The organism is Flavobacterium resistens, assembly GCF_900182645.1.
Taxonomy (GTDB): Bacteria; Bacteroidota; Bacteroidia; order Flavobacteriales; family Flavobacteriaceae; genus Flavobacterium; species Flavobacterium resistens.
On record NZ_FXTA01000003.1, the window covers coordinates 576,717 to 634,387 of the forward strand.

38 protein-coding genes and 2 tRNA genes (2 of these 40 cut by a window edge) are annotated in these 57,671 nt (G+C 34.2%); 22 read left to right on the plus strand and 18 right to left on the minus strand.

The genetic code is table 11. The annotated features are described in order from the left end of the window. Window positions 1-90: the beginning of a glucose 1-dehydrogenase gene (locus FN795_RS13865; protein ID WP_142451147.1), read on the minus strand. The gene continues 663 nt to the left of window position 1, outside the view; the window shows 90 of its 753 coding nt (coding positions 1-90); its start codon is at window positions 88-90; the stop codon falls past the left edge of the window. Window positions 91-320: 230 nt separating this feature from the next. Between FN795_RS13865 and FN795_RS13870 the strand changes: the two genes are divergently transcribed. Continuing rightward, the gene (locus tag FN795_RS13870) at window positions 321-2,690 is read left to right on the plus strand and encodes a GAF domain-containing protein (protein WP_142451148.1); all 2,370 of its coding nucleotides are present in this window, start codon (window positions 321-323) and stop codon (window positions 2,688-2,690) included. Between the two features lie 18 nt (window positions 2,691-2,708). Here FN795_RS13870 and FN795_RS13875 read toward each other — a convergent pair whose 3' ends face one another. Then, window positions 2,709-3,902: a Pycsar system effector family protein gene (locus FN795_RS13875; protein ID WP_142451149.1), complete on the minus strand. Its 1,194-nt coding sequence runs from the start codon at window positions 3,900-3,902 to the stop codon at window positions 2,709-2,711. A 27-nt stretch (window positions 3,903-3,929) separates the two neighbouring features. Here FN795_RS13875 and FN795_RS13880 point away from each other — a divergent pair, with 27 nt between their 5' ends. Then, window positions 3,930-7,664: a metallophosphoesterase gene (locus FN795_RS13880; protein WP_142451150.1), complete on the plus strand. Its 3,735-nt coding sequence runs from the start codon at window positions 3,930-3,932 to the stop codon at window positions 7,662-7,664. Between the two features lie 138 nt (window positions 7,665-7,802). On the opposite strand, the gene FN795_RS13885 is transcribed toward FN795_RS13880, so the two are convergent. Both FN795_RS13885 and FN795_RS13890 read right to left on the minus strand, forming a co-directional pair. Then, the gene (locus FN795_RS13885; RefSeq protein ID WP_142451151.1) at window positions 7,803-8,660 is read right to left on the minus strand and encodes an SdiA-regulated/phytase-like domain-containing protein; all 858 of its coding nucleotides are present in this window, start codon (window positions 8,658-8,660) and stop codon (window positions 7,803-7,805) included. A 15-nt stretch (window positions 8,661-8,675) separates the two neighbouring features. After that, a complete protein-coding gene (locus FN795_RS13890; RefSeq protein ID WP_142451152.1) occupies window positions 8,676-9,728 on the minus strand; it encodes a hypothetical protein in 1,053 nt (350 codons plus the stop codon). 94 nt (window positions 9,729-9,822) lie between these two features. On the opposite strand from FN795_RS13890, the gene FN795_RS13895 reads away from it, so the two are divergent. The 4 genes from FN795_RS13895 to FN795_RS13910 all read left to right on the plus strand — a co-directional run bounded on the left by FN795_RS13895 (window position 9,823) and on the right by FN795_RS13910 (window position 18,603). Then, window positions 9,823-10,734, plus strand: a complete 912-nt coding sequence (locus FN795_RS13895) for an ABC transporter ATP-binding protein (protein ID WP_142451153.1) — start codon at window positions 9,823-9,825, stop codon at window positions 10,732-10,734. A gap of 3 nt (window positions 10,735-10,737) precedes the next feature. Beyond that, on the plus strand, window positions 10,738-11,574 hold the full coding sequence (locus FN795_RS13900; RefSeq protein WP_142451154.1) for an ABC transporter permease: 837 nt from the start codon (window positions 10,738-10,740) through the stop codon (window positions 11,572-11,574). Between the two features lie 72 nt (window positions 11,575-11,646). Then, complete coding sequence (locus tag FN795_RS13905) at window positions 11,647-13,926, plus strand: T9SS type B sorting domain-containing protein (protein WP_244289982.1); 2,280 nt, start codon at window positions 11,647-11,649, stop codon at window positions 13,924-13,926. Between the two features lie 180 nt (window positions 13,927-14,106). Further along, window positions 14,107-18,603 (plus strand): T9SS type B sorting domain-containing protein, encoded by a 4,497-nt coding sequence (locus tag FN795_RS13910; RefSeq protein WP_142451156.1) that lies wholly within the window; start codon window positions 14,107-14,109, stop codon window positions 18,601-18,603. Window positions 18,604-18,710: 107 nt separating this feature from the next. Here FN795_RS13910 and typA read toward each other — a convergent pair whose 3' ends face one another. After that, window positions 18,711-20,507, minus strand: a complete 1,797-nt coding sequence (gene typA, locus FN795_RS13915) for a translational GTPase TypA (protein ID WP_142451157.1) — start codon at window positions 20,505-20,507, stop codon at window positions 18,711-18,713. Between the two features lie 223 nt (window positions 20,508-20,730). Between typA and FN795_RS13920 the strand changes: the two genes are divergently transcribed. Both FN795_RS13920 and FN795_RS13925 read left to right on the plus strand, forming a co-directional pair. Further along, window positions 20,731-22,386 (plus strand): PAS domain-containing sensor histidine kinase, encoded by a 1,656-nt coding sequence (locus FN795_RS13920; RefSeq protein WP_244289983.1) that lies wholly within the window; start codon window positions 20,731-20,733, stop codon window positions 22,384-22,386. Window positions 22,387-22,390: 4 nt separating this feature from the next. After that, window positions 22,391-22,804, plus strand: a complete 414-nt coding sequence (locus FN795_RS13925; protein WP_142451159.1) for a response regulator — start codon at window positions 22,391-22,393, stop codon at window positions 22,802-22,804. A gap of 96 nt (window positions 22,805-22,900) precedes the next feature. On the opposite strand, the gene rpsT is transcribed toward FN795_RS13925, so the two are convergent. From rpsT to proS, 4 genes are all read right to left on the minus strand, one after another. Continuing rightward, window positions 22,901-23,152 (minus strand): 30S ribosomal protein S20, encoded by a 252-nt coding sequence (rpsT, locus tag FN795_RS13930; protein ID WP_012026903.1) that lies wholly within the window; start codon window positions 23,150-23,152, stop codon window positions 22,901-22,903. Between the two features lie 152 nt (window positions 23,153-23,304). Continuing rightward, window positions 23,305-23,376: transfer RNA gene (locus FN795_RS13935), tRNA-Glu, on the minus strand. A 46-nt stretch (window positions 23,377-23,422) separates the two neighbouring features. Continuing rightward, window positions 23,423-23,494: transfer RNA gene (locus FN795_RS13940), tRNA-Glu, on the minus strand. Window positions 23,495-23,572: 78 nt separating this feature from the next. Further along, window positions 23,573-25,051 carry a proline--tRNA ligase gene (proS, locus tag FN795_RS13945; RefSeq protein ID WP_142451160.1) on the minus strand — a complete coding sequence of 493 codons (1,479 nt, stop codon included), beginning with the start codon at window positions 25,049-25,051 and terminating at the stop codon, window positions 23,573-23,575. Between the two features lie 101 nt (window positions 25,052-25,152). Between proS and FN795_RS13950 the strand changes: the two genes are divergently transcribed. The 5 genes from FN795_RS13950 to FN795_RS13970 all read left to right on the plus strand — a co-directional run bounded on the left by FN795_RS13950 (window position 25,153) and on the right by FN795_RS13970 (window position 30,776). Beyond that, window positions 25,153-26,172: a hypothetical protein gene (locus FN795_RS13950; protein ID WP_142451161.1), complete on the plus strand. Its 1,020-nt coding sequence runs from the start codon at window positions 25,153-25,155 to the stop codon at window positions 26,170-26,172. A 45-nt stretch (window positions 26,173-26,217) separates the two neighbouring features. Further along, window positions 26,218-27,723 (plus strand): OmpP1/FadL family transporter, encoded by a 1,506-nt coding sequence (locus tag FN795_RS13955; RefSeq protein ID WP_142451162.1) that lies wholly within the window; start codon window positions 26,218-26,220, stop codon window positions 27,721-27,723. A 213-nt stretch (window positions 27,724-27,936) separates the two neighbouring features. Then, window positions 27,937-29,250 carry a 30S ribosomal protein S12 methylthiotransferase RimO gene (gene rimO / locus FN795_RS13960; protein ID WP_035647762.1) on the plus strand — a complete coding sequence of 438 codons (1,314 nt, stop codon included), beginning with the start codon at window positions 27,937-27,939 and terminating at the stop codon, window positions 29,248-29,250. Between the two features lie 37 nt (window positions 29,251-29,287). After that, window positions 29,288-29,836 (plus strand): hypothetical protein, encoded by a 549-nt coding sequence (locus FN795_RS13965; RefSeq protein WP_142451163.1) that lies wholly within the window; start codon window positions 29,288-29,290, stop codon window positions 29,834-29,836. A gap of 34 nt (window positions 29,837-29,870) precedes the next feature. After that, window positions 29,871-30,776 carry an N-acetylmuramoyl-L-alanine amidase gene (locus FN795_RS13970; protein ID WP_142451164.1) on the plus strand — a complete coding sequence of 302 codons (906 nt, stop codon included), beginning with the start codon at window positions 29,871-29,873 and terminating at the stop codon, window positions 30,774-30,776. A gap of 358 nt (window positions 30,777-31,134) precedes the next feature. On the opposite strand, the gene FN795_RS13975 is transcribed toward FN795_RS13970, so the two are convergent. The 7 genes from FN795_RS13975 to FN795_RS14005 all read right to left on the minus strand — a co-directional run bounded on the left by FN795_RS13975 (window position 31,135) and on the right by FN795_RS14005 (window position 42,162). Next, window positions 31,135-32,208, minus strand: a complete 1,074-nt coding sequence (locus FN795_RS13975) for an outer membrane beta-barrel protein (RefSeq protein WP_142451165.1) — start codon at window positions 32,206-32,208, stop codon at window positions 31,135-31,137. Between the two features lie 597 nt (window positions 32,209-32,805). Next, entirely contained in the window at window positions 32,806-33,771 is a 966-nt protein-coding gene (locus FN795_RS13980) for a glycoside hydrolase family 5 protein (RefSeq protein ID WP_142451166.1), read from the minus strand. A 10-nt stretch (window positions 33,772-33,781) separates the two neighbouring features. Further along, window positions 33,782-35,014: a glycoside hydrolase family 27 protein gene (locus FN795_RS13985; protein ID WP_142451167.1), complete on the minus strand. Its 1,233-nt coding sequence runs from the start codon at window positions 35,012-35,014 to the stop codon at window positions 33,782-33,784. 96 nt (window positions 35,015-35,110) lie between these two features. Further along, window positions 35,111-36,151 carry an IPT/TIG domain-containing protein gene (locus FN795_RS13990; RefSeq protein WP_142451168.1) on the minus strand — a complete coding sequence of 347 codons (1,041 nt, stop codon included), beginning with the start codon at window positions 36,149-36,151 and terminating at the stop codon, window positions 35,111-35,113. Window positions 36,152-36,170: 19 nt separating this feature from the next. Further along, window positions 36,171-37,769, minus strand: a complete 1,599-nt coding sequence (locus FN795_RS13995; RefSeq protein ID WP_142451169.1) for a RagB/SusD family nutrient uptake outer membrane protein — start codon at window positions 37,767-37,769, stop codon at window positions 36,171-36,173. Window positions 37,770-37,782: 13 nt separating this feature from the next. Then, window positions 37,783-40,971 carry a SusC/RagA family TonB-linked outer membrane protein gene (locus FN795_RS14000; protein WP_142451170.1) on the minus strand — a complete coding sequence of 1,063 codons (3,189 nt, stop codon included), beginning with the start codon at window positions 40,969-40,971 and terminating at the stop codon, window positions 37,783-37,785. A gap of 312 nt (window positions 40,972-41,283) precedes the next feature. Beyond that, complete coding sequence (locus FN795_RS14005) at window positions 41,284-42,162, minus strand: AraC family transcriptional regulator (protein WP_035647779.1); 879 nt, start codon at window positions 42,160-42,162, stop codon at window positions 41,284-41,286. 307 nt (window positions 42,163-42,469) lie between these two features. Here FN795_RS14005 and FN795_RS14010 point away from each other — a divergent pair, with 307 nt between their 5' ends. The 9 genes from FN795_RS14010 to FN795_RS14050 all read left to right on the plus strand — a co-directional run bounded on the left by FN795_RS14010 (window position 42,470) and on the right by FN795_RS14050 (window position 54,382). Next, window positions 42,470-43,606, plus strand: coding sequence for a glycoside hydrolase family 26 protein (locus FN795_RS14010; protein ID WP_142451171.1), 1,137 nt, complete (start codon window positions 42,470-42,472; stop codon window positions 43,604-43,606). 37 nt (window positions 43,607-43,643) lie between these two features. Next, complete coding sequence (locus FN795_RS14015) at window positions 43,644-45,035, plus strand: MFS transporter (RefSeq protein WP_142451172.1); 1,392 nt, start codon at window positions 43,644-43,646, stop codon at window positions 45,033-45,035. 29 nt (window positions 45,036-45,064) lie between these two features. After that, on the plus strand, window positions 45,065-46,255 hold the full coding sequence (locus tag FN795_RS14020) for a glycoside hydrolase family 130 protein (protein WP_142451173.1): 1,191 nt from the start codon (window positions 45,065-45,067) through the stop codon (window positions 46,253-46,255). Window positions 46,256-46,261: 6 nt separating this feature from the next. Further along, window positions 46,262-47,452: an AGE family epimerase/isomerase gene (locus FN795_RS14025; protein ID WP_142451174.1), complete on the plus strand. Its 1,191-nt coding sequence runs from the start codon at window positions 46,262-46,264 to the stop codon at window positions 47,450-47,452. A gap of 41 nt (window positions 47,453-47,493) precedes the next feature. After that, window positions 47,494-48,051: a carbohydrate binding domain-containing protein gene (locus tag FN795_RS14030; RefSeq protein WP_142451175.1), complete on the plus strand. Its 558-nt coding sequence runs from the start codon at window positions 47,494-47,496 to the stop codon at window positions 48,049-48,051. Window positions 48,052-48,053: 2 nt separating this feature from the next. After that, a complete protein-coding gene (locus tag FN795_RS14035; protein ID WP_142451176.1) occupies window positions 48,054-49,289 on the plus strand; it encodes a glycoside hydrolase family 26 protein in 1,236 nt (411 codons plus the stop codon). A 124-nt stretch (window positions 49,290-49,413) separates the two neighbouring features. Next, window positions 49,414-50,739 (plus strand): glycoside hydrolase 5 family protein, encoded by a 1,326-nt coding sequence (locus FN795_RS14040; RefSeq protein WP_244289984.1) that lies wholly within the window; start codon window positions 49,414-49,416, stop codon window positions 50,737-50,739. Beyond that, window positions 50,739-52,298, plus strand: coding sequence for a glycoside hydrolase family 28 protein (locus FN795_RS14045; protein WP_142451177.1), 1,560 nt, complete (start codon window positions 50,739-50,741; stop codon window positions 52,296-52,298). Before FN795_RS14040 ends, FN795_RS14045 begins: the two co-directional genes overlap by 1 nt. 101 nt (window positions 52,299-52,399) lie before the next feature. After that, complete coding sequence (locus FN795_RS14050; RefSeq protein ID WP_142451178.1) at window positions 52,400-54,382, plus strand: glycoside hydrolase family 97 protein; 1,983 nt, start codon at window positions 52,400-52,402, stop codon at window positions 54,380-54,382. A 65-nt stretch (window positions 54,383-54,447) separates the two neighbouring features. Here the strand turns inward: FN795_RS14050 and FN795_RS14055 are convergent, their stop codons facing one another. Together FN795_RS14055 and bglX are read right to left on the minus strand one after the other, a co-directional pair. After that, window positions 54,448-55,404: an aldo/keto reductase gene (locus FN795_RS14055; RefSeq protein ID WP_142451179.1), complete on the minus strand. Its 957-nt coding sequence runs from the start codon at window positions 55,402-55,404 to the stop codon at window positions 54,448-54,450. A gap of 134 nt (window positions 55,405-55,538) precedes the next feature. Then, on the minus strand, window positions 55,539-57,671 hold the 3' portion of the coding sequence (bglX, locus tag FN795_RS14060; protein WP_142451180.1) for a beta-glucosidase BglX. It continues 162 nt past the right edge of the window; only the last 2,133 of its 2,295 coding nucleotides appear in the window; its start codon lies beyond the right edge, outside the window — the gene reads right to left on this strand; it ends in the stop codon at window positions 55,539-55,541.

The window sequence follows — 57,671 nt, forward strand, 5'->3', positions numbered from 1 at the left end:
ACCTTTTGCTACTAAATCAGCTGCTGCTGCATATCCAATTCCACTGTTTCCACCTGTCACGATTGCTACTTTGTTTTCTAAATTTTTCATTTTATTTGTTTTTAAGTTATTGATTATTCAATTATTATGATACAAAGATATAATAACGGAACGATCGTTCCGTTATTATTTTTGTTAATATTTAGTTAAAGTTTTAATCTCTCCTTTTTAACCCTTTATCTATAAAGGAAATAACTATCAAGCCATAAGCGAAAGAAATTAGAAAATGTCGGCGATTCTTAATATTTGCTTAATTTTGTATTTCCTAAAAACAAAAACACATGGAACGTCTTTTACCACATGAAAGTCCTTTCGAAACCATAATCTCATTTCATAAATTAATTGAATCCTTTGAGGAGATTGCTTTATCAGATGTTGATTATCGATCAAACTACGCCAAAGCGATTTTAAAAGAAGTTGAACCTTTTCCGGAATTCAGAACTGGAATTCATGATTATAATATCATTAAAAACAACGAAGGTTTAATCAAAAATATAGTTGCCGATTTATTTCCTACTGCATTGACAAATAACGAAATAAAAGCAATTACAATTCCGTTTCAAAATTTATCATTTAATTATACAGAGCGTTTCAAGAAAATTCTGCGCAATGCCGGAGACGAATTTGACATGGAAATTCGTGATTTTGATGATCATCAATTCTATATCAATAACTGTTGCTTAATATTGGCCTATTATTACAATCAGAACATTGATTTCAATAAGCCTTTCTTTTATGATATTCCAGATGAACAAGGAATTGAAAAACATTATAGAATTCTCTACAATGCCGATTTCATGGAAATTACTCCAACAGAAAGAGCTGTAGAACTAACGCAGGACGATATTGATCAATTAATTGACAATTATAATGATATTGAATTATGGAAATCTAAATTTCCAAAACGAAGCTGGATCCTAAAAGGTTTCGGAATTGTTTCTTTGTTTGACGCTACTACAGAAAGTGCCATTTCAAATCTAAAAAGCAATTTATTAAAACCTGATTCAACCCGCGTTACTTCAACTGACATTATTGAAGATATTTTTAGATCAATATTTAAAATTCCGAGTTTAAAAGTTGGTTTCATTATTTACAATCCTGAAGAAGAAAAATTCATCAGGCCAATTAAATTTGATAATCAGATGCAAAGTTTTCTTTTGAATACAGATGAAGAAGTCGATTGCAAAAATGCTTTTTTTGGCTGTTCATTTGAAAATCTTTTGCATAATAAAGAGCCTTTTGTAATTTCGAATGTCGAAAAATTCATTGAAGAATCTCCAAATAAAAAACTCGGCGAGCATTTACTAAAACAAGGCATTAAAAGCTGTGTTTTTGCGCCAGTCATGAAAGACGAACAATTATTGGGAGTTGTAGAATTAGTTTCTGAGCATCCAAGAGACTTAAATAGTGTCAATGCTACAAAACTGGAATTGATTCTTCCGTATTTAACCGATACAATTGATCGCTATAATACAGATATGCAACATCAGATTGAGGCAATTATCCAGCGTGAATATACTACGATTCACCCAAGCGTTTATTGGAAATTCCGAAAAGAATCACAGAATTATTTTCAAAATATCAATCATACAAAAGATTATATTTTTAAGGAAATTGTTTTTAAAAATGTATATCCGTTATACGGACAAATCGATATTAAAGGCTCATCTGAACATCGAAATGAAACCGTAAAAATTGACTTAAAAAATCAACTTACGGCTCTTTTGGAAATTTTTGACAATCAAAAGCCAAATACAAATCTGGTACTTTTGGAACAAAGAAAATTCGAATTAGAATCGCTCCGAAGTGAATTGGAATTCCCTTTAAAAGCAGATACCGAACAACATATTCAACGCTATATTGAAGAAGAGATTCATCCGATATTAAAAAATACAAAAGGCAGTGCCAAAAACGAAAAATTAGAAGCTTTATATTTTGAAAGTCTTGACGAAAAAACAGGTTTGTTTTATCAGGAAAGAAAAAAGTTTGATAACGCAATGTCGATCATCAACAAAAAATTAGCTTCGGTTTTGGATAAAAAACAATTAGATGCACAACAAATTTATCCGCATTACTACGAACGTTTTAAAACGGATGGTGTTGAACATAATTTATACATCGGAGCCTCAATTTCGCCAACAAAACCTTTCGATGTCATGTATTTGCACAATCTGAGATTATGGCAATTACAAACGTTATGCGAAATGGAATTGGAGCATCATCAGCTTAAAGAGTCGCTTCCGTATGAATTAGATGTTACGTCTTTAATTTTAGTTTTCAGTGCGCCGCTTTCTATTCGTTTCAGAATGGATGAAAAACGCTTTGATGTTGACGGAACTTATAATGCAAGATATGAAGTCGTGAAAAAACGAATCGACAAATCAAACATTAAAGGAACTAAAGAACGAATTACAGAGAAAGAAAAAATTACGATTGTGTATTCTCAAAACAACGAAGAAACCGAATATTTGAAATATATCAAGTATTTACAACACAAAAAAATACTTGAACCTGCGATCGAGCAGTTTGAAGTAGAAGATTTGCAAGGTGTTTCAGGCCTGAGAGCCATTCGTGTAAAAGTGATCAATAATACTGCAAATCCAACAGCAAAAAAAATCACTTATCAAGATTTATTAGATGAGCTCAACTAAAATTAGTTGAGCTTTTTTTTATACGGTAACCTCTTTAAAAGCAATTACAAAAGCGATTACAGTAACAATTATTCCTATCATAAAAAGATTGTAGGCAATTCGCAGTAAATTATATTTTCGCTGCAAAACCAATCCTAAATAATACAAATCTTTGATCATTGTTGAGTATAAATAATCTCTATCTTTCATCATTTCGTTCATTGCCCAATCGTATTCTTCTAAAGGCATTTTGTAGAAATTTCCAAAAAACATCAAATTCACTTTTTTAGCTGCAACATCGTCACGCGTAAAAAATCCTGAAGTTACTTTTGGTCTTGTAGAAAGAATGGCAAAAATAATTGTGATTACGCTTGACATCAGCATAATAAATGTCGGAATTACCAAATGCGCGTTTTTCGGACTATCTAATTTTGGAATTATTGACGAAAGTGCAATTGAAATAATAATGGCATTTACAGATAACAAAATATTTGCTTTACTGTCAGCAATACCACTTAAACGGGTATGATTTCCGAGCGTAACGCGAAATAAAGTATCAATTCCACGTTCTGGCTTTTCAGCTTTTTCAGCCTTTTCTCTTTTTTTGTTTTCATCGTCAATTGCCGATGCAGCTTTCAATTCCTGTTTATTAATTTTTTTCTGAATCAAAATCAGGTTTTTTTCTTTTAAAGGCTGCCATTTTCTTAAGGCATAATCTGTATAGAAACGATGTTTATTCAAAAGGAAATTCAAATTTTCTTTTGTCCATTCTGAATTTGAAAAACTTGCAATACCTGTGTTTTTTAGTTCCAAACGAAGCAATTCGCAAGTAGTAACATATTCTGTTCCCATTAAATGGGCATAATCAGCATCTTTAATGATTTTTTCCAAATGCGTTACAGGCACATATTCTTTGGTTGTTGCCAAAATTAAACTGGAAACTTTTGCTATAAATTCCTCAGATTGTCCTTTTTCTTTTAAAAAAACTTCCGCAATTTTTACGCTTTCTTTTTCGTGATGCTCATAACCTTCAATATATCCCGTATCATGAAACCATGCAGCTGCTAAAAGTGCTTTTTTATCATCATCATTAACATCTTCTTTTTTACACAACTCTTTTACTGCAGTAACTACAGTTAAAGTATGGTTAAAATTATGGTAAGAATATAAATTAGAAAGTTTATCTTTGAGTAAATTACTGACGAAGTCTTCGCATTGTTCTATTAGATTCATAAAGAATATTTTTAATACCACTAAATTATGAAATTGTTTTTGGATAATCATTTTATTGCCAAGATTAAAAACTTTTCTTTGGCAATAATCGCCATAGCCCTCCTATATTCTTGTGCAACACGCAAGGCACAATACGGAAAAAATGTAAGCGCCAACGAAACAGAAAACGCAACAGATACTATAAAAATTGCTCATACCTTTTATTTAGTTGGAGATGCAGGAAACGCCGATGAAGAACAAGCCCAGCAAACGCTAGAACTTTTGCATCAAAAGCTAAAAAAATCGAGTAAAAAATCGACACTCTTATTTTTGGGAGATAATATTTATCCGAAAGGTTTTCCTGCAGATAAAAATGCTGATGACAGAGCTTTAGCCGAAACAAAACTGACCAATCAATTAAAATTAACTGAAGGTTTTAAAGGAAAAACCATTTTTATTCCCGGAAATCATGACTGGTACAGCGGCATCAAAGGCCTGGAACGTCAAGCTGATTTTGTAACTAAATATTTAAATGATAAAAAAGCATTTCTACCAAGAAAAACCTGTCCGATTGAAGATGTGAAAATTGACAGTACTGCAACGTTAGTTACAATTGACAGCGAATGGTTTTTAGAAGATTGGAACAATCATCCAACTATAAATGACAATTGCGACATTAAAACCAGAGAAGATTTTTTTGATGAACTGGAAAGCATCTTAAATAAAAATCAGGAGAAAACCGTAATTCTGGCAATCCACCATCCGTTATTGAGCAATGGAACACATGGTGGACAGTTTTCAATGGAAAAACAATTATTTCCGCTAGAGAAAAAAATTCCGCTTCCGGTAATTGGTTCTTTTATTAATTTATTGCGAAAAACCTCTGGCGCAAGTCCGCAGGATCTTCAAAATAAGCAGTATACGATTTACGCTAAAAGAATAAAAACACTTTTGCAAAAACAGAAAAATGTCATTGTTGTTTCTGGACACGATCATAATTTGCAATATATCAGCAAAGAAAACATTCAGCAGATTATCAGTGGTGCCGGATCAAAATCAGAGGCAGCGAGAGCTATTAGTGAAAATGATTTTTCATATGGCGGAAATGGTTATGCAACATTAACTTTATTTAAAAGTGGTGACGCTAAGGTTTCTTATTTCGGAAATGAAAACAATAAAGAAAAACTTCTTTTTGAACACGAAATCATAAAAGCGAAAGAAATTAACTGGGCAGCCGATATTCCAAATACTTTCCCTCCAAAAATTACGACTTCGATTTATACAAAAGATATGACGGATAAAAGTATGTTTCACAGATTTTTATTCGGGCAACATTATAGAAAATATTACAGTACACCTATAGAAGCCAGAGTTGCGACTGTAGATACTTTAATGGGCGGTTTGAAACCTATTCGCGAAGGCGGAGGACATCAATCTATTTCGTTGAGAATGTCAGATCCAAAAGGACGTGAATATGTAATGCGTGCAATGAAAAAAAGTGCGACAGTATTTTTACAATCTGTTGCATTTAAAGATCAGTACATTGTAAATGATTTTGAAAAAACATATACAGAAAACTTTTTATTCGATTTTTACACTACTTCACATCCTTATGCTTCGTTTGTAACAGGAAGCATGTCGGATCAAATTGGACTTGCTCACACGAATCCGATATTATATTATATTCCGAAACAAAAAGGATTAAAAGAATTCAATGCCGGTTATGGCGATCAGCTTTATATGGTCGAAGAACGTCCGGCAGATAATCATTTGGATGCGAAGAATTTTGGAAATCCATCCAATATTATCAGTACAGATGATATGATGAAGAATCTTCATAAAGATGAAAAATATTCGGTTGATCAAAAAGAATATATAAAAGCCCGTTTGTTTGATATATTGATTGGCGACTGGGACAGACACAGCGATCAATGGCGTTGGGGCGAATATAAAGAGGGCGACAAAGTGATTTATAAACCAATTCCGCGTGACCGAGATCAAGCGTTTGTAAAATACGATGGAGCTTTACTTTCGCTTATTATGAATATGCCGCCACTTCGTCATATGCGAACTTTTAAAGGCGACAGAATCAACGTAAAATGGCTTGGAAGAGAGCCTTATCCAATGGATTTGGCGTTTTTAAGAACAGCAGAAGAAAAAGACTGGATCGAACAAGCAAAATTTATTCAGGAAAATTTATCAGATGCTGATATTGACACTGCATTTAAAAATATGCCAAAGGAAGTTCAGGATGAAACTGTTGATGAAATTAAGCAGAAATTAAAAAGCAGAAAGAAAGATCTTCAAAAATATGCTTCGGAATATTTTGATGTTTTGAGTCGTACGGTAATGATTGCAGGAACAGACAAAAAAGACAAATTTGTTATCAATCACAATGCTAAAAAAAGCATTGAAATCCAGGTGTTCAGAGTTAAAAAAGAAGGTGACGATTTGGTTTACACCAAAACAGTAACTGATGATAAAACAGTTAACTTATGGGTTTATGGTTTGGACGATAATGATATTTTTGAAGTAAAAGGAAATCATAAATCAAATATCAAAATTCGTTTGATTGGTGGTCAAAACAACGATACGTACAACGTAGAAAATGGCCGAAAAGTTATTGTTTATGATTTCAAATCAAAAGAAAACACATACAATCTGGATTCTAAAGCGCAAACACAGCTTACAGACGATTATGATGTGAATTTGTACAATTATGAAAAACCTAAATACAATGTGATTGCGGGTCTGCCAAACATTGGTTATAATCCTGATGACGGTGTAAAAGTTGGTTTTAATTTGAATTACACGGTAAATAATTTCAAACAGAATCCTTATACACAAAAACATATCTTAAACGGTTTCTATTATTTTGCAACGGGAGGTTTCGAGTTAACATACGCAGCGCATTTTCCGGGATTATTAGGAAAATGGGTAATTGACGTTGATTCACAATTGACTACACCAAACTTTGCGATGAATTATTTTGGTTACGGAAACGAAACTGTAAATAATGACGAGGAATTTGGAATGGATTATAACAGAGTCAGAATCCGAAAATTTACTGTTGCGGGTGCTGCGCGACATGTTGGGCGTTTTGGAAGTGAATTCAGCATTCAGCCAATTCTTCAAAAATTGACTGTTGAAGAAACTGATAACCGTTTTATTGATATTCCGGGAATTGTAAATCCGAATGTATTTGATAGTCAAACGTATGGTGCTTTGAGGGTAAAATATGTTTTCAAAAATTCTGATTTTGTAGCAAAACCAACTTTGGGAATGTATTTTATGTTTTCAGGAATGTGGACTACAAACTTAAGCGACACCAAACAGAATTTCCCAACTCTTGAAAGCATTTTAGGTTTTACGCATAAAATTGATCATAACGGAAAATTAGTTTTAGCAACATTCCTTAAAGGAAAAGCAATCTTAAACAACAATTTTGACTTTTACCATGGTGCAGCTTTAGGAGGCGATACTGATTTGCGTGGTTATAGAAACGAACGCTTTTTAGGAAGTTCTTACTTCTCTCAAAGCAGTGATCTACGTTTCACTCTTGGAAAAATCCACAAAACTGTTGCCCCATTGACATACGGAATTCTGGGTGGATTCGACTATGGAAGAATTTGGCTTGACGGTGAAAATTCAAGAAAATGGCATCAGGATTATGGTGGCGGATTATGGCTAAATGCAATAAATCTGGTAACAGCTAGAATATCCTATTTTCAATCCCCTGATGAACCGGGGAGAATTATTTTTGGAGCAGCTTACAGCTTTTAAGAAAAGGTGCTAAGGTTCTAAGATACTAAGGTTCTAAGTTTTTTCTTTAGAGAGCGCATTAAAAAACAGCCTGGAATTTATGAATTCCTGGCTGTTTTTTTTAGCCTTAGCATCTTAGAATCTTAGCAACTTAGTACCTTAGAGCTTAAACTCATAAACATTCCCTCCTATTTTATCAGCTTTTTCGTCGGCGATTAGAAGCGTGTTGTTATCTTTAAAAACTGCAGCTTCTTTTTGTGAAAAGTGATTTAGGCTTATTTCTATCTGTTTGCCTTTATGAAATAAATCTCCTTTGAAATCTTTAAATAAAACAATTTTGTCATGGCTTAACAACGCTACTTTTTTACCGTCGGGGCTAATTGTTGCGCTTGTGAGCACGCAATGATTATAATTGCTGCATGTTTTGAATTCGCCTATTTTAACTGCTTTTTGAGTTCCTTTTGCATTTTTGATTTTGTAGATAAAAGCAGTTCCATCAAAACCTTTGCTTCGGTTTTTTGTGAAAAGATAGAAATATCCGTTTAATTCAAAAAAACCTTCAACATCATAAAACATTTCTTTTTTCTTTGGAGGAAATTCGGTTTGTTCTGGATAAGAGAAAGAAACTTTATATTCGGCGGAAGCCAAATCTTTATTCAGCTGATTTTTTGCGATTTTATAGATACACAAATCTCTTCGTTTGTTGTCATTATTTCCAAAATCTCCAATATAGATATTTCCAGATTTATCTTTTGTAATATCTTCCCAATCCACATTTGTAGCATTTGAAATCGTAGTGGTTTTAGCTAATTTCCCTTTAGAATCGATCGCATAAATGGCATTTTTATTTCCACTATCTTCTAAAGTATAAATCATATTTGTTTCTGGAAAATAGGTTATTCCTGAAACTTCTTTTAATTTCTTTGGAAGTGAATAAAGCTTTTTAAAATCACTGCTTGGCTGTTGCTGACAAGCCAATAAAACAATTGAAACGGCTATTAAGAAAGATTTTTTCATATCATTATTATTATTCTAAACTAAATTAGTGTTTTTAAAATTACGCGTAATAAACTCAAACGCTGCGTGCATGATATGTCCCATTGATTTGGCATTTTTAAATTTCATATCATTCGTGTATCGGTACAATTCCATTTTGAGTTGATCTAAATGTTCTTGTGTTGAAATCGTATCGTGGCACATTATATTCAATAATTTTTTAATTCTAGTTTCAGCAGAATGGATACGTTTTGCTAAAATTGCTCGTTCTTCATCTTTGTATTGAATTATCGAACGTTCTTCTAATTTTTCTTTAATCAGCTGAATCATTGGATAATTTTCCTTGAAAAACTGCGGACGATAGACTTTAAAATTGCCTTCATAACATTGCTGATCAAAATCAATCGGGCGAATTTTGTAAACCACCTGATCAAAATCGTGAATTGGTACAATTACATAATTATAAGCTCGCATATCGCCCAACAAACGAATCATGCAACGCTCATTAAACTTTACAAACTCCTTTGCTATTTGCGCTTTTTCCATTTCGGTGCATTTATCCAGCAAAGTATCCATAAAAACATCACCGGGAATTCCGATAATATGCTCTTCAATCAAAGTGTCATTGTAAACCAGAAAATTGATTTTATCTGGCGAAAGAATATCTTCCAGCTCCAAACCATAAATTCTGGAAGCATCGGCTTTTTTGATATAAAAATGAACGTAATTATCATTCAGAATATTTCGAACCTTAATTCTGAAAGGTTTGGAATTTCCGAAAGTACAATAATCAATTGCGTCAATATTTAAAAACTGAATAATTTCACTATTTCCGTCAGAATGCAAAAGCGAGTAAATTTTCTTGAGATTCAGATCAATTTCGTTTCTTTCAAATTCGCTGTAATACACGCGAATCCACAAAGTATCCGTTTCATTTTTATCATAAACATTGATTGAGCCAGAAAATCGCAGCAAGTCATCGTAAAAAACAGAAACTTTCGAAATACGCTCGTATCTGTCCAAATAGCTTAAAAGCGGTTGCGTTAAAGGGTATGACGGTTTTTTTAAAACCATTAAAGGCTCGCTCATTTTGAATATCTTTAGTACAAATTTACATTAAATAAAATTTAGCGTAACAATATTAAAGTTGATTCGTCATACTAAAAACTAAAACCGAAAAAATTTGGAAACCATCCTTACCATCGAAAATCTCAGCAAACAATACGGGCGCATTCAGGCACTCAAAAATGTTTCTTTCAGCATTCAAAAAGGTCATGTTTACGGAATTCTTGGCCCTAACGGAAGCGGAAAATCAACCACTTTAGGAATTGTACTCAATGTTGTAAACGAAACAGCAGGCAGTTATAAATGGTTTGATGGAAAAATGCAAACGCATGAAGCCTTAAAAAAAGTAGGAGCTATTATTGAGCGTCCGAACTTCTACCCTTATATGACAGCTGAGGAAAATCTGAAATTAGTCTGCAAAATTAAAAGCATCAATTACTCTAAAATTGAAGAAAAACTGAATCTGGTAGGTTTAACCGAAAGAAAAGACAGCAAATTCAGTACATTTTCATTGGGAATGAAACAACGTTTAGCAATTGCTTCGGCATTATTGAATGATCCTGAAATCCTGATTTTAGATGAACCAACGAATGGTTTGGATCCGCAGGGAATTCATCAGATTCGTGATATTATTAAAGAAATTGCATCGCAGGGAACAACAATTTTATTGGCTTCGCATTTATTAGACGAAGTCGAAAAAGTTTGCTCGCATGTGGTTGTTTTAAGAAAAGGCGAAATTTTATATTCGGGTTCAGTTGATGCGATGTCGGCAAATGAAGGCTTTTTTGAAATTTCTTCGAATGACAATCTGGTTCTAAAATCAATTTTGAATGATCATCCGGCTGTTGGACAAATTAAGGACGAAGACGGAAAAGTTTTGGTTTACCTAAAATCAGATTTATCAGCTTCCGATTTAAATCAGTTTTTATTCTCAAGAAATATCGTTTTAAATCATTTGGTAAAACGCAAAAACAGTCTGGAAGCACAATTTTTAGAATTAACCAAAAACGCCACCATCCAAAAAAACTAAACCATGAACAGACTTATCTCTATAGAACTTCAAAAAATCTGGAAAAACAAAGCCAGTAAAATCCTGACTTTGGCATATTTTATTTTACTTTCTTTTATAGCCTTGATTGCTTCAATAAAATTTGACATTGGTCCGTTTAAATTTCATTTAGCCGAAATGGGAATTTTCAATTTTCCTTTCATCTGGCATTTTAACACTTATGTTGCCGCTTGGTTAAAGTTTTTCCTTGCCATTGTAATCGTCTCAATGATGGCGAACGAATATAGTTACGGAACTTTAAAGCAAAATCTAATTGATGGTTTAAGTAAAAAAGAATTTATACTGTCGAAATTCCTGACCGTTGTTCTTTTTGCTTTTGTTTCTACAATTTTTGTTTTTGTAATGAGTTTAATTCTCGGATTAAGTTTTTCCTCTTACAATGAATTTGGAATCATTTTTTCTGATTTAGATTATCTTTTAGCTTTTTTTGTAAAACTTACAGGGTTCTTTTCATTCTGTTTGTTTTTGGGAATTTTAGTAAAACGCTCGGCTTTTGCTTTAGGATTTCTTTTAGTTTGGAATATAATCGAAGGAATAATACGAGGTACATTAGCATTTAAAATTTTCCCAGACAGCGATACCGATGAGAAAATTACGCAATTTCTACCTTTAGAATCAATGTCTAATTTAATTGTAAATCCTGCCCCACGATTATCTGTAGTTAAAACTATTGGTAACCAAATGGGAATTGAAACCGATATTGATTATAGCGTAAGTTATTCCGCAATTCTGATCGTTTTAGTCTGGACATTTTTATTTATATATTTTTCTTACAAACTATTAAAAAAACGAGATTTGTAGTATATTTGCTGGGCTATGACTCGTCTAAAAGTTTTTTTATCTGTTTTAATTTTGTGTTGTTTATCTCTTAAGATGAACGCTCAATATATTAGCATAGATGACCAACGAACGCCTCAACAACTTATTGAAAATGTATTAGTCAACAGCTCTTGTGCTACGACATCAAATTCTTCAGGAAAAGGAGACACTTTTACAGTAGGACAGCAGAGTTATGCTTATTTCAATGCTGGATCAAGCAGTTTCCCTTTTGCTGAAGGTATTATTTTAACAACTTCACCAAGTAGACAAGCGGTAGGCCCTTACGTTAGTAATAATGGTGGAGGAAATGTTAATTGGACAGGTGATAGTGATTTGAACAATATTCTCGGAATCAACTCAATAAACGCAACTGTTTTAGAGTTTGATTTTGTTCCTTTAACCGATGTTCTAAGTTTTAACTACATTTTTGCATCCAATGAATATCAGTCTTTTTTCCCTTGTGAATATTCTGATGGATTTGCATTTTTAATTAAAGAAGTAGGAACTTCTGATCCGTATAAAAATTTAGCTGTATTGCCGAATAGTACAATTCCGGTTTCTTCAACAAACGTTCGACCAAAAATTGAACCCGGAGTTGCATCAAACGGAGATCCTTATCCGGGATGTCCTGCTGTTAATCAAAATTATTTTAACGGTTTAAACAACAATACAACAAGTCCTATAAATTATGCAGGACAAACTATTGTAATGAATGCCCGAACTAATGTAGTTGCCGGAAAAAAGTATCATATAAAACTTGTTATTGCCGATGATAAAAACCAATATTATGATTCGGCAGTTTTTTTACAGGCTGGCAGTTTTTCATCAAAAATTGATTTTGGCGCTGATCAAACAGCATTATCTGGTAATCCTTTATGCTTTGGAGAAGAAGCAATATTAGATACAAAATTATCCGCTTCATACGATTTTAAATGGTATAAAGACGGCGTGCTTTTACCAAGTGAAAAAAGTCCTGTTTTACATGCAACAACATCAGGAGTATATAAAGCAGATGTTACATTAACTCCTTCTACTTGTACTTTGACGGGAGAAGTTAAAATTGAAGTTGCCCCTGAAATTCTTTCAACAAATACAACATTGGTTCAATGCGATGACAATAATGATGGCATAAGTGTATTTGATTTAAAGAAAGTAGATAATCTGATTAAAAATAATGCGTCAGATATTACAAACAGTGGTTATTATGAAACTCTGGCCAATGCGCAGTCCAAATCAAACCCTATTGTTAATCCAGAAAAGTACACGAATAAGAGCGCAAATCAAATTGTTTATGGAAGAATTGAAAATAAATTTGGCTGTTTCAAAACTGTCGAAGTAAAACTTCAAACTTCAAATAATGCAATTTCAGCTCAAAATCCAGTAAAAACTTGTGACGGTGACGACAAACAAGATGGTCTTTACCAATTTGATCTTCAAGCACAAGTAACGCCTCAACTAACGACCGGTCTTCCAGCAGGTTTAGAAGTGCACTATTTTTTAAGTTCAAACGATGCTTTGACAGAAACAAATATTTTACCTAATATTTTTAAAAACACCATTGCTTTTACGCAAACCATTTATGCACGAATTATAAATGGGGCTGATTGTTATAGCATTTCACCGGTTACGCTTGTTGTAAACACCTTTGATCCGCCAAATTTTGAAGAGGAATCAAAATACATTTGCAAAAACAGTGACATTACATTAAGTGTAGCTGCAGGTTTCAATAGTTATTTATGGAGCCCTGGAGCTGAAACTTCAAATTTAAAAACAATAACTGCACCAGGCGATTATAGTGTTACAGTGACGGATGCAAACGGCTGTCAAAAAACAAAAAAATTCAAAGTGATTTTGTCTGAACCTGCTATTATTACAGAAGCAGTAGTAAAAGATTTTTCTGGTGTTGACAATTCGGTTTTGATAAAATATACAGGCTCTGGGGATTATGAATTTTCATTAGACGGAAATGTTTTTCAGGATGAACCACAATTTAATGGAATAGAACCTGGCATTTATTATGCTGTCGCCCGAGATAAAAATGGTTGTGGCCTTTCTAACCGTTTTTTAGTTTATGTTTTGGATTATCCAAGATTCTTTACTCCAAATAATGATGGCTATAACGACTTATGGGCCATCAAAGACATTAATCAGATGCCAGCTTATACAATTCGAATTTTTGATCGTTACGGAAAATTTCTAAAACAAATGAACCAAAGCAGCACTGGCTGGAACGGATTATTTAATGGCGAGCAATTACCTGCCGATGATTATTGGTTTACACTTCTTTTTGTGGATGGAAAAAGCGTTAAAGGACATTTTAGCTTAAAAAGATAAAAACGCTTTATCAGTTCCTGTTTTTTTTCAAAAAATAGAATTCAGAAACAAACAATCCCCAATAAATCCTAAAATTCAAATAATTAGGGAGAAAAACCACTCGATTTCTCGAAGAAATTAAAATAAAACTTATTTTTGATTTGGGCGATTCAATTCTGTATACAGCCATTAACCGAGCCAATGAAAAAAACTTTACATTTCCTATTGTTTCTTTTTTGTACTGTAAATTGTTTCTCACAATTTAGCAAAACACATTATATACCGCCATTGATTTCTGTTGCTGGATTTGCCAATGATCAATATTTATACATCTCAACTCCAAGCCTTGTTAATGTAAATTTTAAAATTATTGCCAATGGAGGAAGTGTAGTCAGCGGAACCGTTAATAGTAACAATCCGTACCGATATTACATTGGAAGCGGGCTAGACACACAATTATTTACTCCTCTATCCAAAACAGGAATTGTTTCCAACCGAGGATATGTAATTGAGGCTGAAGATCTCGTTTATGTAAGTGCCAGAGTCAACGCCGGACTCACTCAAAATGGAGGATATAATCATGCAGGCGGTTTAGTTTCTAAAGGAAATAGTGCCTTGGGTACCACTTTTAGATTGGGAGCAATGTTAAATCCACTTTTTGATGAAACTTTATTGAATTTTGCCTCTATAATGGCTACAGAAAACGGAACCAAGATCACTATTTCAAACATTCAAAACGGAACTCAACTTATAGACGGATCTACTATTTCCGGGCCAATAACTGTTACTTTAAATAAAAACGAAAGTTATGTTTTGGCTTTAAAAAATTATAACGATGGCCAACTTACATCAAATAGTTCTAAAATAATTGGCGCTTTAGTTAATTCTGATAAGCCTGTCGTAGTCAATTCTGGTTCATTTGGTGGAAGTAACAGTACACTTCTAGGAGCAACACAAAACGGAGGATTAGCTCCAGTAGGAAGAGATGTTGGTTTTGATCAAATTGTTTCTCTAGAAAAGACAGGGAAAGAATACATCTTCATAAAAGGCCTTGGTACTGATGAATTGGAACGTGTTTTAATAGTAGCACATTCCAACAATACCGAAATATTTTTGAATGGCTCTTCTGTTTCTTATAAAACACTTAATAGCGGAGAATATATTGCAATTGATGGAAGTCAGTTTATCAATGGAAGTTTATACATAAAAACTTCTGCAAACGTTTTTGCTTATCAAAGTATTGGTGGAACAATAAATCCTGCCAATCAAAATTTATTTTTTGTTCCGCCAATAAATTGTGCCACGCCAAATACAGTCGACAATATCCCACAGATTCAATCTATTGGCAACAATACTTTCAACGGATTCCTAAATATTGTAACCGAAACCGGAGCTATCGTGTCATTAAATAATAGTCCAATCACATCTGCACCTATACCAATTCAGGGAACAGCAGATTTTGTTCGTTACAGTGTATCTGATTTATCTGGAAATATAGCCGTAAAATCAACAAAACAAGTATATGTTTCTTATTTTGGAACCAATGGAGCCGCAACTTATGGAGGCTATTATTCAGGTTTTGATTTAAAACCTGAAATTGTCAGCGGTAAAATAACATTAAACAATTCCTCTTGCATTCCAAATGTATCTTTAAAGATAAATACACTTTCTTCATATGATACTTTTCAGTGGTACAAAAACGACGTTTTAATTCCCGGCGAAACTAAGAATAATTTCACTCCATCAGAACCTGGTTTTTATCAGGTACGAGGAAGTATCTCTGGCTGTGTAAGTGATGTTTTCTCAGATAAAATTCCAGTAAGCGAATGTCCAATAAATATCGATAATGACTTAGCCAACGACAATATTGATGTTGATTATGATAACGACGGAATAACAAATTGCACTGAATCATACGGAGATTTACCGATTAATATTTCAAATCCAAGTTCTGGTTTGGTAAAAACTGGAACTTATTCTAATTCTTTTACGGGCACGATTACAAATAGCTCAACGGCCGCTCTTGTTCCTTTTACAGGAAATGCAGATGGAAGTTTTGTTACCGAGGTCATGCCTGGAAAAGGTTTTTCTGTAGACTATAAACTGAATTTCTCAAAACCAATAAATATTCGTTTAGAATATAGCAACAATGCCAATGCAACTGATTTATTAAACTCAGATTCTGAATACATTATCAATTCAGATATTGATAAAACTGTCACCGTTTTAAATCCTGATAATCAATTATTAATTGATACAAATTATGATGGAATTTATGAAAGTGGCGTTACACAATTTTCTTCTTTTGAAATTCGCTTTCGTTTAAATGGAAGCGTTCCATTGCCAGCAGGAACAGGAACATTCAAATTTCAGTCATATCAAACACAATCATTTAAAATCACACATAAAAATCTATTAGACACTGCCGGAAATAAAGCAACATTTAAATTTACTGCTACTTGTGTTCCAAAAGACTCTGATAGTGACGGAATTCCAGACCAATTAGATTTAGATTCAGACAATGACGGTATTCCTGATGTAATCGAATCGCAAATAAAACCAATTGCTTTATCTAATAAAGATGCTAATTTAGATGGATTGGATGATATTTTCGATTCTTCTGCAACAGCACTAGACACCGATAATGACGGAATTCCAAATTATCTTGATTTAGACAGCGATAATGATGGTATTTATGATTTAAACGAATCAGGAAGTAATGCTCCAGATACTAACAAAGATGGAATTATTGATACAATGGATTTTGGAATTAATGGATTATCTAATGCTTTAGAAACCAATCCAGACAGTGGAATTTTAAAATATACCGTTTTAGATTCGGATAATGATGGAATAAAAAACCACACCGAAATTGATAGTGACAATGACGGCTGTAATGATGTTATTGAAGCTGGATTTTCTGATCCAAATTTTGATGGACAATTAGGAAATGTGCCAGTTAACGTAAATTCTTTCGGAATTGTAACCAGCAGAACTGATGGCTATACAACTCCAAATGGCAATTATATTATTGCAACTCCAATTATAATTACTAAACAGCCAGAAAATCAAACCGTTTGTGAATTAGAAAAAGCTATTTTCAATATCGAATCGAATGCTGATACTTTTCAATGGCAATTTTCTAGTGATGGCGGAAATATTTGGAATGCTTTATCCGAAAATGCGATTTATACAGGAACTAAAACTACTTCTTTAACCATTCAAAAAACAAATAAAACAATGAATGGTTATCAATACCGTGTACTTTTAAACAGAAACAACAATGCCTGTGGGTTGACGTCTGCTAATTCTGTAAAACTCACGCTATACACTTTGCCAGTTTTAAATTCCCCAATTACATTAATTCAATGTGATGATGATACTGATGGAATTTCAAATTTTAATATAACTGAGAAAAACAGTTTTATTTCAGGCAATTCTGCCAATGAAACATTCTCTTATTATACTACTTTGGCTGGGGCAAATACCAAAGATCCAAATGTTTCAATTTCTAATCCGCTTGCGTTTACGAGCAGTAACAAGAATATCTGGGCAAGAGTTGAAAATTCAAACGGATGTTTTTCAGTTGCTCAATTAAATTTAGTAGTTTCAACCACACAAATAGATCGTAACTTTAAAAGATCTTTTACCATTTGTGATGATTTTGTCGATGGTGTTAATGATGACAAAGACGGAATTTCTGCCTTTGATTTCAGCAGTGTGACAGCTGACATTCAGGCAATGCTTCCTTCGGCTAGCGCAAATTATTCCATAAAATATTTCGCAAATGAAGCTGATGCTTTGGCAGAAACTAATGCAATTGGAAATCCTTCAAATTACCGAAATACAACACCAAAACAACAAGAAATCTGGGTTCGCGTTGACAGTAATCTGGACAATGCCTGTTTTGGATTAGGCGCCTACATTACATTAAAAGTAAACCCGAAACCGAATATTGACATCAATAGTAACAAAAATGCTGATCAATTAGTATGTTCTAATTTGCCAACGTTTTTTGTCAAACTTGATGCGGGAATTATTGGAAATATACCAGCCAGTACATACACATATATTTGGTCAAAAGACGGAAGTATAATACCCGGAGAAACTAATGAAACCTTAGATGTCAACGAGGAAGGAAACTATACCGTAGAAGTTTTCACTAAAGATGCAAGTAGCTGTAGCAGAATCCGAACTATCAACGTAACAGCTTCAGATATTGCTCATCTTGATTCTGTTTCTATTTCCGATTTATCAGATTATAATACTGTTGAAGCAAATGTTTCGGGAGCTGGAAATTATGAATACAGTTTAGATGATCCTAACGGTTCTTATCAAGAATCCAGTTTATTTGAAAATGTCCGACCAGGCATACATGACCTTTACATAAATGATAAGAATGGATGCGGGAAAATTTCAAAAACCGTAGCAGTACTTGGAATTCCAAAATTTTTCACGCCAAATAATGATGGATATAATGATTACTGGAACCTTCAGGGAGCAGATGACACTTTTAATTCGGGTGCCAAAATCCTTATTTTTGATCGATATGGTAAACTAATCAAGCAACTTACCACTTCTGGTGATGGTTGGGATGGCACTTTCACAGGTAATCCGATGCCGGCAGATGATTATTGGTACACGTTAAAACTAGAAGATGGACGAGAAGCAAAAGGTCATTTTAGTTTAAAAAGATAAGATAACCTCTCCAATTATAAAAATTTAAAATTCCGAAAAACAAGGCAAAAAAGAATCCCAAACTCCATAATTGGAATTTGGGATTTTTATATTGAATTTAAATCTAATTAGATTTTAAATCTTTTTCTATCAGTTTCTGTCAAATAGATTTTTCTCAAACGAATAGATTTTGGAGTAACCTCTACATATTCATCTTTTTGAATGTACTCTAAAGCTTCCTCTAATGAGAAAATAATTGGTGGAATGATTCTAGCTTTTTCATCAGCTCCAGAAGAACGTACGTTAGATTGTTTTTTCTCTTTCGTTACGTTTACACACATATCATCTCCACGAGAGTTTTCTCCAATTACCTGACCTTCGTAGATTTCAGCATTTGGTTCAACGAAAAACTTACCACGATCTTGTAATTTATCGATAGAATAAGGAATTGCTTTTCCTTTTTCCATAGAAATTAAAGAACCTTTGTTACGTCCAGCGATTTCTCCTTTGTAAGGCTCATATCCAATAAAACGGTGTGACATGATAGCTTCACCAGCAGTAGCAGTAAGTAATTGATTACGTAATCCAATAATTCCACGAGATGGAATATTAAATTTAATAATCATACGCTCACCTTTAGTCTCCATACTCAACATTTCACCTTTACGAAGTGTAACGAATTCAACTGCTCTACCTGAAAGATTTTCTGGTAAGTCGATTGTTAATTCTTCGATTGGCTCACATTTTTTACCATCAATTTCTTTGATGATAACTTGTGGCTGACCAATTTGAAGTTCATAACCTTCTCTTCTCATTGTTTCAATAAGAACAGATAAGTGAAGTACACCACGGCCAAAAACCATGAATTTATCTGCAGAATCAGTTTCACCTAACTTCATCGCTAAGTTTTTCTCTAATTCTTTTGTCAAACGCTCTCTAATATGACGAGAAGTTACAAATTTACCCTCTTTACCAAAGAAAGGAGAGTCATTAATTGTAAATAACATACTCATTGTAGGCTCATCGATAGCAATAGACGCTAATCCTTCAGGATTTTCGTGATCAGAGATAGTATCTCCAATTTCAAACCCTTCAACACCTACAACAGCACAAATATCTCCAGCAATTACTTCTGTAACTTTTTTACGTCCTAGACCTTCGAAAGTATGTAATTCTTTAATTCTTGATTTTGTTACAGTACCGTCTCTTTTTACCAAAGATATTGGCATACCTTCTTTTAAAATACCTCTTTCAAGACGTCCGATAGCGATACGACCTGTAAATGCAGAGAAATCTAAAGAAGTAATCAACATTTGTGGATTTCCTTCAGAAACTTTAGGAGCTGGTACATTGTCAACAACCATATCCAATAATGCTTCAACATTATCAGTTACGTTTTCCCAATGATCAGACATCCAGTTGTTTTTAGCAGAACCATAAACTGTTGGAAAATCCAACTGCCATTCTTCAGCACCTAATTCAAACATTAAGTCAAAAACTTTCTCGTGAACCTCTTCAGGAGTACAGTTTTCTTTATCAACTTTGTTAATAACTACGCAAGGTTTAAGACCTAAGTCAATCGCTTTTTGTAATACGAAACGCGTTTGTGGCATTGGACCTTCAAAAGCATCCACTAGCAAACATACACCATCGGCCATGTTCAGTACACGTTCAACTTCACCTCCAAAATCCGCGTGGCCTGGAGTATCAATAATATTGATTTTTGTTCCTTTATATTGAACTGATACGTTTTTAGAAGTAATTGTAATACCTCTCTCACGCTCTAAATCGTTATTATCAAGAATTAAATCACCTGTGTTTTCGTTTTCACGAAATAATTGACAGTGATACATAATTTTATCAACCAAAGTGGTTTTACCGTGATCGACGTGGGCAATAATTGCAATGTTTCTAATAGATTCCATCTGTGATTTTTAATGGGCGCAAAGGTACACTTTATTTTTTAATAAAAAACGTTTCTAACATAGTTTGCGTATATACAATCAATTAGTTAATACAAAACAGCAAAATAGAGATCTCAAAATGAACTTTACTTATTGTTTAGTTATAGTTAATTTAACTATATTTGAGGTAATGAAAAGTAAAACTCTCCAAATTACTCTAGTTTATATTCTAGTATCATTATTTATGGCAGTAGTCTGTCATAAAATACTTACCACTTATTTTTCGGACATAAAATATTTTAACCTTTTTTTTCTTAAAGATATTTTTTTCATCCTAACTACCGCATTATTTTTCAAATACATAGTTTCAAAAAATGAAAAAAGAAATGTAACTGTTTTTAAAAAATTAAAAGAAACAAACGAAGAAATAAAAGAATCAAATGAAAAGTATGACATCGTAGCAAAAGCAACGAGCGATACCATTTGGGACTGGAAAATCCAAGAAGACAGCATAAATTGGAACAAAGGAATCGAAGGAGTTTTTGGATACAATCCTAACGAAGTTGGAAAAACATCAAAATGGTGGTTTGACAAAATTCACCCCGAAGACAGTATCAGAATGTCTATAAAACTATACTCTTTTATTGAGCAAAAAACTGAGAAATGGCAAGATCAATACCGCTTTAGATGCGCAGATGGAAGCTATAAATATGTCTTAGATCGTGGTTTTTTATTAAAAGATGAAAACGGAAGAGCCATTAGAATGATTGGTGCTATTCAGGATATTACCAAGCAAAAAGAAGAAGAACAGCGATTAAAATTATTAGAAACAGTAATCACTCAATCCAAAGATTCAATTTTAATTACCGAAGCCAATTCACAGGCACGAAAAATCCCAAAAATAGTTTACGTAAATCCAGCTTTTTCTCAAATGTCGGGATACCTATCAAACGAAATTGTAGGCAAATCTCCGAATATTTTTAAAGGACCTAAATCAGATTCAGAGGAATTAAAAAAGTTGTTAAGGGCTATTAAAAATGAAGAAGAATGCCTGATAGAAACTATTAGTTATACCAAACAAAAAGAAGAATATTGGGTCCGATTCTCTATGATTCCAATTTTCAACAATGAAGGGTCAATCTCTCACTGGATTTCAATTCAAAGAGACATTACAGAAGAAAAAAAGCTCGAAACAGAGAAAGAGCACCTTATTCGAGAACTAACTCAAAACAACAAGGACTTAAAACAATTTTCATACATCACTTCTCACAACTTAAGAGCTCCTTTATCTAATTTAATCGGACTTCTGAATCTCATCGAAGATATCCCAATCGAAAATCCCGAGCTCGAAGAAATTTTAGGCGGGTTTACCAAATCGACTCATTTATTAAATGAAACAATAAACGACTTAGTAAAAGTTATAATCATCAAAGACAATCCTTCAATGCAAAAAGAAGAAGTATCTTTGAAAGAAGTTTTTGAAAACGTTTTTAGTCAATTATCTTTTCAAATAGAATTACACAAACCTATTATCAAACTAAAATTCGAACGCGTACCATTACTTAACACTAACAAAGCATACATTGAAAGTATTTTGCTTAATTTGCTCACCAATTCTATTAAATACAAATCGGAAAACAGGAAATTAAAAATATCCATTATTGCAGAACAAATAGACAATAAAGCGATATTAACATTTAAAGACAATGGAATTGGAATTGATTTAGAAAGAAACCGCGACAAGGTTTTTGGCCTTTATCAAAGATTTCATAATTATCCTGACAGCAAAGGACTTGGCCTATATCTTGTAAAATCCCAGGTTGAAACCATGGGAGGAACAATTAGCATAGAAAGCGAGGTCAATAAAGGGACGACCTTTACAATAACATTTAAAAATTAACATCATGCTCGAGCAAATTTTATGCATTGACGATGACCCAATCACGTTGATGCTATGCAAAAAAGTAATTTCGAAGTCACAAATTTGCCATGAAATTATTACAGCTCAAAATGGCGAAGAAGCCCTTCATCACTTCAACACCTTAAAATACACCAGCAACAAAAACAAAGACAGCAAAAAACCCGAACTAATCTTTTTAGATTTAAACATGCCTGTTATGGGAGGCTGGGAATTTTTGGACCATTTCACCTCTTCTGATTATGCCGAATTCAATACCGCAAGTGTCATTGTACTCTCTTCAACAATTGACCCGGAGGATTTAGCCAAAGCAAAAAAATATCCCATAATAATAGATTTCCTTTCAAAACCAATTACACTACCCATGCTGGAATATCTTAAAAAGAAAATAGATCTATAAGTGACGTTTCAATTTTCAATACTAAATTTTCGAATTGCTATAAACAAAAAAAGTCCTCACAAGAGGACTTTTTATATATCTTACAAATTGTATTAATTACAATTTAGCAACGTGTTTCGTTAATTTAGACTTCAAGTTAGAAGCTTTATTATCGTGAATAATGTTCTTTTTAGCTAATTTATCAATCATAGAGATTACAGTTGATAATTTTGCAGCAGCATCAGATTTATCTGTAGCTAATCTTAACGCTTTGATCGCATTACGAGTAGTTTTGTGTTGGTATCTGTTAAGAACTCTTCTTTTTTCGTTACTTCTGATTCTTTTTAATGCTGACTTATGATTTGCCATTTTCTTTAATTTTAGATGTAATAATAATTATAAATACTAGTTAAAAAAGAAAAACCTCCCACAATTGCTAGGCAATCACTTTGGTTTTAACTAATAAAACAAAAACCGAGACACCAATTTTTATTTTACAAAACTTATTTACAACTAATTTGTAGTCCGTAGGGGAATCGAACCCCTGTTACCAGGATGAAAACCTGGCGTCCTAACCCCTAGACGAACGGACCTAAATTCTCCTAAGTTTGGAAACTTTTCAATATGTAATATAACTTGTAGTCCGTGGGGGAATCGAACCCCCCTTACCAGGATGAAAACCTGGCGTCCTAACCGATAGACGAACGGACCGTGCTTCTGTATTGCGGATGCAAAGATACATCTATTTTTTAGTTGCACAATAGTTGAAGCAAAAAAAATATTTTTTTTTTAATATGCCTTCGCAAAAAGCACTCTTTTAGAAGAAGGATTCCCAGTAAACACACAGGTTCCCGCCTCTTCAACAGCATCCAAAGGGATACAACGAATTGTCGCTTTTGTCAAGTCTTTTATCTTCTCTTCTGTTGCTGCAGTTCCGTCCCAGTGAGCAGATATAAAACCACCTTTACCTTCTAAAACTTCTTTAAATTCCTCAAAACTATTTACTTCTGTAATATGAGTATTGCGATAATCTAAAGCTCTTGTAAATAAATCATTTTGAATTTGCTCTAGTAAATCGTTTACATATTCAACGATTTTTTCGCTAGCAACAACTTCTTTTGACAAATTATCACGTCTTGCAACCTCGAAAGTTCCATTTTCTAAATCTTTTGGACCAACGGCAATTCGAACAGGAACTCCTTTCAATTCCCATTCAGCAAATTTGAATCCTGGTTTTTGAGTTGTTCTGTCATCATATTTCACTGATATCTTCAGCTTTCTTAATTTCACTGTCAATTCATTAACCGCTGCAGTAATTTGCGCTAATTGCTCATCAGTTTTATGAATTGGAACAATCACAACCTGAATTGGCGCTAAATTTGGAGGCAACACCAATCCCTGATCATCAGAGTGCGTCATAATTAAAGCTCCCATTAAACGAGTAGAAACTCCCCATGAAGTTCCCCAAACATGCTCTTGCTTTCCTTCAGCATTAGCAAACTTAACATCAAAAGCTTTTGCAAAGTTCTGACCTAAAAAGTGTGACGTTCCAGCTTGTAACGCTTTTCCATCCTGCATCAACGCTTCAATACAATAAGTTTCATCTGCACCTGCGAAACGTTCTGTTTCAGTTTTGAAACCTTTTACAACAGGAATTGCCATAAAGTTCTCTGCAAATTCAGCATATACATTCATCATTTTTTCAGATTCTTCAATTGCTTCCTCTTTTGTAGCATGTGCTGTATGCCCCTCTTGCCATAAAAACTCAGCAGTTCTTAAAAACAAACGCGTACGCATTTCCCATCTTACAACATTTGCCCATTGATTAATCAATAAAGGCAAATCTCTATATGACTGCACCCATCCTTTATATGTAGACCAAATAATCGCCTCACTCGTTGGACGAACAATAAGCTCCTCTTCTAACTTTGCATTTGGATCAACCATTAATTTCCCTGGTCTTTCCTCATCATTTTTTAATCTATAATGCGTTACAACAGCACATTCTTTTGCAAATCCTTCTGCATTTTTTTCCTCTGCCTCAAACATGCTCTTAGGCACGAATAAAGGAAAGTAAGCATTCTGATGTCCAGTTTCTTTAAACATTCTATCCAACTCCGCCTGCATTTTTTCCCAAATAGCGTATCCGTATGGCTTAATAACCATACATCCTCTAACTCCTGAATTTTCGGCTAGATCTGCTTTTACAACCAGTTCATTATACCACTTTGAATAATCTTCTGATCTCGTAGTAAGGTTCTTACTCATATTATATAGTTTGGCACAAATTTTGTTTTAATAATTTTAACTAAATAGTTTGACAAAACTAACTATTTTTGTAATGTGCAACAATAAAAAACACCACAGATATGAAAACTTCTACTTCTCTCCGCCAAAACTCAAGTTACTTTTGCTTAATTGGATTACTGAGTTTTCTACTTGCATCGTGTGGCTCTTACCAAAATTCCTCATACTATGATAATGATGGAGTTTATGGCAAATCTACAAATACATACACGCAGACAAGCTCTGCAAACGTCAACAATCAATATAAAGATTACTTTAAATCACTCCAAGACGACAACCAGCCTACCGAAATTTTTACTGATGTAGACAATTACAGTAATTACGCAGTAAACGACAGTACTCAAACAGCATCTGTTGCTTATCCTGCTTGGGGAAGCGGAACTACAGAAACTTCAGTAACCTATTATTCTGATCCTTCATGGTCTTGGGGAATTGGATTCGGATGGGGATACCCTTATTACGGATACGGATATGGATGGGGATATCCTTACTACGGATGGGGATATTATCCAGGATGGGGTTACCCGGGATGGGGATATCCAGGATGGGGCTACCCAGGTTACGGATACTACAATAATTACTCTTATAGCTATGGAAGAAGAGGCTCTGCCGCTTATTATGGATCTAGAGGATATGCATCAAGAGATTCATATGCAGGAAGAGGATCATATGCAGGAAGAAATTATGCTGGCAGAAGTTATGCTGGAAATAATTTCTCATCAAGAAACTACGCAGGAAGAAGCAACAATTATAGCACGAATGGCAGAAGTTACTCAGACTTCAGAAGAAGTTCTTCTGTAAATGGCAGAACATATTCAAGTCCAACTTTTACAGACAGAAGAGGTACAGCTCAAAGCCAAAGTAGTGGTTACGATTATTCAAACAGAAGATCAAGCGCAGGTACAACAAACAGAAGTTACAGCCCTTCAAACAGTAGTCCATCTAGAACTTACTCTCCTAGCCCATCTCGTTCAATGAACAATAGTGGAAGCAGCATGAGAAGCGGCGGTGGCAGCTACAGTGGTGGCGGTGGCGGAGGAGGAAGATCCTACGGCGGTGGCGGTGGCGGCGGAAGAAGATAACAACTCTTTCACCAAATCATTCTATCACTTTAAATACCAAACCAGATGAAAAAAATATTCTTCCTTTTTACTATAGGACTATCTTTTAGCGCTTTACATTCACAAGAAGTATCTGACGCTGTGCGATATGCTCAAGACAATTTAACCGGAACTGCACGATACAGAGCCATGAGCGGTGCTTTTGGAGCTGTTGGCGGGGATTTATCAGCTTTAGCTGTGAATCCTGCAGGTTCTGCTGTATTCAACAATAATCAAATTGGAGTTACTTTCAGCAATCAAACCAAGAAAAACAACTCCAACTATTTCGGAACTGAAACCAGCGACAAAGACAATTCTTTTATCTTAAACCAAGCAGGTGGCGTTTTTGTTTTCCATGATCATAATCCAAAAAATAATTGGAAAAAAATTGTGATTGGAGCAACCTATGAAAACACTAACAATTTCAATAACAATGTATTCTCTGCCGGTACAAATCCAAGAAATTCAATTGATCAGTACTTTTTGACTTATGCTAATGGAATACCTTTAAATGTGATAACAGGAGTACCATATCGCGATATGTATTATGATGAACAACAAGCCTATTTTGGATATAAAGGATACGTCATCAATCCTGTCAACCCAAATGATGGTAATAACACACAATATGTTTCTGCAGTTCCTGGCGGCGGTAATTATTATCAGGAAAACGAAATTTACACAAGCGGATATAACAGTAAATTAAGTTTTAATATTGCCACTTCATTCCAAGATATACTTTATTTGGGAGCCAATTTAAATGTACACATTACAGATTTCAGAAGATCGAGCAGTTTTTACGAAGACAACATTAACCCACTTGAAGCAGGTGAAACAATATCGAGTTTGCGTTTTAACAACGACTTATACACTTACGGAAACGGTTTTTCTTTTCAGTTAGGAGCAATTGTTAAAGTTACTGATGGCTTAAGATTTGGTGCTGCATACGAATCAAACACATGGTACGACCTATATGATGAAGTTGCACAAAGTTTATCAACAACAAGACAAGCAGCAGGTGGTCAGGAAATATATGAAAATATCAACCCAAACCTCATCAATGTTTATGACCGATATACTTTGCAGACACCAGGTAAATTTACTTTTAGCGGTGCTTATGTATTTGGAAAATCAGGGTTAATAAGTGTAGATTACTCTATTAAGGATTACACCAATACAAAATACAAACCAACAAGCGATCCAGGATTTAGAGGATTAAATAACGACATGAGTAATCAATTGACATCTAACGGTGAATTAAGAATTGGTGGAGAATTCAAAATCCAAAGATTAAGTCTTCGTGGAGGATATCGTTTTGAAGGAAGCCCTTATAAAGACGGAACAACAATTGGTGACTTAAATAGTTATTCAGGAGGTTTAGGCTATAGTTTTGGAGCAACTAAATTAGACTTGGCTTATTCTTATTCGGAAAGAAAATCAAATCAAGGATTTTTTGCTACTGGATTCACTGACGGAGCTAACATTACATCAAAACTTAACAATGTTACTTTGAGCTTATTATTTGAATTGTAATTAGAAATTAAAATAGATTAATCAGGATTTCCGCCAAGTTCTTCTTGGCGGATTTTTTTTAGCCCCGATGGAAGTGACATCCTTTTGTGGTGGTGTTCACCACAAAAGATATAGCGAACAACGGGATCAGCTTCATAAAAAACACCTAAAAGAAACGGAAACAAGCGGTGTTTGAATAAAAAAGTGTAATTTTGCACTCCAATTTATAAAAGTATGAGAACCAAGTCTTTAAAAAAGAACAAAATTAACGTAATCACTCTTGGGTGTTCAAAAAATGTTTATGACAGTGAAGTCCTTATGGGACAACTGCGTGCTAATGGAAAAGAAGTTGAACATGAGGCTCCCGCAGAAAAAGAAGGAAACATTATTGTAATAAACACTTGTGGTTTTATTGATAACGCTAAAGCGGAATCAGTAAATATGATTTTGGAATATGCAGACAAAAAAGACAAAGGATTAGTAGACAAAGTTTTTGTAACTGGATGCTTGTCTGAACGTTACAGACCAGATTTAGAAAAAGAAATTCCGAATGTGGATCAATATTTTGGCACAACTGAATTACCACAATTATTAAAAGCATTAGGCGCTGATTATAAACACGAATTACTTGGAGAACGCTTGACTACAACTCCAAAAAATTACGCTTATTTAAAAATTGCAGAAGGATGCGACAGACCTTGCAGTTTTTGCGCGATTCCTTTAATGAGAGGTTCACACGTTTCTCAGCCAATTGAAAAACTAGTTAAAGAAGCTCAAGGTTTAGCTAAAAATGGCGTTAAAGAATTAATCTTAATTGCTCAGGACCTTACATATTACGGACTTGATCTTTATAAAAAACGAAATCTTGCAGAACTTCTGGAAGAATTAGCAAAAGTAGAAGGAATTGAATGGATTCGTCTTCATTATGCCTATCCAACGGGTTTCCCTATGGATGTTTTAGAGTTAATGAAACGCGAACCTAAAATTTGTAATTATATTGATATTCCGTTGCAACACATTTCAGATTCAATTTTGAAATCAATGCGTCGCGGGACAACGCAAGCTAAAACAACACAGTTATTGAAAGATTTCCGTGCTGCGGTTCCAGGAATGGCAATCAGAACTACTTTAATTGTTGGATATCCAGGTGAAACTCAGGAAGACTTTGAAATTTTGAAAGACTTTGTTCAGGAAATGAAGTTTGACAGAATGGGATGTTTTGCTTATTCACATGAAGAAAACACACATGCTTATTTATTGGAAGATGATGTTCCGGATGATGTTAAACAAGCTAGAGCAAATGAAATTATGGAACTTCAGTCGCAAATTTCATGGGATTTGAACCAAGAGAAAGTTGGACAAGTTTTCAGATGTATTATTGACAGAAAAGAAGGCGCCCATTTCGTGGGAAGAACAGAGTTCGACAGCCCTGATGTAGACAACGAAGTTTTGATTGACGCCTCGAAATATTATGTAAAAACAGGCGAATTTGTTAATATCAAGATAATTGAAGCAACAGAATTTGATTTATACGGAGAACCTGCTTAAATTTACGCTAAACTATTATCAATTTAGATAACTTATTATGAAACCAACTAACCTATTTTTTCTTTTGATTTTTACTTTGTGCTGTTTTAATGTAGCATCAGCTCAATATGGTAACAGTTATAATGGTTATAATAATGGCTACGGCGGAGGATATGGTCGCGGCGGAGGAATGGGTATGGACAGAAGTATGATGGCTGGCCCACAAAGTTCTCCAAGCAAACCAAAAGAAATTCCTGCTGAAGAAACTGCTGCTAAAATTGTAGAGCAAATGAAACCTGAACTAAAACTTGACGATCTTCAGGCTATTGCAATTACAAATGTTTTAGCCGATAGTATGAAAGAACAAGGAGTTCTTTTGAAAAATGAAAGCAGCAGCCAGGATCAAAAATTAGAACAAATTAATGCATTGAGAGAAAGCACTAATAAAAAAATAAATGCTTTTTTGAACCCTGACCAAGTAGAAAAGTACAAGGATTTTATGGCTAATTACAAAGGAATCCAAAAAACAAAATCCAAAAAGAAAAAAGATTCTAAAGAGCATAAAGAAGAGGCAACAGAAGAAAAAACAATAAAAGCTGAAGAATAATTTTTTTAAACTTCAACTTCAAATGTGAATGATCATGGTAAAAAAATATTTTTGTTATTTGATTTTAGCAATTATCATAACTTCTTGCTCGACAAATCCATATAAAAATACTGAAAAAGTATACGATCAGCAGCTTAAAAATTTGGAAAACCAAATTACGAGTAAAGATCCACAACCAATTCCAGCAGTTAGTCCAGTTGTAATTGATACTACTTACGCAGCACAATTAGGTATTGTAAAGGACACTTTGTCAAAAACAGGATCTACTCATTTAGTAAACGGAATTACCACAGAATGGATTGGAACGGTAAATTTCAATTTAAGAAAACCAAGTTTTATCATAATCCATCATACAGCTCAGGACTCTCTTAAACAGACCATAAATACGTTTACAAAAACAAAAACACAGGTTAGCGCTCATTATATTATTTCTGAAAATGGAAAAGTAGTGCAAATGCTGAATGACTATTTAAGAGCCTGGCATGCAGGTGCGTCTACTTGGGGGAAAAACACCGATATCAACTCAAGCTCAATTGGAATTGAATTAGACAACAACGGCTTCAAGCCTTTTACAGAAAGCCAAATCAGTAGTCTTGTTGCTCTTTTGACAAAATTGAAAAAAGATTATAATATTCCGACGCAAAACATTTTAGGTCATTCTGATATTGCCCCAGGAAGAAAACAAGATCCGAGTGCTCTATTTCCTTGGAAAACATTAGCAGAAAAAGGCTTTGGAATTTGGCCAGATGAAATTCTAGAAGAAGCTCCTTTTGATTTTAAAATTGAGCCTGCATTGCGAATAATTGGATACAACACAAAAAATCTTTCGGCAGCAATTATGGCATTCAAACTACATTATATTCAAACTGATGTAACGCCTACTTTAGACCGAAAAACAATAGACACTATTTACTCTATTTACAAAAAGCAAGTTCAGTAATAAGTTTCAAAAAAAATACAAAAGCGCATTTCTTAAACATTTAGAAATGCGCTTTTTTTATAACCTTATAAGTGGATTAAAGCTAAAAATGTATAGGTTGACTAGAGCAATAATTCTTCTTTTAACATTACCATTTGTGAAATTAAAACTAGACAAAGTATTTCCAATATTATTGCATCGACTAAAAGTTCTTATACAGAAATCATCTAGTTAGTATACTTCCCGCATTTATATTTAACAGCTTACTTTTCACTGCTCACATTTCACGATTCACATTTCATGACAAATAAAAAAGCTGCCAAAACATTAATATGTTTCGACAGCTCCAAAAAAAAAAAAAAAATATCAATCTTTATCTCTAGAAAGAGTATGTTGTAGCTATAAGACCATAGAAAGATCCACCTGTTGGCAATGCATCACTATCTAAAAAGATGTCTTCAGATGCCGCATCGTATCTTAACTCAGGAATTATAGTCAGTTTTCCAACTTTGTAATTTAAAGAAACTGTATTTGCAAAAACACTTGAACCTGTTAAGGTTCCTAAACTTGGTGCAGCATCTTTAGCATCGAAATATTCCATTCTGTAAGCCAATAATAATGATGGAGAGAATGAGTAATTTGCGTATCCTACTAATGAGAACCATTCTCCATCTAGATCGCTGTCAAAATCATTTTTAGTTTTAGCATAAGTCGCATTGAATCCAAGACCAAAACTATCGCTTATTGTTTTTGACGCCACAAAATCGATTTGCGTTTTATTTTCGTCAGATGCCGGGTTACTGCTTCCAGACGTAAAGTTCAAATAAGCACTTCCTGTTTCACCAATATATCCAACTTGCCCAATATATGTTTTTTGTGTTGAACCAGCATCCATAGCTGATTTAAAATCCGTTGGATTGGTGATACCAAACATAGCCGTAAACTTTCCTGATGTATATTGCGCCTTTACCCCCGTATTAAAGAACGGTCCGTAAGAGAATGCATATGACATACTGTAGTTTTTATTATCGACTGCATCTAATACCTCATACCCAATATGAGTACCAAAGCTACCCGCTACAAATTTAAATTTATCAGTAACCTGGTAAGTGAAAAATAATTGTTTAATTAAAAATTTTGCGTTTATATCTTTATCTGTTGTTTCATTATATGAAAATTCGCCCGCTCTTTTTCCGAATCCTAAGTCTACAAATACAGAAGCTTTTCCGAAAGTGTGTCCTGCTTCGATAGAGGCCATTCCTAATTCAAATGAATCCTGAGAGTTGGTAAAGCTCGTTAATCCGTTCATTTGTTTAGAAAAATCGTATTTATAGTACGCATCTGCTGATCCGCCCCATGTCGTTGCTGGTGGAGTTGAAGTCTCAGTATCATCTTGAGCAAAAGCAAAAGAACTCGTTAACATCGCGGCTAAAATGTGTAATACTTTTTTCATGTTTTAATTGGTTTTTGGTTATTAATTGATTCTGGTTAGTTAATCGTTTATATAGCTGTAATTAATAGTATATGTCAATTCTAAAAATCCCTCATCATCCTCAAAAAACCCCTTCATTTTCATTAGCGAATTTATTAACTTTTGTATGAGTAGAACAATCGAAAAGTACTTTTTTGATGTTTTACAAGCAGAATTACGGATTACAAAAATTAAAGAAGCAATAATCGTTATTTGATATTTATACGGATTCATTTTTGAAAATTCAACAACACGATTTAAGCTATTTTTCAATTTTTAAAAGGGTTTTAAACAAAAAACAAAGAAAAAATCAAGCGAAATCAATACAAAAAGAAATAAAAATAAAACACTACCCTAAAAAATTAGGGGGTATAAACAAAATATTAAAAATAAAATAAAAACACAGAACAAAATCAGCTAACCCAAAAAAGCAATTTCACAAAAACAAAATTCCTACAAAAACAAACCTACAAAATAGCAAAGAACAATCTTCAACGAAAGATTCAATTTCTTATTTTGACAACAAAAAAAAGCCTGTTCAAAACTGAACAGGCTTCATAAAAAACAACAAGAATTTTTCTATTCCTGCGTATTATATTTTCTTAAAAACTCTCTAACCTTAATTCCAGATTCCTTTAAATCTTCATCCTTCCACTTTCCTTCCGACTTAGCCGATTTCATAAGAATAGAACAAGATTCATCTTTATCCGAAACCGACCAGGTAATCCAACTCAATTTTCGGGATTCCATCCAATCAATATATTCCTGCCAGGCTTTTACATTTAAAGGTCCGTCACCTGAAGCTTCCATTCCTGCAGATTCCGAGATAAAAACTGGGAGTCCTCTTTTTATAGCTGCATCAGTTCGATCTCTTAATTCTTTGCCGTGAGTTGCGGCATAAAAATGCATCGTATACATTATATTATTGTAACCTACAATTGGATCTTCTGCGGGAAGATTAATATCCTGATCCCAATGTGGGCATCCAACCAAAATAACATTATTAGGATCATTTTCTCTAATTACACGAATAATCTCCTCGGCATACGTTTTAACTTCCCACCAACTTTCATAATCGGGCTCATTAAAAACCTCATATATTATATTAGGATATTTGGCATATTTTTTTGACATCTCGGCAAAAAAAGCCGACGCTTCTTTCAAATTAATATTATGACTGTGCCAATCAATTATGACATAAATATCCGATTTGATAGCACCATTTACAACCGCTTCAATTTTTTCTTTTGCAAACTGAGGATCTTTTATATAAGACATCTCCCCTAACTCAATTCCATTTGCAGCTCTGACAACATTGCAATTAAAATCTTTCTTTAACCAGCTTACCGCTTTTTCATTATAAAATCTCGGCCACATGCTATGCCAGCCAAAACTCAATCCACGTAAAACAATGGGATTGTTATTTTTATCTACTAATTGAGTTCCGTTAACACTCAACTGTCCATGCTTCTTAACAAACTGAGCTTGTAAAGCAAAAGAAAACAGCAACAAGACAATAGTGCAAAAATGGCTTTTTGATTTCATAATTTAAGATTTAAGGCATTAATCTAAGCGTAATAACATCGTGTGACGCAAGGTCAGAAACAAAATTCTTTTTAGTTGTTCCGATTTCTTTGTTTTGCCAAAGATCCTTTATTTTATAGGTTACTTTATTAAAATCGGCTTCATAACCAAAATCAGCATCTTTGATGGTATTCTTTTTAAAATCGAAATTGACTTTTCTAGCAACATCGCTTCTGTTTAAAAAAGTAATTACCCAATTTCCGTCTGACAAAGGCTTAACCCAAACTTCCAAACCATCTTCTGCTGCATATTTAAATCCCTGAATTCCTAATTTATCCTGATTTACTGCAATCAAATCTTTGTTAGTTAAAATTGCTAATGTTTCTTTAGACATTTTTCGGTAATCATTTCCTGTAAATAAAGGTGACGAAAGCATGCACCACATTGCAAAATGCGATTTGTCCTCAGTATCGTTCATTTCATTTCCAACTTCCATCATATCAAAATCATTCCAATGATCCGGGCCAGAATATTTACGGATGTCTTTTCGCATTTCAGCAATTTTCATAAATCCCCATGACGACCAATTTTCCGGATGTTTGAATTCGCAGTCAAAACAAGGATAAATATCTCCTGAAATTCTCCAAAGATTTCCAATTGGTTTCCCCCATTCCCATGGCTGATTATCACCCCATTCACAAAGACTAAAAACAATTGGTCTTCCAGCAACTTTTAAGGCGTTACTCATTGTTGTATAAGCTTCAGGAGCTGTAATTCCTTTTGTATTGCACCAATCGTATTTAAGAAAATCAATTCCTAATTTAGCATAAAAACGCGCATCTTGATATTCGTAACCACGCGTTCCTGGATATCCGGCGCAAGTTTGTGTTCCGGCGCAATTGTATAAACCAAATTTCAAACCTTTACTATGTACATAATCAATCAGCGCTTTCATTCCATTAGGAAATTTAACCGGATCAGGAACAAGATCTCCATTTGCATCACGTTCTCTGGTCATCCAGCCATCGTCTAAAACAATATAATTATAACCTGCTGCTGCCAAACCAGACGAAACCATAATATCGGCGGTTTCTTTTACTAATTTTTCATTAATATCGGTTCCAAAAGTATTCCAGGAATTCCACCCCATTGGCGGTGTCATGGCTAAACCTTCAAATTTTCCTCCTGCCTGATTATGTGTATTTCCCTGCCCAAAACTCAGACAGGAAACAAAAAGAGCAAATGCTGAAATAATCTTTTTCATTATTAAAATTTCAAATTAATTATAATTAAAAAAAGTATTCCCTAATTGAGTAGATTAGGGAATACTTAAACAAAACTCAAAACAAATAACTGCTTTTTACTTTAATACAAATCCCATGTCATCCATAAGGATTGTATTTCCTCCAAAATTACCCGATTCCTGAAGTGTCAGCTGATCGAAAGTAGTTGGATTTCCAATATCTGAAAACGGAATTTCAATTGTAGTCCAATTTGGAGTTATTGTCTTTTTAATTTGATAAGCCCATCCGCCAAAAACAAATATTACACTTGCACCAGTATTTGTCGATGTCGATTTGACTTTTACTCTAAATGCTTTATACTTTGAAATATTTCTAGAATTAAATTTCATATCAGCGCCATTCCATCCTCCAAATACAAATTTAATTGAAGATTTACCTTGAACTTTATCATCTTTAAAGTCTGTATCAAAAGTATCTCCACCGCTCCACATCCAATGTCCTGCGTCACCTTGCAAAGCATCATCATATAATGCCGAACCAATCGCTTCTTCCGAAACGGTTGAACCAGAAATGTTTGTCACAGTGACATACTTATCTGTTGCATTAGCTGGCATTTTAAATTTGATCTCAGTCAGTGTTGAAGAAATTACAGGCACATCTGCCGTTCCTACTTTTACCGTTGGATTCAAGAAATAATCACCATAAACTGTTACAATTTCACCTTCAGCAGCATTAATAGAATTATAGCTCTCTAATTTTGGTGTTGGCGGCGCAATCACAAAGTCATACAAAACAGTTCCCGTTTTTGTAACCAATTTTAATTTATTACTTGAATTTGCATATGGTGTTTTTTCGTCAATTAAAACAAAAATTGCAGAATCCGTAACTAATGTCGGGTTGAAATAAGTATCAAAATCATTAAAATAGATTTTTGTTACATTAGCGAGGCCTGATCCCTGAATGATATAATAATTTTTAGGATCTCCAACCTTAACCGGCACCAAATCTCCTTCAACAGATTTTGCAACACTTGTGATTACAGGTGTTCCTCCAGAACCGCTTGACGCTTCATTATTATCACATGAAGACAACAATCCTAGCACCATAAATGCCATCGTAAAAAACGGCAAAAGGTATTTTATTTTTATATTTTTCATAATGGTCAAATTTTAGTAATTATTTAAAAGTATACGGAACTGGCGCTTGCAACAACTTAGGGTTTTTAGCCACCTCATTATCCGGATAATCCATATAGAAATCATTTGTTGCGTGATCTTGACTGTACACAGGCGTGTAATGACGTTCAGCATATCTATCTCCTCTATTTTGAGCCGACATAATTGCGATTGCTTTATTCTTGTCAATACGTCCTAAATCAAACCAATAATCTCCTTCAAAACACAATTCTTTTCTTCTTTCCAAAAAGATATCATCAAAAGTAATTGAAGTTAAATTAGCCAAACCAGCTCTTCTTCTAACCTGGTTAATTGAGTTTAAAGCACTCGCATCAGTAGTACTTGCGTTTGCTCCTAAAACTGCTTCAGCATGAATAAGAAGCAACTCTGCATAACGCATAACATAAGTATTATTATCCATCATTGCCCATGCATCGGCTTGACCTGTAGCACTTCCGTTTACAACACCAATACAATATTTTTTAATTGCACCTCCAGAAGCCTGAGCCAAATCTTTACCAGTTGGTACAGTAAAACCAATTCCTTGTGTTGTTTTAATAGTTGGATAACTATCTCCTGCAACCATTACAGTTTCATGTTTTCTTAAATCACCCGCTCCATATAAAGAAAGAATCACCTCTTGACTTGGTCCAAAAACTCCTGCGTAAGATGCATTTGAAGTTGACAATGTACCATCTTGGAATCCAAATTGTGTGTTACAGTTATTTGCAGAACCATAAGCTCCGTCACCTTTCCATTGAATAGCAAAAATAGATTCTTCATTATTGTTGTTTGGATAAGTAAACAAATCTGCAAAAGTTTTTCCTGGCAATTGATCACCTCCTAAAAGTTTAAATTCACCACTGCTGATAACAGCTTCTGCCATTGCTTTTGCATTTGCATAATCTTTTTGGTACAAATACACTTTTGCCAGCAATGCTCTTGCCGAACCTTTAGAAACGTGTCCGTTGCTTGCATAATTTGTTCCTCTTGTTTTAGCAGCCAATAAATCAATTGCTTTCAAATAATCCATTGTAATTAATTTGTAAACATCTGCAACATTATTCGTATTTACATAAGGATTACTTGTGTAATCAAGCGGGTTTTCGATAATTGGCACCGGCCCCCAAAGTCTTACCAAATCAAAATAAGCAGTTGCTCTCATAAAATAAGCCTCACCAATTGCATTATCTAAGACAGCTTTATCAACATCTGGTCCAACTCTCGCAGCTAAAAAGTTAATAATCATATTAGACTGCTGCACATTTGCCCATAAAGATGACCAACCGTTTACTAATTCAGGATCACTTCCATTTAATGCAAATGTTCGTAATCCGCTTACGTCTGGAGAACCTGAATACATATTTCCTGAACCTACTTCAAGCGCCCACCAAAATTTATTATACATCTGAAACCAAGTTCTGCTATACATACCATTTGTAGCCGATGAAACCTGGTCGTTTGTGCTGTAATAAGAATCCAAACTTATTCCATCTTCCGAAGGCCTGTCCGTAAAATCATCTGAACATGATGCAAAAGTCAGAAACGCTGCTGCTATAAAAAGCAAACTATATCTATTTAAAAAAGATTTCTTTTTCATTTTTTTTTAATTTTTAAAATTCTAAGTTAAGACCAACTAAAAATGTTCTTGCTACCGGATATCTTCCGTTGTCAATTCCTGATAAAAGCACATTTTGATTAAATGAGCCAATCTCTGGATCGTAACCTGAATAATTAGTAAACGTGTATAAATTTTGAGCAGATCCGTACAATCTTAATCTTGAAATTTTATATTTTGAAAGAACATCCTGTGGCAATGAATATCCTAACGTAACGTTTTGAATTCTCAAATAAGAACCATCCTCAACATAACGATCAGAAATAAGCAAGTTGTTATTTGCTGAATCCGCAATTGGTCTTGGATTATTACTTGCTGTATTTGTAGATGAATAATAATCCATCGCATCTACTAATTGATTGTCATATAACGAAGCATTCGTTGTACCTGCTCTTTTCGTCAAGTTCATAACATCATTTCCATATGATCCCTGAAGGAAAATAGAAAGATCTACGTTTTTGTATCTGAAATTATTTGTAAAACCGTAAGTGAATTTTGGATGCGGATTTCCGATGAATGTTTTATCAGCAGCATCAATTTTTCCATCACCATTTACGTCAACATATTTAACATCACCAAGTGCTGTTTCTCCAGCTCCAGTTCCAACAGGCTGACCAAATTGAATCGGCGCGCTATTCAAAACTGCCTGATCTTTAAAAAGTCCATCTGTTTTATATCCGTAGAACAAACCAATTGGATTTCCAATAGTAGTATTCGTAACTACAACCGGTTGATATCCATTAGTATTAACTTCCTGAGTCAAAACGATTCCGTTTGCGATTTCATCCAAATTATTTTTGTAATGAGAAACAACTGCTGAAGCATTCCAATTGAAATTTCCTGTAGATCTCATATCATAGCCAAGAGTCAAATCAAAACCTTTATTACTCATTGTACCTAAATTAGAATAAGGTGCAGAAACTCCGCCATACTGACCTCCGCCACCTGTCAAATAAAGAGGCAATGGAACCTGAAATAAGAAACCTTCTGATTTTTTGTCGTAAACATCAAAACTTGCAGAAAGCTTACTGTCAAACATTGTAAAATCAATACCAATATTAGTCTGATTTAATGATTCCCAAACTAAATCTGGATTTGGATAATTTGACGGAAGGAATCCGCTTCCTAAACCAGAATTTTGCGTTCCTAACATTGCAGAATAGCTGTTGTTTGGAATTTGCTGATTTCCAGTTTCTCCGTAACCCACTCTAATTTTAATATTATCTACATATTTACGTGTTCCTTCCATGAAAGATTCATTAGACAATCTCCAAGAACCAGAAATCGCATTGAAAACACCTTTTTGATTGTTTGTAGTTGGATCAAATTTAGAAGAAACGTCCTGTCTGATTGACGCTGTAATACTGTATTTGTCATTGAAATCATAAATAATACGAGCAAAAAGAGACGATAATGAAGCGCTTCCTTTATATTGTGTTACTGTATTATTATCAACATCAGCTAAATTAATAGTGTGAATTGAATTTGTTTTAAAACCTTGTGCAGAAGCAATTAAACCTTCCCAGTGAGAATCATTAGCTTCCTGACCTGCTAAAACCGTAAATTTATGTTTTCCGATAGTTTTATCGTAAGTCAATAAATTTTTGATGTTTGTAGAATACCAGTTTTGTCTTCTTACATCAAGATCGGCAAGTAAGTTCGTCTGGCTTCCCCACTTATAAGATGGTCTGAAATCATCATTTTCAGAAAATTCAGTGTTTGCTGCAATTTCGATACGGTATTTTAACCCTTTAATAATTTCAGCTTCAGCATAAACATTTCCTAAGAAATTCTTTCTAACCAATTTATTATCTCTGGTTAAAGCCTCAGCAACTGGATTATAATAGGTTACACTTTGTTCTGATGATGGTGGTCCAGCAAAAGTTCCGTCTAAATTTCTAACAGGAATATCTGGCGACTGCAATAAAGTATTTGAAATCAAACCAGAGAAACTTTGATTCACTGTAATTCTTTCATTTGTAATACCTCCAGTAAGATTACCTCCCACTCTCAACCAAGATTTAATTTTAGAATCTAAGTTCAATCTAACTGTATATCTTTTTAATCCAGAATTTATGATTGTTCCTTCATTATCTAAATAACTTCCAGATAAATAATAGCTGGTTCCTTCTTTTGCTCCAGAAAATGACAATTGATGACTATTAGAAATTGCTGTTCTGTAAACCTCATCTTGCCAATTAGTTCCAGGTCCTAATAATTCTGGATGCGCAAATTCCTGACGCGTTTGAAAACCCCATAATTTAGCCAAATTTGTTTTTAAAGTTGCATATTCAGGCAAAGTCAAAACATCTAATTTATTAGTTACAGAAGCAAACGAAGTATAATTTTCGTAAGATACTTTTCCAGTTCCTTTTTTACCTTGTTTAGTTGTGATAATGATTACACCATTTGCACCTCTAGAACCGTAAATTGCTGTTGCAGAAGCATCTTTTAAGATATCCATAGATTCAATATCATTTGGATTGATCATTGAAAGCGGACTCATAGCGTTATTCCCACTTCCTCCTGAAGAAGAAAAACCATCTTTTCCAGCCAAAGTCTGACCACTTGTCGATTTACCAGTAGCATCTCCAGAGATTGGCACACCATCAATTACATATAAAGGCTCGTTAGTTCCGGTGATCGAAGTCGTACCACGAACTCTAACAGAAGCTGCTCCTCCAGGTTGTCCCGAGTTATTTGTTACCGAAACCCCCGCTGCTTTACCCTGAAGCATCTGATCAATAGAAACTTGCTTTAAATTTTCAATATCTGTTGATTTTACGGAAGATATCGCACCGTTTACGTCTTTCTTTTTCTGAGTTCCGTAACCAATTACAACTACCTCTTTTAAGTCTTCAGAACTTGATTGCAGTGAAACATTAATCTTTGTTCTGCCTCCAATGGCTATTTTCTGAGAATCAAATCCAATAAATGAAACTAATAAAGTCCCGTTTGAAGGAGCATCAATCGTGTATTTACCGTCAAAATCAGTCGAAGCTGTAGTTTTTGTACCAACAACAGAAATGTTGGCTCCAGGAATTGTCATTCCTTTATCATCAGAAACTACTCCTGATATTTTAACCTGAGCAGTAATAAAATTACTCAGCAACAAGAATAAAATCAAAGGAACTGCTCTGTGGTTAGCATTCCAATGAATAAAGTTAGTCATTAGTTTTTTCATAATAAGTGTTTGGTTAGTTTAAATTTGTTTTACTCATAATTAAGTAATAAAAAGGGTGTGATTTATTTTCTAAATTATTTAACAAATCTATAACAGAACAAAACATTAAATCGATAGTATTATATCATTTAATGATAATATTTTTACTATATCAGTTTAAAAAAACACATATGAAAATAAAACTACACATTAATTGCGTTTTTCGCAATAGCACCTCCTAAATCACTACTTCTTATAAATAAAAATGAACGAATCTGCAAAAAGCAAACGATTTCGTTAAAAATAATATTTGTTTGTGAAAAAAAAGTATCACTACAAAATACGCTTTAATCCAGAAAAATCTTCTCTATATTGACTAGGCGTGCAGTTTTTAGTAGCTTTAAAACTACGATTGAAATTGGCAATATTATTAAAACCTGATTTAAAAGCCACTTCTGAAACACTCATATCTTTTTCAACAAGCCAGCGCGCTGCATATCCAATTCGGATATCATTAATATAATTGACAAAAGTTTTTCCGGTGCGTTTTTTAATAAATCGGTTGAATGAAATTATAGACATGCTTGCCACATTTGCAGCATCTTCTAAAGTAATTTTATCAGCAAAATTTTTCTGAACATATTCATAAACCAACTTCATTTTATCGTAATCATCAAACGTATCATAATCTACAGTATAAGTAGAAAGCAAACGCTGATTTCTGGAATTGGCAAGATCGTATAACAAGGAAGTGATTTCTAAAAAATAGTCCATACCATCTAATTTAGAAAGCCTTACAAGCCTTGGCGTTAATTCTTCGGCCACTTTTTTAGAAAACAAAATTCCATGAATCGAACGATTAAACATATCCCGAATCGGATTCATAATTCGTCTTGACAACAAAGATTCATGAAATAAATCATTATGAAACTGAATTGTGATTTCATGTATTTTTTTACTCGTACATTTATTCAATTCCCATCCATGATATAAATTCGGACCAATCAAAACCAATTCAACATTGTCGATTTCTTCAATATTATCACCAACAACGCGCTTTACTCCTTTTCCGTTTAAAATAAAATTAATCTCAAATTCCGGATGATAATGAACTGGAAAATCAAAACTATCTTTAACTCGGTCAAAAACCAAAAAACTGTCTCCAGCAGACAGCGGCGCTATTTCTCTGTAAAAATTTTTAGTACTGCTCATATCTATATAAAGCTATTTTATGAAGTAATTAGATCTTTTTCGATTGCAATAATATGATATATAATTGATAAAATAATATTAATTACACGATAAACATCCAATTATCTTTGAAAAATAGAATTATCGATTTTCTAAAAAGGTCATTAATAATAAACATTAATCGTTTTTAATAGAATATCTTTTTAAAGTTTTAATAATTTTATCTAAAAAACAATACTGAATCGTCGATTGAAAATTGAAGCACAAAAATCACATTCTCAATCTCTGAATTTGTGGATATTACATCCAAAAACATTATAAAACCGGAATGAAAAAAAATATACTTACCTTAATTATTGCAGTATTTATTGGAACTTCATGTTCTTCAAAATCGATTGTCGGTAATACTAATTTGTCACTTTCAGATAAAAAAGCAACACCTGAAACCGTTTCGTTGTATAAAAAACTAAATCAATTAACTCAAAAAGGATATCTTTTTGGGCATCAGGATGACCTTGCATATGGCGTAAAATGGAAGTATGAAAACGGCAGAAGCGATGTAAAAGAAACCGCAGGAGATTATCCTGCAGTTTACGGCTGGGATATTGCTGGTTTAGAAAAAGACGATTCCAAAAATATTGACGGAGTTCCTTTTGATAAAATGAAACAATATATCAAAGAAGCCAATGAAAGAGGCGGAATTTCAACTATCAGCTGGCACTTTGATAATCCATCAACTGGAAAAAATGCTTGGGACAATACTCCAGGCGCTATAAAAACAATTTTACCAGGTGGCGAAAATCATAAAAAATTTACTTCTTGGCTTGATAAAGCTGCTGGTTTCTTTTTGTCTTTAAAAGATAAAACAGGAAAAAACATTCCGATTCTTTTCAGACCATATCATGAACTTACCGGAGGCTGGTTTTGGTGGGGAAAAGGAAATTGTACACCAGAAGAATTCAAATCTTTATGGAAATTCACTTTGGAATATCTTCAAAAAAAAGGTGTTCACAATTTAATTTATATCTACAACACAAGCAGTTTTGGTACTAAAGAAGATTTTTTAGCCAATTATCCGGGCGATAATTACGCTGATATTTTAAGTTTTGATAGTTATCAGAATAATGATGATAAAGACGGCAAAAAATTCATTGACGAAGTTCAGAAACAACTTAAAATTGTGAACGAAATCGGACTCGAAAAACACAAATTAATTGCCGTTGCTGAAGCTGGTTATGAAGCAATTCCGGATCCAAAATGGTGGACAGGAACTCTAAACAAAGCGATTGGCGATTATAAAATAACCTATGTCTTATTGTGGAGAAACCACGGCTGGCAGGAAAAAGAGCAAAAAATGCATTATTACGCGCCATTTCCTGGACAAGTCAGCGAAAAAGATTTTATAGATTTTTACAACCTCGACAAAACACTTTTTGAAAAAGATATTCAGAAAGTTTTAAAATAAAAACCAAATCTAACTTACAACCTTTAAAAAGAATTCAATGCACGACAAAATTAATTTAAAAGAAAAAATCGGTTACGGTCTCGGAGACGCTGCATCATCCATGTTCTGGAAAATCTTCAGTATGTATCTTCTCTTTTTCTATACTGATGTTTTCGGAATAGCCCCTGCTGTCGTAGGAACCATGTTTCTAATCACCAGAATCTGGGATTCTTGTTTTGATCCAATTGTGGGAATCATTGCCGACAGAACAAAAACAAAATGGGGAAAATTCAGACCTTATTTATTATGGGTTGCCGTGCCTTTTGCTGTAATTGGAGTTCTAACTTTTTACACCCCCGATTTTGACGAGAAAGGAAAAATAATATATGCCTACGTGACCTATTCATTAATGATGATGATTTATTCGTTGATCAACGTTCCGTATGCTTCACTTCTGGGTGTAATGTCATCGGATCGAAAAGAAAGGAATACCTTGTCTTCATACCGAATGGTTTTCGCATTTGCTGGAAGTTTTTTGGCACTTTGGCTAATCGAACCTTTAGTGAATTATTTCGGCGGAAGCCTTGATTCTAAAACTGGCTGGCTGAAAACCATGATCGTTTTTGGCATTATTACAACACTATTTTTCTGGGCCTGTTTTTTCTTCACTAAAGAAAGAGTAAAACCTATTGAAAATGAAGAATCCAACTTAAAAGAAGATTTAAAAGATTTATTAAAAAATAAACCTTGGTGGATTTTACTTGGTGCCGGGATCGGAACTTTGATATTCAATTCAATTAGGGACGGTGCTGCTGTTTTTTACTTTAAATATTATGTCAGCAAGAATGTGAACTTCGATTTTTCCATCTTCGGACATGATTTTCATATGACACCAACTTCTATTTATTTCGTTTTAGGACAAGCGGCAAATATCATTGGCGTTATTTTGGCAACTCCAATTGCAAATAAAATTGGGAAGAAAAACACCTTTTTTGGCGCAATGGCCATAGCTTCAATTTTAAGCATCATTTTCTATTTCTTAGGAAAAGAAGATGTTTTCCTGATCATGACTTTCCAAATTTTAATCAGCATTTGTGCGGGCTGTATTTTCCCATTAATCTGGTCAATGTATGCTGACAGCGCTGATTATTCAGAATGGAAACAAGGACGCCGTGCAACCGGTTTGGTTTTCTCAGCTTCATCAATGTCACAAAAATTTGGTTGGACAATTGGTGGCGCGGGCGCGGGATGGCTTTTGGGTTATTATGGTTTTAAAGCCAATGTTGAACAAACAGCCACCGCACAACACGGAATTCAATTAATGTTAAGCATACTTCCTGCAATCGCAGCAGCAATATCAGTCGCTTTTATTTTATTCTATCCTTTATCTGAAGAAAAACTGCAAACGATCGAACAAGATTTAAACGAAAAAAGAGACCAAAAACTATAAAAATAAATCAGATACCGAAATAAAAATATATGACAACAATAAAATCTTCAGCTGTTTTTCAGGACCGAAAAACAGCATTAGAAAAAGAACATAAAGCACTTGTGGAGCAAAAAAATGCTCCCGAAGAAAATGCTGGAAACGGAATTTATCAGCGTTATAAAAATCCTGTTGTTACCGCAGCTCATGTGCCTTTGAATTGGCGTTTTGACTTAAACGAAAAAACAAATCCGTTTTTACAGGAAAGAATCGGAATGAATGCTGCGTTCAATGCTGGCGCAATGAAATGGAATGGAAAATATTTACTTGCCGTTCGTGTGGAAGGAATTGACAGAAAATCATTCTTTGCAATTGCTGAAAGTCCAAATGGGATAGATAATTTCAAATTTTGGGAAAAACCATGCGTAATTCCGCAAACCGAAGAACCGGACACAAACGTTTATGACATGCGTTTGATCAACCACGAAGACGGCTGGGTTTACGGTATTTTTTGTACCGAAAGAAAAGATCCAAAAGCACCAAAAGGCGATACAAGTTCGGCTGTAGCCAATGCAGGAATTGTGCGCTCTAAAGATTTAGTAAATTGGGAAAGACTTCCGGATTTAATTTCGAACACAGGACAACAGCGAAATGTCGTTTTGCATCCAGAATTTGTTAACGGAAAATATGCTTTATATACACGTCCGCAAGATGGTTTTATTGACGTTGGTGCAGGAGGCGGAATTGGTTTAGGATATGTAGAAGACATGAAAAACCCGATTGTAAAAGAGGAAAAAATCATCTTCGGAAAACAATATCATACAATTTATGAGCTAAAAAATGGTCTTGGCCCTGCTCCAATTAAAACAGAAAAAGGCTGGTTGCATTTGGCACATGGCGTTCGTAATACCGCCGCCGGTTTACGTTACACATTGTATATGTTCATGACTGATCTGAATGATATTTCAAAAGTCACTCACGTTCCTGCTGGACATTTCATGGGACCAGAAGGGATTGAAAGAGTCGGCGATGTATCAAATGTATTATTTTCAAACGGATGGATTGAAGATGCTGACGGAACGGTTTATGTTTATTACGCATCATCAGATACGAGAATGCACGTTGCAGTTTCATCTGTAGCAAAACTTGTTGATTATGTAACTAATACACCAGCTGATACTTTCATTTCTGCAGGTTCTGTAGAAACAATAATCAGCCAAATTGAAAAAAATAACGCAATATAATTCATCGTGTCAGCAAAACTAAAACAGTTTAAATCTGAATTAACTGCAGAACTGGATTCCATTTTAAAATATTGGTCAAAACATACTATTGACAATCAAAACGGTGGTTTTATTGGTCAGATTGATTTTGAAGAACACATTATCGCCAATACCGAAAAAGGTGCTGTATTAAACGCCCGAATATTATGGTCGTTTTCGGCAAGTTATCAAGTTACTCAAAAAGAAGAGCATAAACAATTGGCCAAAAGAGCATTTGAGTTTCTTTCAAAATATTTTTATGATTCAGAATTTGGCGGATTATTTTGGAGTATAAATGTGGACAAAACTCCAAAAGACACTAAAAATCAGATTTACGCTCTGGCTTTTGCGATTTATGGATTATCTGAATATTATGCTATTTCTAAAGAGGAAAAAGCTTTAGAAATAGCCATCAATTTATATTTAAAAATTCAGGAACACAGTTTTGATCCTGAAAACAAAGGTTATTTTGAAGCGTTAACCCGCGATTGGCAACCTATTGACGATTTGCGTTTGAGCGACAAAGATGCCAACGAAAAAAAGACCATGAACACACATTTGCATATTGTCGAAGCTTATGCAAATTTATTTAAAGTCTGGAAAGACAAAGCACTTCAAAATGATATTATTGGATTGCTTGAAACCATTCACAGGTATTTTATTAATACTGAAACTGGCCATTTACGTTTATTTTTTGACGAAAACTGGATCGAAAAACCAGATGTGATTTCATACGGTCATGATATCGAAGCAGCTTGGCTTTTATTACAATGTGCTGAAATTTCTGAAGATAGAAGTTTGATTTCGCGTTATCAAAAACACGCTGTTTTAATGGCCGAAGTTACCAAAGAAGGTCTTGATACTGATGGTGGCTTATGGTACGAACTCGATCCAAAAAACAACGAATTGATTGCCGAAAAACATTGGTGGGTTCAAGCTGAAGCTTTAATTGGTTTTTATAATGCATACGAATTAACAAATGACGAAACCTATTTAGAAATTGCTTTAAAGAACTGGGATTTCATTAAAAAATACATTCTCGATACGCAAAACGGAGAATGGTTCTGGGGCGTTTACCGCGATTATACTTTAATAGAAAAAGACAAAGCCGGTTTCTGGAAATGTCCGTATCACAACAGCAGAGCTTGTTTAGAACTTATTCAGAGAATACCGGATTAGAAAACATATCTAAAGCATTTAATTGAATTAAAATCTTGATTATGAAAACATTCTTCTTTTTTTGTTCGTTATTTCTAATTACAATAACAAATGCGCAAACCAACTTAGTAAAAAACGGCGGATTTGAAACCGATCTTCTTAATTGGAGAGGTGAAGAAAATGCTGCACTTTCTCCACTTGAAAAAAAATCAGGAAAAAACAGTGTTGCAATTAATCAATTTGTTGGTGCCGAGTGGAAAGCTTTGGATCAAATTATTACGTTGCCTAAAAACAGTTATGCTTTAGAAGTCAGCGCCTGGATAAAATCTGATGCTATTGAAACTCAAAAAGAAGATTATAAATGTGGTGCAATAATTGTCGAATTTACAAACTCAGGAGACAAACAAATTAGCACTGAAAGAATTGGTCAAGCTATAGGTTCAACAAATTGGACATATTTTAAAAAAACAGTAAAAATTCCCGCAGAAGCCAAGAAAATAAGAATCATGCTGGCATTAGCTCAAACAAATGGTACAGTCTTTTTTGATGATGTAAAAGCCATTTCACTTTCAGAAGAAGAATATCTTAAATTAAATCCGATTGCTAATCCTGAAAAATAAAAATGAAAAATAATATTTTAAAAATAACTTTTATAACTGCGCTGATTCTATCATTTACAAGCTGTTCCAGCAATGATGATTCAGATTCGCCGGTTGTAATTGATCCGCCAGTTGTGGTTGATACTGATCCGTTGACGACTACAAATGCAGCGACTTATTTAGTTGATGCCAATGCGACAAAAGAAACTGTTGCTTTGTTTTATAATTTGAAAAAATTAGCCAAAACGAAAACAGCAATTGGTCAGCAAGATGCTTTTAATAGTTTTTATCTAGATGCGGGAGGCGATTCTGATATTAAAAAAAACACAGGTTTTGACCCAGCTATTTTAGGTTCAGATTTTATGTTTATTACCGACAAAAATAATGACGGCACAGCAAGTAATTGGTTTTATCAGCAAGAACAAAAAATTGCTTCTGATGCAAAAGCCGCTTACGCGAAAGGTGCAATAAATACTTTTTGCTGGCATTTGAGGGAACCAAATAAAGAGGAATCTTTTTATGCTGCCGATATGACATCGGAACAAAAAACTACAGCTTTCAGAAGCATTTTACCGGGCGGAGTGAATAATGAATGGTACAAGAAAAAACTAGATAAAGTTGCCAGCGTTGTTTTGAATTTAAAAGGAACAAATGGCGAATTGATTCCGATAATTTTCAGGCCTTTTCATGAATTTGATGGAAGCTGGTTTTGGTGGGGCGCGAGTTTTTCTACTTCTGACGAATACAAAAAAGCGTATCAATTTACAGTTGACTATTTGAAGAATACTAAAGGCGTTCATAATATTTTATATGCTTTTTCTCCTGATAATTCATACACAACACAAGCCGATTATTTCAGCAGATATCCGGGTGATAATTATGTGGATATTCTTGGAATGGATAATTATGGTGATTTCAATAATCAAGGACAAACTGGAGCTGACAGAGCAAACAGTAAACTAAAAATCCTTTCTGATTATGCTAAAACCAAAGTAAAAATTGCCGCTTTAACAGAAACTGGTTTTCGCGTAACAAGCTCAACGCCTGCAATTACCGATTGGTTTTCGACTTTACTTTATAGTTCTCTAACTAAAAATGACATCCAAATAAGTTATGTAATGTTTTGGAACAACAATAAAGATGGATATTATGTTCCGAATGGCTCAGTTTCGAATACGAATGATTTTAAAACATTTGCAACAAAATCAAAATCGGCATTAGTGAATTCTTTGCCGAAGATGTATGAATTGCCGAAATAGTTTTTTGTTTCAGGTTTCAAGTTTCAAGTTTCAAGTTGTAACAACAAAATGTCTAGAATAACGGATTGTTTTAGCCCTGATAGAAGTGGAAATCCTTTTATTTTTTTCTTTAAAAAATAAAAGATTGAAACAGATAGCAGGATTAGCTCCTAAAAAATATCATATGAAAAACAGATTTTTAAAAACACTTTCTTTTGCAATAATATTCTCTGCAATCGTTTGTCAGGCGCAGGAAAGAATTACAGTAAAAGGAACGCAATTTTATAAAGGTGACAAACCCTATTCTTACATTGGAACCAATTATTGGTACGGAAGTTTATTGGCTTCTAAAAAAGTTGGAGATAGAAAAAGATTACTTCGCGAATTGGATTTAATGCAGAAAAACGGCATTGATAATCTTAGAATTTTAGTTGGTGGCGATGGCGGAAAATATGATTTTACCGTTCGCCCGGCTTTGCAATACGAACAAGGAAAATATGACGAAGATTTACTTGACGGACTAGATTTTCTTATAAATGAAATGCGTAAACGTAAAATGTATGCCGTTTTGTACCTAACAAACAACTGGGAATGGTCTGGCGGAATGTCGCAATATTTGGAGTGGAACGGCAAAGGTCCAGTTCCGGTTCCGGGAATTGTACCAAATACGTGGCCTCAGTTTATGGCTTATACTGAGCAATTTCACAGTTGTGAACCTTGTATGCAAGCTTTAGAAAATCATGTGAAGTTTATTATGGGAAGAACAAATTCGTACTCTCATAAAAAATATACTGAAGATAATACAATTATGGCGTGGCAGGTTGGGAATGAACCGAGGACTTTTACACCAGAAAACGAGACGAAATTTACGGTTTGGTTAAACAACATTGTCAATTTAATGGACAGTTTAGACAAAAATCATTTAATTTCAACAGGTTCTGAAGGATTGAACAGTTCTAATGATGATATAGGAATTTTTGAGCGAACTCATCAAAATCCGAATATTGATTATTTGACTATGCACATTTGGCCGAAAAACTGGGGTTGGTTTAAAGCTGATAATGCTGAGAAAACTCTACCAACAACACTTGAAAATGCTGGAAAATATATTGACAAACATGTTACTGTCGCAAATAATTTAAAGCGCCCAATTATTATTGAAGAATTTGGTTTAGGAAGAGAAAACGAAAGTTTGTTACCAACAGCATCGATTACAAACAGAGATATTTTTTACAATTATATTTTTGGCCGAGTTGCTGAAAGCGTTAAAAACAGCGGCGCTTTGCAAGGAGCAAATTTCTGGGGATTTGGTGGCGAAGGAAAAGCGGTTAACGAATCTGGAAAATGGAGTCCCGGAGATCCTTTAACAACTGATCCGCCGCAGGAACCACAAGGTTTGAATTCGGTTTTTTCTTCAGATAAATCGACTTTGGAAATTGTGAAAAAGTATAATTCGAAATTCAAAAAATAATGAAAACCATCTTTGCATTGATTATTTTATTTTTTTGTTTTTCTGCGAATGCTGAAACATTTGACATTACAAAATATGGAGCTATCGGAGATGGTAAAACCATAAATACGAAAGCAATTCAAAACACAATCGATACTTGTTTTAAAAACGGCGGCGGAATAGTTTTGGTTCCTACCGGAGTCTTTATGACAGGAACTTTGAATTTAAAAAGCAATGTAAATCTGCATCTTGAAAATGGTGCAATTTTGAAAGGAAGCGCTGATTTAAATGACTACACACCTGTAAATGGTGTCCATTATGGAATGTTTTTTACTGAAAACTCAGAAAACATTACGATCTCCGGAAGCGGAAATATTGATGCAAATGGAGCAGTTTTTTTTGATGCTACTAAAGCTAAAAAAATTGAATGGGGCGGAACTTCAGGAACTCGTCAAAAAGAAAATTTCAGAAAAGTAATTGATGGCGGAATTGGCGACGGACCAATTGTTCCAAAAGAAAGACCGTATCAAACATTGATTTTTAGCAAATGCAAAAGAATTACAATAAAAGATGTTTTTATTTCGAATTCTACTTTTTGGACTATTTTAATGGCAGATTGCGATAGTGTTTTAATTGACGGAATTCGACTTTGGACAAATATGTTGACACCAAATGCAGACGGAATTGATATTACCTCTGGAAATAATATAACAATCAGTAATTGTGATATTCGCACGGGTGACGATGCCATTATTGTTGTGGGTTATGCCTCGCATTTTGAAGTTCCTGGATTCAAAAATTTACGACATTCTTCAGAAAATATCAATATTGTAAACTGCAATCTTCAATCGGCTTCGAGCGCGATCCGAATTGGATATTTTGATCATAATTCGGTTCGAAATATCAATATATCGAATTGTAATATTACGAATTCGACACGCGGAATTGGAATCTTTTTGAGAGATCAAGGTTCTCTTGAAAATATAAATGTATCGAACGTAAACATCGAAACGAAACTCAGAACCGGGGATTGGTGGGGAAATGGAGAACCAATTCATATTTCGGCTGTTCGTGGAAAAGTGAAAGTTGCCGGAACAGAAACCGAAAAATTAGGGATTATCAAAAACGTAACTTTCAGCAATATAAACTGCAAAGCTGAAAACGGAATTTTAGTTTATGGTTCTGAAGAAAGCGTTTTGCAGAACATCAATTTCAAAAATGTAACTTTCGATTTTATCGACAGCAAATTAAACGACGTTGCTGGTGGAAATATTGATCTTCGCGGTTGTCTGGATGAAAAACAACAGCTTTTCCAGCGTGATATTCCCGGAATTTATGGTCAATACGTTGACGGATTAACGATTGAAGATTTTAAATTGACATGGACAAAAACCAGAATGCCGTATTTTACAAACGGAATCGAAATCAATAATTTTAATAATTTACGAATTATAAATTTTACAGGAACTGGATCGCCAATTAATAAAAATGCAGTTCCTGTTTTATTGGAAAATGGTACAAAAGCAACTTTAAACGTTGATAAAAAATTAGTTACTAAATTGGTTAACGTTAAAAATTAATCTCGTAAAGTCGCGGAGTCGCAAAGTTTTTTTCTAAGAAAGACTTTTGAGAAATTTGACTTTGCGACTTTGCGAGCAAATTTCAACCCAAACAATAAAAAATGAAAAAATCACTTTATCTTTTTTGCGTAATACTTTGTATAAATTTTTCTTTTGCACAAAAGAAACAGGATTTCAACGTTAATTCTCCAAACGGAAAAATCCAGGTTACGGTTTCTGTGAATGATAAAATCACGTGGACAATTTCGCATGAAAAAGATTTGATTTTGAATTCTTCTCCAATGTCAATGACTTTGGATGAAAATGAGATTTTAGGAAAAAATGCTGTTGTTTTAAATTCGAAAAAGGAAACTATTAATACTTCATTTGAAACTCCGTTTTACAAAAAGAAATCCGTTGAAAACAAATACAATGAGCTGATTTTAAACTTCAAAAATGATTTCAGTATTGAATTTCGAGTTTTTGATGATGGCGCTTCATATCGATTCATCACAAAAAAGAAAAAAAACATTACCGTAAAATCAGAAGAAGTTGTTTTAAATTTTGATAAAGATTATAACACCTTAATGCCGTATGTAAGAGATTTAAGAAATCCGAAAGATCAATTTATTTCTTCGTTTGAATCGCATTACGAAAACAAAAAAATAAGCAAATTCGCTAAAGATACTTTGGCGTTTTTACCCTTTTTAATTGATTATAAAAACCATAAAAAAGCCGTTTTTCTAGAAGCAAACCTTGAAGATTATCCAGGATTATTTGTAACCAATAATAAAAATAAAACAGGTTTTGAATCTCGTTTTTCTAAATATCCAAACCAAGAAAGCAATGGCGGATTTAATTACCTCAACAAATTAATTACCGAAAGAACCGATTTTTTGGTTAAAACCAAAGGAACAAGAACTTTTCCTTGGAGAGCGATTGTTATTTCTGAAAATGACGCTGCTTTAGCCAATAACGATATGGTTCAAAAATTATCGGAACCTTCAAAAATCAAAGATATTTCGTGGATAAAACCGGGAAAAGTAGCGTGGGATTGGTGGAATGACTGGAACATTTACAACGTCGATTTCAAGGCGGGAATCAATACACAGACTTATAAATATTACATCGATTTTGCATCAAAAAACAAAGTTGAATATATAGTTTTAGACGAAGGCTGGAGTGTTGAGACCGATATCATGAAACACAACCCAAATGTAGATTTAGAAGCTTTAATTGCTTACGCGAAAGAACGAAACGTCGGCATTATTTTGTGGGCTTCATGGATGGCTTTGCATGACAATATTGATGGCGTTTTTAACAATTATGCAAAACTTGGCATAAAAGGTTTCAAAGTTGATTTTATCGATCGTGACGACGCAAAAACGGTAAATTCGGTTTATGATATTGCTCAAAAAGCAGCAAATCATAAATTGCTTTTGGATTTTCACGGCATGTACAAACCAACCGGAATTCAGAGAACTTTCCCCAATATCCTAAATTTTGAAGGCGTTAAAGGTTTAGAAAACAATAAATGGACTCCAAATGATGATGTTCCTTTATATGATTGTACCATTCCGTTTATCAGAATGATGGCAGGCCCGATGGATTACACACCCGGCGCAATGCGTAATGCGACAAAAAGTGAATTCAAACCAAGTCATTCTAACCCGATGAGTCAGGGAACAAGATGTCATCAACTCGCACTTTACACGATTTTTGAAGCACCTTTGCAAATGATGGCAGATAGTCCAACAGCTTATATGAAGGAACAAGAAAGCACTGATTTTATTGCTAAAGTTCCGACAGTTTTTGATGAGACAATCGCTTTAGACGGCGAAGTTGGAAAATATGTTTCAATTGCCCGAAAAAAAGACAATATTTGGTATTTAGGTGCCATTACAAACTGGGATTCAAGAGAGATTACAATTGATTTTTCTTTTCTTGAAAAAGGCAAAAAATTCCAAGCTGAGATTTTCTCCGATGGCTTAAATGCTGATAAAGCAGCAGTTGATTATAAAAAAGAAATTATAACTGTTGATTCTACTACGAAATTAAAATATCATTTGGCAAATGGTGGAGGATTGGCAATGATTATAAAATAAAAAAATGGGATAAATTGTCCCATTTTTATATCATTTTACTTCTGACAAATTACATTTCACAAGTATTACGACAATATCTTCTCAATCGCATTCAATTCATCATGTGAAAACTCCGTATTTTGCAGACAATCAATATTATTACACAATTGTTTAACCGAACTTGCACCAATTAAAACCGATGTAATTCGTTTGTCTTTTTGCAGCCAAGCCAAAGCCATTTGTGCCAAAGATTGATTTCTATTTTGGGCAATTTCATTCAGCTGAATTAATTTCTGAATGCGTTCCTGCGTCACCTCATCTTCTTTCAAATGCCCGTTTGGATTATGCGCTCTTGAGTTTTCCGGAATTCCGTTTAGATATTTATCTGTCAAAAGTCCTTGTGCCAAAGGCGAAAAAGCAATACAGCCTACTCCTTTTTCTTCTAAAACATCAAGCAAACCATCTTCAACCCAGCGTTGTAACATTGAATATTTCGCCTGGTGAATCAAACAGGGAGTTCCTAATTGTTTTAAAACATCAACCGCAACACGAGTTTGTTCTGCAGAATAATTGCTTATTCCAACATACAAAGCTTTTCCACTTCTTACAGCGTAATCTAAAGCCATCATTGTTTCTTCAATCGGAGTTTCAGGATCCGGGCGATGCGAATAAAAAATATCGACATAATCGACTTTCATTCGCTTTAAACTCTGGTCTAAACTTGATAATAAATATTTACGAGAACCCCAGTCGCCGTATGGTCCATCCCACATTGTGTAACCCGCTTTAGTCGAAATAATAATTTCATCACGCAAATTTCCCTGAAAATTATGCCAAAGAATTTTACCAAAATTAGTTTCCGCAGAACCCGGAACAGGTCCGTAATTATTAGCTAAATCATAGTGAGTAATTCCTTTATCAAAAGCTTCTACAGCGATACTTTCGGCATTATCAAAATTATCTACTGATCCGAAGTTGTGCCATAATCCTAAGGAAATTTCAGGTAATAATAACCCGCTTTTTCCGCATCTGTTATATTTCATTATTTTAATTTAAGTTGGAAGTTTAATAGGTTTTAAAAATACAAAAAAACTCCCGCAGATTTTGCAGATTCAGGAGATAAAAAAATCAGCCGAATTTGCAAAATCTGCGGGAGAAATATTTTTACAATTTAATTTTATTTCAATTCAAAACCGTCTTGCAAACCTTTATCAGAACTTCCTCCAACCATTATTTTAAAAGTTCCCGGTTCAACTAAATACTTTCCTTCATTATCATAAAAGCCTAATTCTTTATCCGATAAAGTAAAAGAAACTGTTTTCGTTTCACCTTTTTTCAGGTTTACCAATTCAAAACCTTTTAATTCTTTTATCGGACGAACTATACTTGCAAATTCATCATGGATATATAACTGAACAACTTCTTTTCCGTCATAATTTCCCGAATTTGTAACCTCAACACTTACTTGAACTTTTTCTCCTTTTGCAAAAGCGGTTTTATTCAATTTCAGGTTTTTATAATCAAATTTGGTATAACTCAAACCAAAACCAAACGGAAATTGAGGCGTTTTCTCCACATCCATATAATGTGACCAGAAAACATTTTTATCACTGTCTGTTGGTCTTCCTGTGCTGTATTTATTATAATAAATCGGAACCTGACCAACATTTCTTGGAAACGACATTGGCAGTTTTCCACTCGGATTATAATCTCCGTAAAGAACCTGCGCCACTGCATTTCCTGTCTGAGTTCCTAAATGCCAAGCCTCAACAATTGCCGGAACATTTTCTGCTGCCCACGGAATACTCAACGGACGACCGTTATTTAAAACCAAAACCACATTTGGGTTTACTTTATAAATTTCTTCTAATAATTCTTGTTGCAAACCAGGTAGATTCAAATCAGTTCTACTTCTTCCCTCGCCACTTTGAAAACCATATTCTCCTAAAACCATAACGACAACATCAGCATTTTTTGCTGCTGTTTTTGCTGCTTCAAAACCGCTTTTATCTGTTGTGTTGAAAACCGTTTCCGTTAAGAAAGTTGCTTTTTGTTTCAATAGGTCAGCTCCTTTTTCAAAAACCAATTGATTGTCTTTATATTGCTGCATTCCTTCTAAAACCGAAACCGCCGTATTATCATCAGCCGCGATTCTCCAGCTTCCCAGCGGACTATTTTTATCATTTGCCAAAGCGCCAATCAAAGCAATTTTTTGCCCCGATTTTTTCAGCGGAAGCAAATTCTTCTCGTTCTTCAATAAAACAATAGATTTCTTCGCCATGTCCAAAACGCCGTCATTATTGGCTTTACTTCCAACAACTTCTTTTTCGCGTTTTTCATCACAATATCTGTACGGATCGTCAAACAATCCTAACTCAAATTTCACGCGTAATATTCGTCTAACAGCATCATCAACCAAAGCTTCTTTTACTTTTCCAGACTTAACCAAATCAACCAATTTTGCTACGTACAAATACGATTCCATATCCATATCAGAACCCGCAATTACAGCTTTTGCCGTTGCATCAGCTTCATCTTTTGCATAACCATGCGCAATCATTTCGCGAATAGAAGCATAATCCGAAATCACAAATCCGTCAAACTTCCATTTCCCTTTTAAAATATCTCTTTGTAAAAAGGCATTTCCTGTTGCAGGAACACCATTCAAAGTATTAAACGAATTCATAAACGTACGAACTCCAGCTTCTACAGTAGATTCAAACGGTGGCAAAACCGAATTGTACAATTTAGAATTACTAATATCCACAATATTATATTCCAATCCAGCTTCAACATAACCATACGCCGCAAAATGTTTCGCACAGGCAGCAATCGTATTTACTTTAGCTAAATCAGCAACCGTTTCTCCCTGAAAACCTTTTACTCTCGCATAACCAACTTTGCTTCCCAAATACGGATCTTCTCCCGCACCTTCCATCACACGTCCCCAGCGCGCGTCATTCGCAACATCGACATTTGGTCCAAAAGTCCAGTTAATTCCAGAAGCTGACGCTTCATCAGCCGCAATCGCCGCCGATTTTTTAATCGCTTCCAAATCCCAACTCGCCGCTTCTGCCAGCGGAATCGGACTTAACGTTTTATAACCATGTATTACGTCAAAACCAATAATCAACGGAATTCCCAAACGAGTTTCTTCAACCGCAATTTTCTGCACCGCACGAACTTCCTTCACACCACGAACCGTCAGCATCGAACCAACTAATCCTTTTCTTAAATGTTCGTATTTTAATTCGGCCGTTCCTCCTTTTGGTGCTGGTCCCGTCACATCCCAAAAACCGTTGTATTGGTT

Excerpts from the sequence above, each read along its gene's own strand:
- FN795_RS13870 (WP_142451148.1), top strand. The coding sequence starts at position 321 with ATGGAACGTCTTTTACCACATGAAAGTCCTTTCGAAACCATAATCTCA.
- FN795_RS13875 (WP_142451149.1), bottom strand. The coding sequence starts at position 3,902 with ATGAATCTAATAGAACAATGCGAAGACTTCGTCAGTAATTTACTCAAA.
- FN795_RS13880 (WP_142451150.1), top strand. The coding sequence starts at position 3,930 with ATGAAATTGTTTTTGGATAATCATTTTATTGCCAAGATTAAAAACTTT.
- FN795_RS13885 (WP_142451151.1), bottom strand. The coding sequence starts at position 8,660 with ATGAAAAAATCTTTCTTAATAGCCGTTTCAATTGTTTTATTGGCTTGT.
- FN795_RS13890 (WP_142451152.1), bottom strand. The coding sequence starts at position 9,728 with ATGAGCGAGCCTTTAATGGTTTTAAAAAAACCGTCATACCCTTTAACG.
- FN795_RS13900 (WP_142451154.1), top strand. The coding sequence starts at position 10,738 with ATGAACAGACTTATCTCTATAGAACTTCAAAAAATCTGGAAAAACAAA.
- FN795_RS13905 (WP_244289982.1), top strand. The coding sequence starts at position 11,647 with ATGAACGCTCAATATATTAGCATAGATGACCAACGAACGCCTCAACAA.
- FN795_RS13910 (WP_142451156.1), top strand. The coding sequence starts at position 14,107 with ATGAAAAAAACTTTACATTTCCTATTGTTTCTTTTTTGTACTGTAAAT.
- typA (WP_142451157.1), bottom strand. The coding sequence starts at position 20,507 with ATGGAATCTATTAGAAACATTGCAATTATTGCCCACGTCGATCACGGT.
- FN795_RS13920 (WP_244289983.1), top strand. The coding sequence starts at position 20,731 with ATGGCAGTAGTCTGTCATAAAATACTTACCACTTATTTTTCGGACATA.
- FN795_RS13925 (WP_142451159.1), top strand. The coding sequence starts at position 22,391 with ATGCTCGAGCAAATTTTATGCATTGACGATGACCCAATCACGTTGATG.
- rpsT (WP_012026903.1), bottom strand. The coding sequence starts at position 23,152 with ATGGCAAATCATAAGTCAGCATTAAAAAGAATCAGAAGTAACGAAAAA.
- proS (WP_142451160.1), bottom strand. The coding sequence starts at position 25,051 with ATGAGTAAGAACCTTACTACGAGATCAGAAGATTATTCAAAGTGGTAT.
- FN795_RS13950 (WP_142451161.1), top strand. The coding sequence starts at position 25,153 with ATGAAAACTTCTACTTCTCTCCGCCAAAACTCAAGTTACTTTTGCTTA.
- FN795_RS13955 (WP_142451162.1), top strand. The coding sequence starts at position 26,218 with ATGAAAAAAATATTCTTCCTTTTTACTATAGGACTATCTTTTAGCGCT.
- rimO (WP_035647762.1), top strand. The coding sequence starts at position 27,937 with ATGAGAACCAAGTCTTTAAAAAAGAACAAAATTAACGTAATCACTCTT.
- FN795_RS13965 (WP_142451163.1), top strand. The coding sequence starts at position 29,288 with ATGAAACCAACTAACCTATTTTTTCTTTTGATTTTTACTTTGTGCTGT.
- FN795_RS13970 (WP_142451164.1), top strand. The coding sequence starts at position 29,871 with ATGGTAAAAAAATATTTTTGTTATTTGATTTTAGCAATTATCATAACT.
- FN795_RS13975 (WP_142451165.1), bottom strand. The coding sequence starts at position 32,208 with ATGAAAAAAGTATTACACATTTTAGCCGCGATGTTAACGAGTTCTTTT.
- FN795_RS13980 (WP_142451166.1), bottom strand. The coding sequence starts at position 33,771 with ATGAAATCAAAAAGCCATTTTTGCACTATTGTCTTGTTGCTGTTTTCT.
- FN795_RS13985 (WP_142451167.1), bottom strand. The coding sequence starts at position 35,014 with ATGAAAAAGATTATTTCAGCATTTGCTCTTTTTGTTTCCTGTCTGAGT.
- FN795_RS13990 (WP_142451168.1), bottom strand. The coding sequence starts at position 36,151 with ATGAAAAATATAAAAATAAAATACCTTTTGCCGTTTTTTACGATGGCA.
- FN795_RS13995 (WP_142451169.1), bottom strand. The coding sequence starts at position 37,769 with ATGAAAAAGAAATCTTTTTTAAATAGATATAGTTTGCTTTTTATAGCA.
- FN795_RS14000 (WP_142451170.1), bottom strand. The coding sequence starts at position 40,971 with ATGAAAAAACTAATGACTAACTTTATTCATTGGAATGCTAACCACAGA.
- FN795_RS14005 (WP_035647779.1), bottom strand. The coding sequence starts at position 42,162 with ATGAGCAGTACTAAAAATTTTTACAGAGAAATAGCGCCGCTGTCTGCT.
- FN795_RS14010 (WP_142451171.1), top strand. The coding sequence starts at position 42,470 with ATGAAAAAAAATATACTTACCTTAATTATTGCAGTATTTATTGGAACT.
- FN795_RS14015 (WP_142451172.1), top strand. The coding sequence starts at position 43,644 with ATGCACGACAAAATTAATTTAAAAGAAAAAATCGGTTACGGTCTCGGA.
- FN795_RS14020 (WP_142451173.1), top strand. The coding sequence starts at position 45,065 with ATGACAACAATAAAATCTTCAGCTGTTTTTCAGGACCGAAAAACAGCA.
- FN795_RS14030 (WP_142451175.1), top strand. The coding sequence starts at position 47,494 with ATGAAAACATTCTTCTTTTTTTGTTCGTTATTTCTAATTACAATAACA.
- FN795_RS14035 (WP_142451176.1), top strand. The coding sequence starts at position 48,054 with ATGAAAAATAATATTTTAAAAATAACTTTTATAACTGCGCTGATTCTA.
- FN795_RS14045 (WP_142451177.1), top strand. The coding sequence starts at position 50,739 with ATGAAAACCATCTTTGCATTGATTATTTTATTTTTTTGTTTTTCTGCG.
- FN795_RS14050 (WP_142451178.1), top strand. The coding sequence starts at position 52,400 with ATGAAAAAATCACTTTATCTTTTTTGCGTAATACTTTGTATAAATTTT.
- FN795_RS14055 (WP_142451179.1), bottom strand. The coding sequence starts at position 55,404 with ATGAAATATAACAGATGCGGAAAAAGCGGGTTATTATTACCTGAAATT.